Source organism: Devosia sp. A369, from assembly GCF_054489345.1.
Map to the genome: position 1 here is coordinate 1 of NZ_JBTMWV010000019.1, position 51973 is coordinate 51973.

Below are 51973 nucleotides of genomic sequence, written 5' to 3' on the forward strand. Positions count from 1 at the left end.
GAACGCCGGGGTGTGGTTGCGGCGGGGTCGTCTCGTCATGATCTCTCCTGTTCGCGGCCATATTGGCCGCCGTCAGGCAGAAAATCCACTCATCCCCGTGTTCAGATTCCCCGAGCCAGCTCTAAGCGACAATGTCGCCCGCCCCTTCAACCTCGAAGATTTTATAGGCGCCCGCCAGAATTTCGCCGGACAGCGTGAGTGTCACCCCATCCGCAACAGTGATCTGCGCGCCTTCTTCGAAGGTGGCGCATGCGGTAAGCTCAAGGTCGGCCTCGATACGGTAATCGCCGGGGGTGAAATAGAGGGCACCGAGAGCCTGTGCCGCATCGATGGCCGCAGCATCATTGGCCACGCCATCGCCCACCGCACCGCGTTCGATCGCGCTGTAGGAAATAGACGTGGACAGCAAACCCGCAACCTTGGTCCGCGTGACATCGCCATCGTCAAGCGCAATATCATTGACCTGCCAGGCAGCGCCGTCCCAGGTCTTTCGCTTGCCATCGGTGGTGTTCCAATATTCCGCGCCAGTGATGGGCAACCCACCCGCCGCCGCATTCGCTGCGGCGTCGTCTGCGAAGGCGCCCAAGTATTTCTCGGTGAGGTCTGCCAAGGCCTGCTCTGCAGCAATGCGGTCTTCGTTGGCATCCGTCGCACTCTGGGCCGCAGCCGCTGCCGCGCCGACATCAATCAGCAACTGATACTGATCGCCATCGTTCAGACAGAACATCACCATGCCGGCCCACTCGCCGGCAGAGAGTGGGTTGCCAGCGAGGTTGACGACCTGACGTGCAGACTCCCCACCGACCGAAAGCGTCAGTGGGCCGATGTTGGGCGTCACCACCTTGGCGAAGAAGACTTCGGTGGAAGCTGGATTGACGCCGGCGTTCACCACGCCGGTTTGCGCCGTACCCGAGCCGGACAACGCGACCTTTGCGAATGTATCGGGGAAACCCCGCCCAAACACCCACGCGCCCGCCTCACGGCTGTAAAGGCCCGCAGTCGCCCCAGTGAGCACGATGCCCATATAGTCCTCATTGGGCGGCGTCACGGCGTTCAGGGCCGCGATTGTATTTCGCGCAACGGACTGTCCACCGCCGCTCTGGATCTGCTTGAGCAGCCCGCGGATTTCCGGCTTGTCCGGCCAATGAGCACCGCTGTGGATGTCACCCTTGACCTTGTTGTCGCGGAAAACGGTGTCGATATCGTACGCCATGGCTTTGCCTCAAAACAGAAAAGCCCGCTCAGACGCGGGCGTGTTGATGGTCGATGTTGTCGGGGTCAGGAGACCGTGAAGGGTCCGGTCGCAGCCGGCATGGCTTCGTCGCCGGCCGAGTTGATGGCAACGACCCAGCCATATTTCAGGCCCACCGATAGGCTGGGCACAACGCGGCTATCCGATGCGTTTGGCAGACCGTATTCGGTGGCGGTCGGCGTGCCGCCAGGGAAGGTGTTGACCGTGTTGATGTAGATCCGCGCGCCGACATAGTTCGGGCTATTCGGCGCGGTCCAGTTGAACGTGGCCTGCCCTGCCCCGCCGGTCGCTGATGTGCTCGTTGCCGGACCTGGCGGCGTCGATGTGGCGGATATCGTGACGCTGGCCGGCGACGACCCCACCCAGTCGCTGGCATTGGCCGTGGCGGTGCGGAACTGCACCTGGGCTTCATAGACATCGCCCGGCGGCAGCCCGTTGATGGTCAAATAGTCCTGACTGGCAGGCACGCCCAGTTCGTTCCAATCGGTCGATCCGACCTTACGATAGCGGACACGCTTCAGCAGGCTCGCTCGCGGCGCCGGATTGAAGGTGACATGCAGCGCACCGGTAGCCGGCGATGACAGCGTGACCCCAGTCGGATCGGGCACATCGTCCACCACGTCAATATCCGAAATGGTCGAAGGCGCAGGCTCATCCACCAGGCCGTCGAACTGCCAATCCGCTTGCTCGGTCGATTTCCCGGTGACCGTCACCGACATGCCGTCCGGCGAAAGCTGGAAATCCGCCAGCTCGTAAACCCCGCTGATGCCGAACTTGGGGCACTCCACCCGGAAGGTCCGGCTGTCCTCGTCATCGGCCGGCATCAGCAGCAAGCCATAGAGCTTGAGCGTCATAGTGATATCGTGCGGGGCCCGCATGGCCCGCATGGCCCGCAGGGTACGCTTGGCAATGGCGCAGGCCTGGGTGTGGTTCGGAATCCAGTGCGCTGCGACTGAGGACTGGTTATAGGCCTGGCCATCGCTGATGGTGACCGCAGCAGATGGATATTGCCGATAGCCAGCGGCGGGCTCGACATACTCGACCGACAGCGCGTTCTGCTGGGTTTCGCCGTCTTGGCCTTCGCCCAGCTTGATCGAATAGATGTGCTCGGCCCGGATGGTGACCTTGGGCTCCATCCACCGCCCGAGCTTGAACCCGACCTTGCCGTTCGGCTTGTCATAGAACCAGGCATCGCAGGCCACGGCGAGTTGCTTGCGAACCTCCTCGCGCGTCTGGGAGAAGAAGTAGGTTCCGCACAGCTGCCACTTCGGAATCCAGTCACCGCCCCGCGTCCGCATCAACGCATCGGCGACATCGGCCTCATAAGCGACTTCATCCCAATCCAGATCCTGACCCAGACCATCGGGACTAACGATCCAGTCGGCGATGATCAGCGCGGCGTTGGTGGTCCACCGCCGAACGTTATCGCGCGGATCGAGCACCTTGGCGGCGCGATAGACCCCCGAGATGGTTGGCTCCCGGCCAGACGAATAGACCTTGGCGAAATCCTCAGCCTTCGGGTTCTGGCAGACCATCACGGCGCCGGCGATGCCGGAAAGCTTGTGCGCAGCCGTCCACTCGGGGAAGGCCTCCGCCAAATACGGGTGCGCCGCCTGCCCTGGCGCTCCGTGAAAGCGATCAACGCGGATCATCGAGGTGCCTTCGGACTCAAACTGGTCTTCGGTCACATAGCCAAACTCATTGAGGCTGACTTCGGTCTCGTTCAGGTAGGTGCTTTCGACGCCATCAATTTCACCGGTATTGAACAGCGCGGCGACATAGCGCTTGCCTTCCTTCAGCTTCCAGAAGGCCACCGGGCCGCCGGTACGGACGCGGCCATACGACTTCGAGCGATCCTGAATGGACTGGCGCAGATTGACGATACGCGAGCCAGGGTCTTGTGCCTGGCTATTCTGCTGCGGCCGCAAGGCATTGGCCAGCATGGTGACGCCAACGCCGATGGCAAGATTGAGCAAAAACCCTGGCAGCGCCGCCATGATGGCATTGCCCACAAGGCTCATCAGCACAGCCGTGGGCGCCATCAGGCCCGCTGCGCCGCCATAGCCTATCCACCCAAGGATCGCGACCGACACCGGATCGGCATGCGCCTGCACCGGCACGGCAAAGAGCATCGTCGTGCCCAGCAGGACACTCCGCAAAACCCGCAGGATCATTGTTGCTCTACCCCCGCACTGCCCAGGCAGCGAGAACTTCTGGCCGGGCGAGGAACATCACGCCGTCCATGGATTTGACCGCCCAGCGGTCGCCGAGAAACAGGCCGGCGAACTCATGGTTGCGCACGGCCAAGATGCCGATGTCGCCGCACTGTGGCGCCTTCGTTCTGTCGAGCCCAGCGAGCGCCGCACAGCGGCCTACAGTGGCAACATGGCCATCGGCTAGGCCACCGACGCTTTCGGCCTCGGCGCGGCTGCTGTAGCGCCCCCGGAGGTGAGCCGCGCCGTCCCGCCCGGTCGCGTCAAGCACATAGTCGGCTAGGACGATGCAGCAGTCCGTCTCGCCCCAGACGAAATCAGTTGAGGCCCAGCGGCGCAGATGCCGCGCAATGATGTCAGACAAGGCCGACCCACTGCGCCGCCAATGCGATGACAATCCCGGCGATGCAGAGGCGCTTCACGAACTCATCATGTGGAAGTGGCTTTCGCTCGTTCATGTCATGCACCGAACAGCGGCTGGTCATCAAAACCGTGGGTCGGCATGAATTCCAGGCTCGGGTCGCCAGCGTGCCGGCGCCGCTGATCGGCATCGGTGTAGCGACCGTTCAGCGGCTTTGACCGCAGCGGGAACGGACCTTCGCAAATCAGCGTCACGCTGCGGTCCTGCCCGCTGTAATTATAGATCAGCCGGCGCATCTTCACGGTGCGGAACAGGATGGGCTGCCAGATCGGCGCGAACATTTCTTCCAGTCGGCCGAAATATTGGAAGTAGAGCCGGCAGGGCCGACCATCGATCGCCGCCACGCCATATTGCCGGATGACGGCCAGCAGATCCGTGCGATCGGGATCATGAACATAGGACAGCGCCGCCTCCCAGGTCGGGGCCGTGCCGTTGCTGCCGACCTTCACATCTCCCATGCGGAGCAAGGTGCAGCCGATCCAATCCTTGTCGTCGGCGCTACGGAAGACGCCATTCTCGCCCAAATAGAGCCGAAGGAAGCCTTCCGCGGTATCGAGCTCAATCATCAGTGCAGCGCCGATCACCTCGTCATTGAGGCGCTGCGCAATCTGTTCTGGAATGTTCATTCGCGGCCAGGCCCCACCCATTCCACCAGTGCCAGGCGCGGACTCGCCCGGTCGGCAGGCTCAACCCGGCTGGCGCCCTCGAGATCACCCTCAAGGGTCGCCAGGCAGGTGGCATTGAGATTAATTTCGTCGTCCGACGTCACCGGCCGGCGCAATGGCGTCTCGAAATACAGCACAGCGTTTTCGCCCTGCCCTTCAATGCCCGTCGCCTGATACGGCCAGTCGTTGATCGAGAAGATATGGCCCGAGCTGATGAAATTGCCGAGATAGTCGGCGTTGATCTGAAGCGACGTTGCGCCGGCGGCCGCAGTGCCAAGGATCGGCGCCGTCACGCCCTGCGCGTAGCCGCTGCCATCCGAGAACGTTGAACCATCGCTATGCGGGATCAGCCCTCCTTTGTATGCCGAACCCAGCTCCTGCCAGGTCGGGCGGAGCGGATCATTCATCTTGACGCGGAAAGCATTGTAACGCCCCCGGGCCTGCGCAATGACGCCGCGCCATGACCGGATTTTGTCCCGGCGAAAGGTCGCGAAGTCCAGCCGGGCTGCCCAGCGCGGCTGATTGCCGAACACCACCTGGCCGGCGCCGGTGACACCCGCCTGCCCCGCTGAACCGCGCCAATCGATCTGCCAATCAAACGACGTGGCCCAAAAATAGGCGGTATCGAGCTCAATGATCTTCCGGTCCATTACCCGTACCGCTGCTGTTGGGCCATCTGGTCGACTGCCTTGGAGACCGGCTCCACCATGCCCCTGCTGATCTGCACCGACTGGCCGACCGCTTGACTGACAATGTCGGCCTTCAGCCCATCCTCAAGCCGGATCACGACGACCGACTGACCGCCGGCCGGGGCGTTCTGGTTGGCCGGAATGACCTTCTCTCCGCGCTCAAGGATCGCCGGCACTTCGTTCGGGCGCAGCCCTGCGACACCTCCATTGTGATAGCGCGGGGCATTGGCCCAGATGGCGGGGCTGAACTGACGCCCGTGATTGTAGCCGTCGGCGCCAGCAGTGCCACCGCTGTGGAGAATGCCGGGGATGATCGACCCGCCGAACAAACCACCGCGACTACCACCGCCCCCCATACCCGCGCCGGGCTTGAACATGCTCCCGAGCATGGAAAACGCGTTATCGATGAACATGTCACCAATTCGCGAGGCAAGATCGGCAAAGGCATCGCCTGCTGACTTGGTGCCCTTGAGTATGTCTTTGAACAGCGACCCCATGGTCGACGTTAGCGCCGTCGTCGTCATCAGGGCGTTATTCTGCTGCTCCTGCATGAGCTGCAGTTGCACGGTGGATGCAGCGTACTCCGCAGACATCAAGTTGATTTGCTCAGTCACCTTCGAGGTGATTGGGATACCGGCTTGCTTGGCCTGGTTTAGCAGGTCAAATGCCGACTTCTGACGCTCCACCTCATAGGTGGATTGGCCAATCAGTTCGATTTCCAGCCGCTGCGAGGCGATGCGCTGCTGGAACTGGTCGACGTTGCCGGACCACTGATCGAACGGCTTCGCTGCCGCCTTGGCGCCCTTGGCATTGGCCTTTTCATTGGCCTCGGCTTCGGCGGCATTGATGCTGGACAGAACGCGCTCGTATTGGCTGGCGGCGCCCGTCAGCTGCCCATAGGTCTGCGCCGTCGCCATCTGCTGCTCGGCAAAGTTCTTCGCCTGCTCGCGGGACACATCGAAGCGGCTGCGAGGGTCCATATAGAGCGATTCCAGCCCCTCTGAAGCAGAGGCGAATTCCTGAGCGACACGCAGACGAATTTGGACATCGCGCGGCAAAGCGTCGAGCGACGCATTGAGTGATCGGACTTCGGCGTTGCCCTGGCGAGCGGCATCCACCAAGGCGAGAGCTTCATTGGCAATGTTCTTGATGTTCTGGTCGGCAGTCGAATTGGCGAGATGCGTGAATGCGGTATGCAGCAGGTCCAGTTCCTGGCTGCTCAGCGTGGCGTCCGCCGAGACCTGCGAAATGAGGCCGCTGACCTCTGCCAGGGAGGCGGCAACGTCATCCGGCACGCCGAAGGCCTCTGCATAGTTGGCATAGCCCTGGAATTCGCTTTGCAGCGCCAAGACCTTTTCCAGAGCCGCAACCGATCGCTCAGCGGCAACCGCCTGCTGCGCCGACAGGTCAGATGCGACCGAGGCCTCAGGCAGCTTGAGAGCCGCCGCTAGGGCGTCCCCGGCCGCATCACGAACGGCCTTGTAGCCCTCAAGGGTTTTATCCAGCCATTCGTTGTGTCGCTCCAACGCCGTTGTGGCGTCATCTGCGCTATTCATCGCGCTCATGAACCACTGCACGCCGGCCGCGCCAAAGCCGATGGCCGCAATGGTGGCCAGGTTCAGCGGATTAAGCAGACCGACGATGGCGCCGCCCAATGCCTGCACGATCTGCCGCCCACTGCCGATCTGATGGAAGATGCCGCCGACCTGCATACCCTGCTGCATGGCAAGCATCATCGGCGCCTGCCCCATCGCGGTCATCATGGCGATGTCCTGAGCCTGGAAGAGCAGGTTCGTGGTGTGGGCCTGATTGACCCCACCGCCGCCGCGCATACGGGCTGCATTGGCCCGCATAGATGCGGCAGCTGCCTCATCCGCAGCGACGGCACTGGCTCGATAGGAATGCGCCAGATTGTCATTGGCCGCTGCCGACTGAGACATCTGGGCAGCATGGCGCCGCTCCAGCGCAACCAGCGTGCTCAATGCCTGCTCGTTGGTGATGTAACCCATGTTCACGGCGTTAGCGGCCGACACGGCAGCGCGCTCGGCCTCCCGCTCCAATCGGATGCGGAGCCCATAGGACTTGTCCACCGACGAGGCCAGACCGTCGAAGGCCCGCTGCTCGGCGGACCGGCGCGCCACGGTCTGCGTGGAGATGGCGTTGCCAGCCTCCATGGCAGCCCGCGCCTTCGCCATGCGGGCCTCGTAGTTGGTGACGGCGCCCGTCGCCCGATCCGTCGCCTTGCCGGCGGCCTCCATCTTATTCTCGAACTGGTCCAAGACAGCCAGAGAGCCATCACCACGAACCACGAGGCGGGTCACAACATCGGTCATTGCGGATCGTCCTCTTGGTTCTGGCGGGCGGCGAAATAGGCATCATCGAGCAGTTCGATGATCTCGATTTCCCATGGTAGCAGGCGAAGGCCGGACAGCCTGTCGAATGCGTCCAGATCAGCCCATGAGATTGGTGTGGGGCCGTGTCCATTACCGCTGTTGCGGTTCCGGATGCGACGAAAGGCATCCCAGAGGAACCGCAGTTCCTCAGGGAAAGGCGGCAAGGCCAGTTCATCCTCCAACTCAGCAACGCGCCCTGGCGTTCTGGCTCGGCTTAACTGGCCCTGCAGATGCTCTCGGTAGGTATGGCCGCTGTCCTTATCGACGGCGGAAAGGGAGAAGTCGCGCTCCGCGTAGTCGAGCAGTTCTACTCGGAGCGCGGCGCGAAAGCCCGGTCGGACGAGACGAATTCCATTGCCTGGGTCAGCACGCTGATGCGCTTGGGATGGGACAGGAACTCGATGGCGGCTTCGGGCGTGAAGGGGAATGGCTTGCCGCCGATCTCGACTTCGGACCAACCGACGATGCGGTCAACCAGGTCAGCGATGTTCTTGGCGCGCAGTTCGTCGGGCTCGTCTTTGTCGGCGTGCCACTTTTTGCCGTTGACCTGGGCCTGCTCCATCAGGGCCGACTTGCGCAACCGCTCGCGGGCGAGACGATTGTTGAGCGCCTCGGTCCTGGGATGACCGGGCCCAGCGAATTCCCAGAACCATCCGGTCGGATTGCCGGCGGCGTCGAGCACCTGCATCTTGCCGGTATCGGAAGCCTCGAATGCGTCGAGACTGAAGGAAGGCACGGCCTTATTGGCAGTGTCGGTCATATCGGATTTCCTTTGTCGGAAGGGAGGGCGCAGGCAGCACCGACATGCCGCCTGCTGGTCGCTCGGGAGCGACGTTGGTTCGGCTGTCGGGCCGATGGATTAAGCGGCGCTCGTCTGAAAGCCGATCATGGTGTTCGGATGCGCCCCGCCCCGCTCGTCGACACCCACAAGGCAGGTGAAGGTGACGGTGCGGCCATTGTCCTGGCCAAGCTCGCTCTTGGTGGCGCTCGCCAAGGTGATATTCGGCAAATAGAAGGCGCAGAAGTCGGCGGCGCCGGTCTCGTTTTCCTCGAACACCAGATGCAGGCTCAGTTCGTCCTCATCGAGGTACTGCTGAACCCGGGCGATATCCTTCTTGAGAGCCGTCACCGAGAGGGTGATCTGCGCGCTGTTGGTGAACACTTCAGGGGTAAGCTCCGAGCCGACCACAGGCGTTCCCGAGGCGTTGAGCTGCAGCGTCATGTCGATGCTGGACACATCCAGCACGTCGACGCCGCCCAACATGATCTTGGCCTCAACCGCCGTCAGGCCGATGCTCGTGGTCTTGGTGGGGTCGGTGAAATATGGCGCACTGGCGCCGTCGAGCGCGTCCATATCCTGGCCGACGACGCCGAACGTGACAGTCGTCATGCCATTGGGCTGGAGCTGGAGCTGCATCGATCCGACGCGGCAGCCGGTGAAGATTTCCGTCCCGTCGATATCGACTTCGAATTCCTCGAATGAGAACGACCGCGGCGTCACGCCCTGCACCAGCGTCTTGGGCCGGGTGATGGTGGCGTCGGTGTCGGCGACGGCGTTGACTGTGAGGGTTTCCGCCACGGTGATCGTGGTGGCGTCGAGGTCGGTGATGCGCAGATTGCGGTTGGTGTTGCCGGCCGTCGCGTGGTCGGCCAGCCGGATGATTTCGCCGACCCGCAGCCCCGAAGTGATGGGCGAGCCCGACGCAAAGACGATGGCATTGGCCGTAGTGGTGATTGAGGTGAAGTCGGCGGCAGCAAGGGCCAGCGCCGCGGCGAACGTCCCGCGAAACACCGCCTCGATCAGGTCGTCAAAGGTGCCGACCGAAAGGTCAGCCGCATAGCTGCCGGTGACCGAGCGAGAGCCGTGCCGGCCGCGCGTCGTCATGCCGTCCGACCGCAGCTCATTGGAGTTGATCGGCTCCTTGGCGAGATTGAGCCCACCAGAGTTGATGCGGAAGATCTCGGCATCAGACGCCGCCGGCATAACGCCGAAAGCCGACTCCGCCTTATAGGCAACACGGATATTGCGCCCCGACTGATAAGCCATGGCCTGTTCCTTTCGATGATGGCCCGATCGGGCGGATGTGTGTGGGGCTAACCCTGGTGGAAATATTGGAAGGGCACCGCCATGGTGACCCGGAACCAATTGCCGGCGTTCACGCCCGCAATCTCGCTTTGCGCCGCCGCGTCACCGCCCTCATCAACGCGAGGAACCCATGTGCGCAGATAGCAGCCGTCAGCCTCGTAGAGCTTCTTGCTGCGGAACAGTTCGCCGATGGTCTCGGCATATTGGGTGGCAAGCGCCTCGCCGGTTCCGTCAGGGACAAAGACGTGGACGAAGATCATGCCATTGGTCTGGCTCAACTGGTCGCCCGGTACGCCGACGCCCCGGATCGTCTGGCCCGGCATCGTCGCCATTTCCAGATACACCCAGGGCTGCAACTGCGGGAACGACGAACCGGGAACCACGGCCTTGGGCGGCCATGGCTCAGCCGGCGTTTCGTTCTGGTAGGCAATGCGCGTTGTCGTCCAGCCAGCTTCAAGGGCGGCCCGAACTGCGGCCTTGGCGGCGCCATAGCTGCCCATGCTCAGTGCTCGCCAATCGTCTCTTGAATGGCCTGCCTGACAACCGGCGTCAGCACGCAGCCTGGGCCGTTCAGCGTCAGCCGAAGGGTCGCCAAGAGGCTCTCCCAATCTTCACGACTGATGCGCGCCTCCTCGCGACCATCCGGGTATTGTGAGCCATAGGAGATGCACATACTCGCTTCGACGCGGGCCCGAAGTCCAATGTCAGCCATGAAATTTTCCTTTGTAGGTCATCGCCTTCAGCGCTCCCTGATTTCGAGGGCCGGGTAGCGATATTCGCTATTGTTCCCGCCCTGCTTGCTGGTCAGAACCGAACCGCCCATCAGCCCTCGATAAGTGAAGAAGATGCGCGCCTGATTGCCGAACCGCTGCTGCAGAGTGAATTCCGCCTGCTCGTAAATATGATCGCTGCCGGGCACGCGCATCACCATCTTGCCCAGCTCGATTTTCCGCGAATATGGCATCGAGTTGGAGATGATGATGTCGCCCTGCCCGTCCCAGTCGGCCAGATTTCGGGCTTCTACGCTGTTGACGAACAGCCGATGGTTCATGCGATAGGCACCCGACAGAACCGGCGACAGATCGAACAGCGTATCGAGCGCCGCCTGCACCACCTCATCGAGGCGAGGATAGACATAGATGATCGTCCCATCGGCCCGGACCTGCTCTTCTCGCGCGCCTCGAACGCCGTCGACAGTGCGAATGAACCGGCTCGGTCGTGGATCGTCCTTCATGACCTTGGCATGCTCGCGCTTGCCCAGCGCCGCCAGTTGCTTCTGCGTTTCCTCGCGTGTCGCCTGCGCAGCCAAGACGAACAGCCGTTGATTTGCGCCGGCCATCAGGTGAGCCTCACCCGCAAATTCCACCGCACCAGCGTCGTGCCAATATGGATGGGCTCGGCGGCCATGACCTTGCCGAGCTTGATGCCGGCGCTGATGACGAAATCGTCGTTCTCGCGGGGCTGAAACGTCGACAGCGACGATGGAGAGAGGATCACTTCCCGGTCCTGCTGAGTGATCAGTCCAACCAGTTGCTCGGCCTTGTAGCCACGGACGAAACCGACTGCCGCCTGCTCGGTTGCCCCGCGCTTGAACGCAATGGCCTGACCATGCGCCGACAATTGCCGGTCCAGCATGGCAATGGCTTCTGCTGGGCTCATAGCTTGGGCACCCAGAGACCCGCCAAGAGACGGTCGGCCGTGGTGCGGATGATCGCGCCCGCTTGATCTGAGACGGTATAGGTCTTGGTGCCAATGCCCTCGACTTCCTCGGAGCGCAGGAACAGGCTTTCGGTGCCCAGCGCCTTCATGTGCTGCACCGACAGGATAACGGCCTGCCGCGCCCGCTCAGGGACAGCGGCAACCCATTTCGTCGGGTCTGCCGCATCGCGCGCGCCGTACCCAGCCCAATACCGTATGCGGATATCGCTACGGCGGCCACGGACGGCGGGCAGGTTCTCGAAATACAGCGGCTCGGGGAATGCCCATGTCTGCTCGTCGCCGTTCGGGTCGACGTAGGCGACGGAATCAATCTCCAGCTCAGGGCCGACCGGAAAGCAAAAGTCATCCCGGCGCGGCCATGCGCGCATCGACCATTCCAGCAGCTGCGGGCCGAGGCACTGACCTAGCCATCCGGTATAGCCGTCGATGGTCTCGGTCACCGCCTCGATCATAGCGGCCACAGCAGCATCGTCAGCAGCATGATCGCCCGCAATATCGGAGGGCAGCACGAATGGCGCCGGCGGGGTGATCACGCGGATGGACATGTACTATTCCCCTGCGACGGCGGCAGTGGCCGCGCTCGTGGCCGATGCGGAGCCCTTCCAGTTCGAAGCCTTCACCGTGACAGTGATCGCCGCGCCAAGCTCGCCCTCGGTCAGCAGATAAGTGCTTGCCGTCGCGCCACCGATTGCCACCCCATCAGCCAGCCACTGATAGGCAAAGGTGTCCGGGGCCTCGCGACCAGTCCACGTGCCATTGCTGGCCGTGAGAGTTTCGCCGACCGTTGCTGTCCCGATGATTGCCGGCACGACGGTATTCGCTGGCGCAACCGGAGCGCCGCCCTCGGCACCGACAAAGCCGGCATAGCTGCGCTTGTGACTTGCCTTGCTGCGCATGGTTCAGCCCCTCTTGGACTTGTTGGCGACGGCGGGCTCGGCCTTGTTTGCCGTCTTCGCTTCGACCTTCTTCAGAACACCGCCGGTGACGAGGTGGGCAACGTCGGCGAGCACCGCCTCGCGGGTGTCGCCCTCGTCATAGAGCCGGTCGCCCTCATGGCGGCGCAGCACGTTGAAAGTGACTTTCTCTGCCATGACGGCCTCCTTCGGTTCATAGAAAAGGCGGAGCCGAGGCCCCGCCTTTCGTGATCAACCGAACGACTACGAAACGCGGCCGAAATCGCCGTAGATGAACGCTTCCGGGCGATAGACGGCCAGGGCGAGGCGTTCTTCGGCGAGGACGGTGACGAGGTTCTTGATGAAGTCGTCTTCGTTCTCGGTGGCGACTTCCACGCGCGCCTGCCAGCGGTCGAACACCTGGGCGCCGAGCTTGAATGCGCCGGTCAGGAACTTGTCGACTGCGATCGCCTGCGTGGTCACCACCGGCAGGCCCCAAAGGGTCGGCGAGATGGTGCCCTGCGGATTGCCGATGATGTAATTGCCGCCGGCATCCTTGAGGGTTTCGATCCATGCCCAATCGATCGGGTTCATGACGTGGCCGGTCGCCGGATATTCCGCCAGCACCGCCTGCAGCATGGCCAAGCGCATCAGATCGATGCTGGTAGGGCTGGTCAGGGTGATCGGCGCGGAGAAGGCGGTCGCCTGCGGGATGATGCCGAGCAGGTTCTGGCCAGTGCCATCGCCGTTGAGCAGCTGCCCTTCTTCCTTGAACGCCAGGCCGTAGAGCAGGCGCTGATCGATGATCGAGCGCAGCTGGGAGATATCGCTCAGCACCTGGCGCGAGGCCTTCATCCAGTGCGCGATGACCTTGGCCGAGGTCGTCTTCAGGTCCAGCTTGATATCGGACGAAGGCTTGGCAGCGCCTTCCGCGACCATACCGGCATTGTTGGTGAAGCCGGTTTCAGCCACGTATTCGAGCGTGCTGCCGTCCATCTGGCCGGGCGAGATGAGGTCACGCACGACCATGCGGCGCTGGGGCATTGCCTGAATGCCCGGCAGGCGGGTATTCTGGATGGCATCGCCCACCGAGCCGGCGGCGTCGGTCGTCAGGGAGGTCAGAGTGGCCTTGGCCTGGAAGTCGATACGACCGCGCGGATTGGCCTGAGCGAGGAAGGCTTTGACGGTCTCGTCCTCGGCGAACTGCTCGCCGAACGACTTGGACCGCTCGTCACCGCCACCAGCACCTTCAGCAACGCGCTGCTCCAGCTGCGAAAGCTGCTCGTTCAGCCCGTTCATCTTGATCAGGGCTTCGTCCGCCTGCTCCTTGATGGCGGTGCTGATCTCGCCGGACTTCTTGGCATCGGCCAGGGCCGTTTCGGCGATTTCCTTGACCTTGTCCAAGGACTTGTTGAACTCGCCCTTGATCTCGGAGGCCAGCGCCGCGACCGACGCCGGCATGTCATCCGGCTTGTCGAATACGACCCGAGGGGCGCCGAAGTAGTTCATTGCGGGCATGGCAAAAAGCCCGCCGGCCGCTGCGGCCAACAGAATGGTCTTCTTCATGATGATGTTCTCGTGTTGTTGTGGGGGTCAGCCCCGGAGTGCCTGCAGGAATGCAAGCGTCTGGTCCGCTCCGGCAGGTTCCCCCTGCCCCTTAAGACAGACGCGCGCGGCACGCTCTGCCTCCGAATTCGAGAAGCCCAATCCCTTGAGCCAGGTCTCGAATTCCCGCTCAGTCAGCCGGTCCCCGGCCTTGAGCTTGTCCGTCAACTGGTGAGCAGCTTTGAACGCCTTGACGCTCGTGATCGTCGCGTTTTCATTCGCGCCGATGCTGACCACCGAAACGTCCTTCAGGTCCAGCCGCTCCAACGTCCAAACGCCGGATTCGGTATCGACCGAATATTCCTTGATGCGATAGCCGATCGAGAGGCCGTCGATGTCGCCATTCTTGAGCAGCGCATAGGCTTCACGAGCGCGCTGCACATCCATGTTCAGGCGGCCCTTGGTCAGCAGGCCCTTGCTGTCCTCGGCAGCTTCCAGCCACTTGCCAATCGGCTCGTCGCGTTTGTGCTGCCAGAACATTTTCGGCATCGTCCCAGCCGCCTTGTGGTCGGCAAGGCTCTCAGCAAACGCGCCGGGCGCGATGACGTCGCCATAGCTGTCGGGCTCGCCCCCAAACGTGGAGGCGTACCCCTCGAACTCGCCATTTTCCTTGAGCGCCTTGATCTCCAAGACCGGCGCGGAGTGCGGCATGGTGATGCCCGCGTCCTTAAACAGCATCGGAAGGCTCCTGGCTGGGTGACGATTGGTTAGTGATGAGGGGAATCGGATCGCTCCAACCCTCAACGGGCGACAAATTCTCAAGTGCGCGGACTTCGTTGCGCAGCATCCAGCCCGGTTTCTGGGTGTCGCCGAGCGCGGCGGTGTAGAAGGCGGAGCGACCGGCGCTATCGCCGCGCAGTAGGCCCTCAAGGTTGAATTCGATGGTGACACCACGCGCCACGTCGTCTGGCGTCAGCAGCTGCTTCATCAGCGCCTGCTCAATGCGCTTCAGGCGGCGACGGAGCGTGAATTTGACGAAGCCGAGCGTCTGCTGCTCAATGCCGGTGCCCCAGCTGGTAGATTTCTCGGTGTGACCGACCATATGGGGCGGGACGCCGAACAAGCGGCAGATTTCCTCGACGGAGAACGCCCGAGATTCCAGCATCTGGGCATCTTCGGGGTTGAGCGAGAGGGTCTTAACCTCCTGCCCGCCCTCGGCAATAAAGGGTCGGCCGGCATTCATCGCACCGAGGAACTTCTCTTCCAGCGCCTTTTCGACACCCTCGCGCTGCGGCCCGGTCAGGAATTCCTTGAACGCAATGACAATGCTCGGGAGCATCCCATTCTTGAACGTCTTGGTTGCCGCCGCGTTGATGCCGGTCGCCAGGTCGAAGGTCTGGCGGCCATATTCCAGCGTGGAGAGGCCACCGAGCGGATTGCCCCCGAAACCGCGAATATGCAGCACCGTCTCGTCGGTTTCGTCCCAAGACTTGCCGTCAATCGTCCACCGATAGCCGATGCGGCCACCGGCAAGCTGTCGCACGGCCATGACGTCGGGGTAAATCGGCACCAAACCGACGATCTTGCCCTGGCTTTTGATCTTGCGGGCATAGCCGTTGCCCCGCAATTCGAGGCTGGCACAGACAAACTCCCAGAAATCGAGCGCCGTTTGCTGGCTGTTCGGGCTGTCGTGGAGCACCCGATAGAGCGGATGGTCCTTCGCCGCCTCACGCGAACCGTCTTTTGCCGTGCGATAGACCATCACCGGCAACGACGCCTGAGTGCCCACAAGCAGATTTACGCAAGCCCATGCCGTCGACAGGCCGAGCACCGCGCTTTCCGTCATCGACGCGCCGGTAATCGTGTCGGCATCGCGGTTACGCCAATGCGCAGGATCGCGGATCGACAGCGGCGTTCCCTTGATCAGGGTGAGCAGCGCAGCCTTAAATCGGTTCATCCGGCAGTCCCCGTAAGGCTCTTGAGATAGTCGTTAAACCCGACACCTTGAGCGGCAGGATTACGGGCCATCAGCGTCACCGCGTTGAACATCGCCATCGCTGGGTCGATCTTCGCGTCACCGGCGGTTTGCTTCGTGGCTCGGATGCCTGTTGCCGTCGGCTCAATCTTCAGGTTCGGCACGCACCAGTTCATCAGCGGACCGCCGGCATGCTTGAGCAGGCCAGAGGCCAGCCGACGCTCCGCGCCCTTGATGCTGCTCATCATCCAGCCGCCCTGCGGCGCTGCGACGAGCAAACCCGATTCCTGCGTGACCTCGATTTCATCGAGCGCATCTTCCATTTCGCCCAGGCCGGAGGCGTCAACCGCCACCCCGCCCAGCAGACCCATGCTCTTGATCCGGCTGATATGCTCGATGATCGTGGCAACGTCGCCGAGAGGATCATCGAGGATGGTCAGCTCGCCCTTTGCCTGGATGCGCTGCAGCGTGGTGACAATCTTCGGTCGCCGCGCCAGCACGCCCTTGTGGCACCAGGCATGAGGCCATGAGAGCCAGCGCTTCATCTTCCGCACGACCGGCACGCCGTCGATTTCGATGCGTACCTCGATCTCTCCCGGCTCGCGGCCAAGGATGTTCAGACCGAAAAGGTCATCCAGGCCGCCGCCGTCGATCCCGACCACGACAACCTCGCTGCGCTCCAGCAGCCGATCCAGCGCCTCGTAGTGCGACAGCCCGACAAGCTCGGCGTCTTCCGCTTCGGTCCAGTGATCAGCACCAGCCCAGCGGTTTGACCGCAGGTTCATGCCGATCTCGACATTGAGGTGCTTGGCCAGGAACGTCGCAAGCGTCGTCTTGTCGCCCGACAGCTCCTTGATCATCTCCTCTTCCAGCCATTCCTGGCTGACCGACCGGCCCAAATTCGGGTTGGTCACATAGAAGTTGGCCGGGTCCTCATAGGCTTTCGCCTCGACCATCTTGTCGGGGAACTCGTAGAGCACCGGCAGAAACTTGCGATTGACGATCACGCCGTCCCGCACCTGGCGGGCATAGTCCAGTTTCGCCTTGAACACGCCGGCCGGCGGCTGATCGCTCTGCGTCGAGAGGGAGATAATGAATCCTTCCGGCCGAGAGATCACCCCGCCAGTCGCCTCGCGCAACATAGCGTCAGCCCCTGCCCGCTTGCCGAAAACCCAAAGCTCGTCGATCAGGATGCGTCCCGACTTCTTGCCGGAGACCGTGTCAGTGTCGGCCGCGACCACCTTGAGGGCAGCCCTGTTGCTCAGGTGGGTAATGGTTCGAATGTGATCCTGCACATGCAGGAACCCGCCCTGCTCTTGGCTGGCATCAAGCTCTGGGTCCGCCCGAACCATAGCGGCTGCCGGCTTGTAGCTGTTCTGTGCCACTTCGATCGTTGGTGCCAAGATCAGAAGCTCTTCTTCGTGGCGCCAATTGATAATCAGCGCCGTGAGCATGATGCCCGCCGCGATGGTGGACTTGGCATTCTTCTTACTGATCAGCAGGAAGAATTCTGTGACGAGCTGGCTGCCAGTTTCAGCGTCATAGGAGCCGAAGATGGAAGCGACGAAAACAAAGACCCACTCGTCGCAAACTTCACCAAACGTCTGGTGCCGGAGTTCGCCGGTCTGGGAATCCAGAACCTGCGGCAGGTCGACTACCTTGAGTGCCTTGAATATCCCGAGGGCGTACTCAGCCTCAGCGGGGAACAGCGGCTTGAACGGGATAAGCGACCGCTGCGCAACAATCCTCTGCTCCCAGTCCCTACATGCCGTTGACCACTCGAGCGTCACTTGCCGACCACTTTCAATTGAGGCGGACCGGAACGCGGCGCAAACTTGCTGCCCGGCGCTGTTGATGCATCCGCGCTCGCGAGCCGAGCCGCCTTCTTGCCCTTCGGCGCTTCCGTGGCCGTCTCGCCCATGGTCTTGAGCGCCAGCGCGATCGTCTGCAGCGTCTTGGCCCGAACCGGCAAGCTCACCGCCTGCTTCAGCGCCACCAACCTCTCAGGGTCGGTTTCATTCAGATGGATGATGACTTCCATCTCGCCCTTGTGGAGCGTTTCCGCGCCGAGCTCATCGAGCAGGCGCTCGGCAATATTCCGGCCCCGGGTGATGACCTCTTCGACCTTCGGCGGCTCGGCTTGGGACAGGCTCACCACCGGCAAGTTCGCACCCTGCGTTTGGTGCGAACTTGGCTGCTGGTTCGCGCGCGCCCAGCCCTTGGCTTTCGCGCGCTTCCGAATTGCCGTGTCCGAAATCTGATACCAGGTCGCAATCTCCCGGATACTGCGCTTCCCAGCCCGAAATTCGACTTCGATAGCCGGCCAGTCGATGGCGCTTTTCTTGTCTTTCATGGGTGTGTTCGCGCCTTGGTTCGCACCCCTGATTTCCACCAGAGGAAAAAATCTCTACGTGAGCCCCCACGTGGTCCGAGGCCCCCGGCCGCCGTGGAGATTTAGACCCCCACCCCTGTTGCCCATCCGCCACGTGTCTATAATGTCACGCGGGCCGCTGGCCTGGCTCTAGCGCCCGAACTGCCAGCCTCCAGCGGGGTTGCGCTTCTCCTCGCGCTGGCCCTCGCTGTCGTGCCAGGCCTTGCTCACTGCCTCCAGGTTGCCGATGTCCCAGAACAGTTGCTCATCGCCCTTGTGCGCCACCCTATGGTGGACGACGGGGCTGTTGGGCGCATTGGCCTTGCCGGTGAGGATGACGCCAGTCTTCTGGCAGACGAACAGGTCGCGGGTCAGGACCGCAATGCGCAGCTCCTGCCAGCGTTTGGATTTGTACCAGCTGCGGATCGTGGCATCGGGGGCGCCCTTGGTGTCCCGGGTCTGGGACATGGACTTGAGCTTGGGGCGGATCGGTGTCAGTCGCGTCTTCAGTACGCGGAGCGGAGCGCGACGGCCTGACATGTGTTCTGTTCCTTGCGTTCAAGGATGGTAAGCTTCAGCTCATCTATCCAAATGCGGGGGGGGGCAATTTTGACGATCAGCGCAGCGCTAAGCAAAGGGCAAAACAGCTATGTTCCGGGAACAAAACTTGATGGCGTTGGACGGTGCCCACACTGCTCTATCGCATCGCCCAATCTGAATCGGGTTTGGTCAGACAACTGGCCGGGGCAGGGAGAAGGCTGGGCCGCCTACCGATGCAACTCCTGCGCTAGCATCGTCTCCGTGCTTTTCACATGGAAAGGATCCCAGACCATGACGGCTGCAGAAATATGGCCAAGCGCCAAGGAGGCGCACGAAGACATTCCCGAGCCTGCGCGAACATTCCTTCAGCAGGCTTTTGAAACACTGCACGCGCCTGATGCGGCGGCAGTTATGGCTGGTAGCGCGGTCGACGGAATGCTCAAGGCTAAGGGCCTTATCAAGGGATCGCTGTATGACCGTATCGACAAGGCACTTGGCGAAAACATCCTGACAAAGGGCATGGCTGACTGGGCGCATTCGGTCCGGCTCGGTTCGAACCGACCTCGCCATGCCGATGCGGACAACCCTCTCATCACGCCAAATGAGGCAAAACAGTCGGTCGAGTTCGCGGAGGCGCTAGGTTCGTTCCTCTTTGTGCTTACCGCAAAAATAGACAGGGGTATCGAGGCGGCCGAGAAGGCGAGCGGGTAGGTCTGATTCCAACAAAAAACCCGCCGGGCTTTCGCTTGGCGGGTCGCTTCAGACGTTAGTCTGAAAATGGAATAATGCCTTTATGGCGCTGTTCGGAATTCCCGTCAAGCGGCTATGGGCAGTCGCTTCGGCTTACTCAACAGCCCGAAGTGATGGGCCAGGGCATTGAGGGCTAGGCGAGCATCGCCGACCATATGCCAGTGCTGCTCATCGCGGCAGACGAGATAGTCGAGCGCCGCATAGAGATTGGCCCCGGTGTGGATCTCCTGCTCTGCCCGAATGGCAGCAATAGCGGCGTCGTACTTCGCCTTGGCGCTCTGGCACCAGCCCGCATATTCTTCGGAGTCCTGGCTGCCACCAGACGATCCGCCCGACTGCTTCAGCGCATCCGGCGCACCGATGGCCCGCTTGTATTTGTCGTAGACCTCAAGGAAGGCCAGGGCGGCATCGTACTGGGCATTGCTGATCAGCGATTTCTTGTCGGTCAGGTTGAGCCGCCCGATGAACGTCCCGGCCTTCTGGTCACGCGCATCGGCTTCCGAGAGCCCGAACATCTTCATGCGCAGCAGGATGGCCTCCATGTTGGCCGGCACGGCGCCTGCCCTCGTAGCCCTGCCCGAGGCCGTCCGCTTCACGCCAATCTTCCGTGGTCTGCCCTTAGCCATTCTATGCCTCTTGGTGGTTGGTGGATTCGTTGGTCGATGGCGCGGTCACTGGCCGTCCCGCATCCGCACGCGCATTTCGCCGTCGTGATAATTGAACCGCACGGCGCCGACGCTTTCCGGCTCTGCCTCAGCCACAATCCCAAGCGCCTTCATCGCCTCGACGGCCGGCTTGAACATCTGGCTGTAGAAATCCCAATCGCCCTGAGTCAGGAGGTTGGCGCCGCACGTCGGGCAGGGCTTGCCGACCATTTCCGCCGTGATGGCGGCAACGTTTTCGCTATGGTCGCAGCCCGCTGCATCACATTTGAGGAATTCCATGGTCAATCAATCCTAGGCTGGAGGTCGGGGGATTGGAGGCCGGGCGAGCGCGCCCTCGCCTGCTCGATTTCTTCAATGCGCAGCGTGGCATTGCCGGTCTTGCTGCTGAGAACTACTGGCTTGCCGCGCAACTTTTCCACGGCCTTGACGTCCGGGTGATTGGGAGGAAGGACCACAAGGCCCTCGGCAGTCGGCGGCACTGGATCGGACCGCAACGACACATTCAGCGCCGCAGCCCATGCCCCCGACCTGATCCACTTGCCGAGGCCGGTGCGGAACTCCAGCTGGCTTTCCGGGGTGGCGTTCCGAACTTCGCAATCCTCGACGTGCCACTGGGCAAACCGTTTGGCGGCGATGAGCAGGCGGGTTTTCTCGGCATCGCTCAGGTCATCGAACGCCGCCAGGGCGTCCTTCCGGTTGGTGAGCTTGCGACGGGGAAACACTTCCCAAATCTCATCAAACGAAACGCACTCGCTCGCCCGTTCCCGTTCATTCTTCCGGTATTCTTCCGGTTCCTTTAGAGGGGCGTCAGCAGTGGCACCCACGAGGGTGTCAGGTGTGTCACCCTCCCCCGTGTCAGCAGTGACGCCCCTGCCCTTGGGGGAGGGCGTCAATTTGGCGCCCCTAACGAAGCCAGCAATCCGGTACTCGTTTGCCTGCTGCCGCCCGTTGCTGTCGGCCTTTTCAACGATCTCGATCAGGCCAGTTTCGGCCAGCCATTTAAGCCAGCGCTGCACGCTCCGACGCGACATGCTGCTCTCTTCAGCCAACCGATTGACGGATGGGCAGCAGAGGCCGGTTTCCTGATTGTGGGCGTTCGCTAGGCACACCAAGAGCATCTTGGCGGCAACCTCTGGCACATGGGTATCGAGGACGAACGCGACGGCCTGAATGCTCATGGTGCATCCGCCTCCGCCTGAAACTGCCGGAACGACTGAATGCCGAGCGTGACGGTCTTGTGGTCCACGATGAATTTGCGGGCGATATCAGCCACGCTGTAGCCACCGTCGAGCATCACCGTCCAAAGCATGTGCCGAGCCGCTACAGCGGCGCAGTAGGTGCTGTTGAGTATCTGGTCAGGGGTAACAGCCCGATCCTCGCAGACGAGTTTCATGGCGAACACGAAGTCTACCGCCTGGCGTGGCTTGCCATAGAACACGCTGCTGCCATTGCGCGGCAGGTTGGCGCCAGAGCGCGCGCCGCGAACGAACAGGGTGCCCGGCTTCTCGCGCACGGATTCCGGGCTTGGTGCGCCCCATAGGCGAGCCCGAGCTGCCGCGGCGTTATCATGCTGGCGGCGAAGCTCAGGGGAACCGCTGCCAGCGCCAATGACGTGCATGGTCATGCCGCTACCCTCCGGTCTTGTTCTTCTGCCCAGGCAACAAGGTCGTCTGCGGTCTTTTTGGAGTAGCCGCGCTCGCGCCGACGACGCTTGCGCTCCATGTGCATAGCGGCGCTGCCTGGGCAGGGTTGAATGGGGAATTGGGCGTTCTCTGCACGCCTCTGGTCGAGCTCGGCAAATGCCCAGTCTTTGGCGGTGATCATGCCGAACCTCCGAATAGTTCAGACTGCCGGGCATCCTTGCGGTCGAGCATACGCAGGACGGTTTCGCCCTGGTGCTGCTTGTCCCAGACGAACCAGGCGTTGAGCATTGGCGGGGCGCCCTGCCCGGTGAAGTCGATCTTCCAGCGCATCAGGTAGACGCGGGCCGGCGGGTGGGCGGCATAGAACGGCGCAAGGCCACCGGCACCCGGCCAGCCCCAGTTCATCAGCAGCGCCATATAATCCATGTCGAGATTGTCGAGCGCGTGCTTGAGCCAGCGGGCCTTGCCATTGCCCCAGCCGCATTCGCCGAACGGCGGGTTCTGGACAGTCGCCTTGGCAGGCGCCACGTCAAAATCGTAGAAGTCCTTGATCTCGGCGCCGCAGCCGCGGTCGATTAGATCCGACGCAATGACCTTGATCCCAACGGCCTCCATCTCACGGACCAGCGCACCGTCGCCGGCACTAGCGTCCCAGACGGTGTCGAAGTCGCGCAGGCGGTCGATCTCCGCGTGCAGCAACGCGCGAATGGGCTCCGGCGGCGTCGGGTAAAAGTCGTCGGCCTCACGCTCCAGGCCCTCATCGGACTTGGCGAAGGTGCCATCCAGCATCTGGATTACGACGGGCTTCGGCTTGTTGCCGGTGGCGCGGAATAGGCCGCGTGCAGACGCAGCAGTCATACCCGCCCCGCGATCATATCGAGCGATGCCTGTATTTCGGCCTGGCGACGGCGTTCCGCCACCGCATGACGCGCCTTGCTCGATAGCTGGGGATCACGCCCAGAGGCGGCCCGGTGCATCAGCTCGCGGCGCTTCTTGTCGCTGCGCACGGGCTTCACCAGCTTCTCCAGCTTGGTTTTGATGGCGACATAGTTCGTGGTGAAGGAGCGGGGATTGCCCATCGTCAGAACTCCAGTTCAATCGCCGGCGGCGGAGGCTTCGGGCGCCCCTGCCCTTTCGGCTTGTTTCCGAGGTGGAACTGTCCGCAGTGCGGGCAGCGATAGATGTCGAGACGATCTGAGGGCCCTCGTCCTGCTCGGGCCGCTCCCCAGGTGCCGTATGCTTTCTTGCCGCTGCACTGAGTGATTTGGCCGAAGAGGCTTGCTTTCATTCAAGGGCCCTCCCCCTCAAGCTCTGGGGCTATCAGCAGCGCCAACCAGCGCGCGGAGCGCAGCAAGGATCGGGCTACCGCCACGCGGCCTCTCGTCCACCAAGAGGGCGTCGGCTCGACTGATGAGGGCGTCGATATTTGCGAGTTCTTCGCGGCCATAGCGGACACCTGTCATTTCTTCGATTTCGCGCAGCTCGCGCGGTTTGATGCTGACGCGCGGGTCGGCGTACCAAATGTCTTTGGTGCGGGACTGCGACCAGCGCAGGGTCACGGAAGCGGCGCGGATGCGCTCGCCGATATGACTGGAGATGGAAGCCGGAGCGATTGCCGTCTTGAGCATCTCAGATGCGAAGGCAACTTCAGACATTTCGGAGTTCTCCGAAGGCTTTTCGGACATTTCCTAATCCTTTGGGTTCACAACTGATCTCACGATCAGTTGGCCCCGAGGAAAGGATCTGGCGATGAGACGGAGCAGCAGCGATGAATTGTATTGGCAGCTGATGCTCGCAGGCATGAAGCCAAAAGCCGGTGGTACGGCCAAGGCTTCGAATAGGGTGGCGAGTGCCCCGGTGAGCGGGGAGGAGGATCGCAAGCGGCGACACTCGCCTACGGCGCGGGGAGGATTTCGCGCCGAACTGTGCTGGGTAAACCCGGCCTTCAGAAAGACGGCGGAGCGAGATGACGACGCCGCCTTTCTCAAGGTCGTGCGCTGATGCGGCAATGATCAGGGAGGGCGTCATGCGTCCTCCTCGACCGGGATGCCGTCAAGGATGTGCCGAAATAGAGCTACGTCCTGCTCTTGGGTCTTGGTGATGAGGGGGCGGAAAAAGTCCGGGGTGCAGACGAGGTTCGGGTCCAGTTCTTCGAGCACCGGAAACGGATCGCCGGCCTCATCGATCCAGAGCTCATGGACCGTGTAAACCTCGTTCACCATCGGCCACATGTGCTTGGGCACGATGGTGTTGGGGTCATTGCTCTCAATGCAAACGCACTTCACCCCAGGCTTGGCCCAAGCGCTCATGACATCCCTCCAACAATTGCCAGAACAGCAGCAGTCACTAACACGAGGCAGATCGATGCCAGCAGCGCGCGGATCGCAGGTACAGGGTTATGGGCTGTGCGGGTTCTCATGCCAGCTCCATGCCCAGGCCGAACTCAGCGAAGATCGGGCCTTTACGCTGGGGATAGAGCTTCACCATCCGCTGGGCGATCACGCGCTTCTGGTCATCGTTGAGGATGCGGCCGGCGAGGTTCCAGCGGATGCAGTCGCCCATCGGATCATCACCGCCATATTGGATGACTGGATATTCAATGCCGAGCGCGCGGGCTTTCATGTATCGAGCCCAGCCGTCGAGGATGACTTTGCCCATCTTGACGATAGGTTCAGCCTTGGCGCCGACCAGGTCGTCTTCGATGACGGCGATGTCCTGGCCGAGCGTGCCAAAGGCCATGGAATATTCGTGGCGCTCTACGCCTTCAGGTGGGTGATCTTCCCAGACGACAATGCCGGGTTCGGCGTACAGCGCGGCCGGCGCGGCAGAGCCCGAAGGCTCCGCCGGCTTATCCGTTGCAACTTTGGGGACATCGGCAGAACCGCTGGCGGCCTGAATGGTTGCCGTTTCCGGCTGATTTGTTGCGACCTGACCTTGGGAGCTTGGGGGCGAGGTCAGGTCGCTGCCAGCCTGAGGGGCAGGCTGGGGTTCGGATTTCTTGAGGTTGGCCACGTCGACAATGGCCAGGGCCGGGTTGGCCTTGAGGGCAGCGATGCGCTTGTTGACGCTGGCACTGTCATCCTCGTCGGCGGGAAATTCATCAATGTTTTCTTCGCGCGTGGCGCGTGTCGCGCGAGCAGCGGTGATTTCGTCAAAGATTACGTCGACCAGAGCGACCTGATCCTCGACAGCTTCGGAGCCTTCCTTGGCCACGGCGCGGCGGCGCTTCATCGCTGCCTTGAAAGCTGCGATCTCATCCTTGACCATATCCTTGTCGCGGCCTTCGCCTGCCAGCTGCTCGCGGTAGTCGGCAAAGGTCTCGCGCTTGGACTGCTGCAGGATCTCGATATCCGCATCGTAGGCGTCGATGGCATCGGCCAGGGTCTTGCGGGTGAAGCTCATGGTCTATGCCCTCCCTACAACTGCAATGGATCGGCCATGGCCGGGCATCAGTTGGAGAGCGCCGCGAGAAACGAGGTCATGCACGATGCGATGAACACCGCTCTTGCTGGCCAGGCCAACGCCCTCGGCAATCTCGTGATAGGCAGGCGCAAAGCCCCGCTCGCTTTGGAATTCGTCCACGAAGGTCAGGACACTCGACTGCATCGGCGTCAGGCCAACGCGGGGAACCTGGCGCCCCTGCCCCACTTCCATCAGGACGCGGGCAATAAGCTCCCTGTCATCCGAGATGTCGCGGAACTGGTCGCAGAGGATGTCTGCACGCTCGTAGATTTCTTCGGGGATATCGGAGGGGCGGGTCATGCTGCCACCTTGGATTTTGGCCGCTCGATCCCCTTCGGCCACGGCTTACCCGCCGGCCAATTATCGGAGAACCACAGCATGGAGCGCTCAAAGACACGGACGGTCGGGCTGAGTGTGCCGGCCGCGAAGTCATCCAGGCGGTTGCCTTGACTGAGCGCCAAAGTGGAGACGCGCTTCCGGCCACGTTCGGTCAGCCGGCCATAGGCGTCTGCGACGGTGATGAGTTGCGTTTTGAGGTCCATGCGCCAATTGTATGCGGCACAACTGCCGCATGGTCAAGCGCTAAATGCGGCACTCTTGCCGCTAGGCGCTTTTTCAATCAGCGGCAACAATGCCGCACATGACCACGGCATATGAGCGCATCCGCGCACGCATCGATGAGCTGCACCCCGGCACAAGCGACCGAGCGGCGTCCCTTGCTGCCTCAGGCGGTCGCAACGCGGACTTGCTCCGTACGATTAAGCAGGGCCGCTCGGCATTTCCTCGAGGCGAGAACCTGCAGGGCCTGGCTGACTATCTCCGCTGGCCCGTGGACGCACTGACGGGTGACGCTGCGGACGCCCCGCGGGAATTTGAGCGCGTCCCGATTGAAGATGAATGGCGTGAGACATCGGACGCCGATGGTGCAGGCTACCACCGCGACAACTACGAGCCAGCCATTCCAGGCGCGATCCCTGAACTGGACGCCAAGGCCGGCGCTGGCGAAGGTGCAGTCGGTGAAGTCATGGTCATCCCAATCGGCAATGGCACCATTTCCGCACACAAGATCTTGGATGAATGGCGCATACCTCCAGCCTATCTGCGTGAGGCCGTCTCAAACCCCGATAACGCGATCGTTCTTGGCGTCCAGGGTGACAGCATGCTCCCGAACTATACGCCAGGCGACAAGGTCATCATCGACCTGGGCGAGCACGAGCTGCGCGCGGATGGGGTCTATTTGATCAGCGACGGATTCAGCGAGCCTCAGATCAAGCGCCTGCAGCGCATCCTTTTCACCGTTCCACCGCGCTGCAAGATCATCAGCGATAACCCAAGCTACGACGCCCAAGAGGTCGATATCGACGGGCTGCGCATCATGGGTAAGGTTGCAGCGCACGTTGGACGAAGATGAACCCGCACCGCCTCAATCAATGCCCGTTTGCCAAGATACTGCGGGAAGCAGCCGACGACCTTGAGCAGATGACGACCGAGGATATCAAGGCTCTGCTGCTCGAAGCTGCCGAGATGTCCCAGCGATCCCATGAGCTGCTGATCTTCACCAAGGAAACACTCGAGAACGGCCCACCAGCGGGCAACGCATGACCGGCGCCCGCCAACCCCAAGACGCCCGAGAACTTGCGGCCCGCGCGCTATGTGAGTTCGAGGGCGTCCCCGAAGACATCCTGTTTGACGGCAAGCCCATGTGGATGAGCTACATTGAAGATGTGGACGCCATGCTGGGGGCGATTGAGTGGGAGCCGGGCGCCGTCAAAACGCAGCCGGCTCGCAAGCCAAAACCCGCTAGAGAACTAGCCGCCCGAGCGATGTGCCGGCTGGACGGACACCCCGAAGATACCGAGGTCGAGGGGCGGTCAACGTGGGAGATGTACCTTCCGCAGGCAGATACAGTGCTCGAAGCTATTGGGTGGAAACCGGAGGCCGATGAATGACCCCTGCCCGCTTACGAGAATGCCTCACCATCCTGCATTGGCCGACGTTCGCCTTTGCGGAGATCCTTGGCCTGGAACAGAAGCAGGTTATGGACTGGTTCACCGGGTCCGAGCCGACACCGGAGCCAGTGGCAGATTGGCTGGAAGCGATGGTGGCCAAATTGGCCGAGCGTCCGGCGCTGGAAACCGATCCTGTCGATAGGTGATTGCGATGACCCCTGCCCGCTTCAACGAATGCCTTGAGCACCTCCATTGGGACACTGAGGTGCTGGCTCATATCCTCGGCTGCGATGAAAGCCTGACCGAAGCTTATTCGCTCGGCTTCGAGAAAGTCCCGTCCAAGCTCGCAGCGTGGCTAGACACCCTCGCTATAGTCCACGCGACGGCTGAGGGCGGCAGGCCAACGGGGCTCAAGGGCAAACGCTATACGGGGCTGATGCAATGATTGGGGCTATAGGGTGGAAAGAGCTACAGGTGGCAGACGAATGATCCCTATCCGCCGCAGAGGTTGCCTCTCGCCCTGCGTTAACCGCAACGCTGTTGTGATCAGAGCGAGGAACCAAACCGCCCTTCATCCCTTGTTAATCTGTAGTTCGTAGGCTACATATGACCACGCCAGACGAAGAAATTGAAGTTTACAGAACTGACGTTTTTAACGCTTGGCTGGGAGGACTGCGCGACCACAAAGCGGTTGCGAAGATTACGACACGGATTGACCGGCTACAGCTTGGAAATCCCGGAGACGCTGAGCCAGTTGGCGAAGGCGTGTCCGAGATGCGGATACACTATGGCCCAGGCTATCGAGTGTATTTCATGCAGCAGGGCAGCGTGGTGGTGATCCTGCTTTGCGGCGGTGCAAAGTCCTCTCAAAAAGGCGACATCAAGCTCGCCAAGGCATTAGCCTCTGAGATAAAGGATGCGTCACATGGTTAAGCTGCACAAATACGACAGTGCTGAATATCTTACGAGCGACGAGGCTGTCCTCGCCTACCTCCAGGAAGCCATCGACAGCGACGATCCCAAGATGGTTTCTCATGCACTCGGCGTCGTCGCCCGCGCGCGCGGTATGAGCCAGATCGCGCGCGATGCCGGCGTGTCTCGCGAAAGCCTCTATCGCACCCTCAGCGACGAGGGGAACCCGGAGTTCGGCACAGTCATGAAGATCGTTCGAGCCCTGGGAATGAAGCTGTCTGTTGCTCCAGCCAGCAATGACAACTGCCACGCCATGGCCTGATATGGCCGTCCCCCGCGGGGTGGGAGCCATATTGAAAGCCTGTAGCCCGCCCCAACCGGCGGGCTTTTTGTTGTGCGACCAAACGCCAACTGGCCCCCCTTCACCTGATGAGGCATCTAGGCCTTATGTGGCGCAGCCTCCCTCCGCGCCATGTAGGGGCTTGAGCGGCTCCCAAGAGCCTGCTCGCCCCGCCCTAACCGGCGGGCTTTTTGTTGCCCACCTTTGGCCACAGAATCACGGGAATGTGAACGCATTGCGAAGAACTGAATTGTTCTGAGGCTGGTTTTGGGGGCTCAGAAAGCAAGTGTATTGTACGATTTTGAACCTGATGCCGGCGCCACAGAAGCGCTGGTTGGCCTACCGGTCGCCGAAGTCGAGCGCGACCTGATCTTGGCTACTCTAAGGCAGACTGCGGGAAACCGCACCCACGCTGCCAACGTTCTGGGCATCTCCATCAGGACGATGCGCAACAAGCTACGGGAATATTCCGACGCCGGGATTGAAATTCCAGTCCCCGTTACACCCTGACAAATTAGCCCCGCCATCGAGTGGGGCTTTTTGTTGCCACTATCTCAGCGCTGATAGGTTTCAGGCCCCAGCGCCGGGGAGTGGCGTCTGCCCAAGCAGATTGCCCTCCCGCCGACCGCCATCATCGCTCTTGCCAGCCAAGCTGGATCGTCAGACATTAAACTGCTGCGAGGGGCCCATTTCTTCCTAACGCCCACGTCTGGACGAGCTCTTCGCAGCACCTTGACCCCTGAACCAGCCCCGCCATCGAGCGGGGTTTTCTTTGGTGGGGAACCGAAGTGGCGGGCCTGCGTTCCTCAGAGGTCCTTATTCATGTCTAACCGTCCTGCCCCGCCAGCGCTCCGGCGGGGCTTTTTTTGTGGTCAGTTCACCGCCGCGCCCAGCGCCTCATAGACCTGCAGCGTCCTGACGAGATCAGGGATCACCCTCGGGTCCAGCGGCTTGCACATATAGACCTGATCCGGGTCATCGTCCTCATGGCCATCCCCCAGCCTGCCCATGACAGGGATCACCTTGAAGTCCTCGTCCAGATTATGGCCCCTACCCGCCTCGAACCTGTAGTGCGGGTATTCAGCGTGCATTGCCCGCAGCAATAGCTTCCATTCACCCCTACCCGTACCGATGAAGCGGCCGGGGAATATCACCACGAACTGCGTTACCTCGCGCATCTCATTTGTTCCCTTTTTGTTCCAGATCGTATTAACGACTCAGAACGCGGCGGGTGTCGAGTCGGTTTTTCACATCGCATTTTAGCCAACTGCCGCACACGGCAATAGTGCCGCACTTTATGCTTGACGCGGCACAAGTGCCGCATTACGGTCCACCCATCAGATCAGCGAGGCGATTGCCTCTATGGAGATGGAAAATGACCCGCAGGACTTGGAACCGGACCACTCAAACCTACACCGTTTCGAACGGCACGACGGTTGTTCGCGGCATTCCAGTCAAGTCGCAGGCCGACTGCGTCGCCATGGAACTGCGCAACGGGCTCCAGCCCAGCTTCGGCGTCGCCTCCTAACCCCCCTCCTCCTCATGGGCGGCGGGTTTGGCCAATAACCGGCGCGCCGATTTCTTCAATGCCTGAGATTTCCGAACGGCTTTTAGCGGCGTTTCACCAGGTCGCGCACGATGCCGCAGCCTTGGCTAAATCCATCCAGCACGACGAGACCGGCGACCTGATCGCTGGCCAGTTCGTCGGCAATGGCAACGGCGGGAACATCTCCCGCGAAAGCCTGAGGGCGCTTGGGCAACTGCAATTTTCACTCAATGAGCTGCCCGCTGGCGGCGAGGAAGGCTGATCATGGCACGCAGTTATGGGCTGGTGAGAACTCCAGCTGGCGCAGACCCGGCCACCTATCGCCCTGGCATCAAGAAAGAACGGCGCACGCGCGCAGAGGCGCAGCAGGCTCGTTTCGACAGCTTGTCGCCCGAAGAGCAAGCGCGGGAACGCCAGGACCGCGTCATCTACGACCAGCATATGGTTCTGTGGCGCAAGGAATTTGACGAGCTTGGGCCGGCTCGCGCCAACGAGCTGCTGCGGCAGCGCCGGGCTCAGTCCCGCGCCCTCGACAAGCTGGCCGACCGTGAAGCCCGTACCGCCGTCGAAGGCGATACCGATCTGAACCACGATAATGTGGAGGCAGCGGAATGAGCGACACCCTATTTGCCATGGAAGAGGTCAAGGCCCGGCCATGGGTCGACTGGTTCAACCTCTATGCCATCCAGAAGGCAGGTATGCCCGAAGGCTGGCGCTGGTTCTCAAGCGAACTGCTGAACTATCAGGCGCCCCGCAGCGCCCAGAGCTACCTGCTGTGCGGCGCTGTCGTGCCGAACATCACCAAGGGCAAGCATGCCGGGCATCCGGCATGGAAGGGCCGCGATAAGACCAAGGATCGCTCCTTTTCCGTCTCCTGCCCCGCCCTGGAAGAATTCAAGGCCGAGTGGGAGCGAGCCGAGGGCAAGTGCCACGAATGCTTCGGCACCGGCGAGGCATGGGCGGGCTGGGCGAAGGACGCCGGCACCGTCTACCGCACATGCAAGCGATGTGGCGGCACCGGCGGCCCGCGTAGTGCGCAGGCCCTGCCATGACCACCGCCATCAACACCACCCTCTTCCTCACCTGGTCTGCGCTGATGATAGCTGCTGCTTACTGGGCTCGGTGGGATGCGCCAATCTGGGGAGAGTTCTGATGGGACACCCGGCAACCGGACCTATTAGCCCGGCCCAAATGCGGGCTTTGGCTGACGCACCCTACGGCAAGGCCGGTGAAGTGTTGCGGCAGCATGACCCCGCCTGGGGTCTGGCAACCCCCGACAAGCCGCTTATCAAGTGGAGCGTCGTGCTGACGGGGATGATGGAGGTTTCTGCCTTTGTCGAGGTGGAGGCGCCAGACGAAGCCACGGCGAAGCGCATCGCCATGGGCATGAGGATGCACCAGCTTGATTGGGATGAACAGGGCTCGCCCGACGACATAGCAGTCGCGAGTGTGGACCCAGCATGACCAGCACCCACCGCATCCTCCCTCACCCCTTCAAGCCCCTCAAGTCCTTCCTCTCCTATGCGGTTGGAGAGGAGAAAATCGAGATTAAGCCTGAGTGGGCTCGCGTTGTTGCGCCGCATTCTGACCGGGTCGTTAAACCGAGAAAGGCAGCGTGATGGCTAGCGTGTGTTTACCAGCCACCTTGCAGGTATTGCTTGGATGCCCATACGTCATCTCGAGTGACGCCGGACGCACTGAGAGCCGACTTGTCGTCGTCACTCAGCCACACCTGGTGACGCCGGTAATACCCACCGTCCGTAAGCAAAAGCGTCGGATCCTTCAGAACAAGCCACGCTGCATGAGCTATCCCGAGAAGCCGTTTCACATCGTCTGCTGTAGCAGTTGGCATGGTGGCGACTTCGATGGCGTCGCTGATCTGCTGACTTGCGCCACCCAGCCAGGCGCCAAATTCCGATCCGACATTGTACGCTTGCACCAACTCGCGTTCGATATGCTCGAGCTGATCTATAGCCCGGGTGAGGTTCCGTTGCTGCCGATCCAGATAACCAGCGTTTCTGTTCATCTGCAGCAACTCGTTTTCTACTCGATAGAAGCGCTCCCGGACACGCATTATGGTTGTCAAAGACCGCTCATAGCGCTCTTCCGATCGCTGGCTATCGGCGGAGCGTCGATCAGCTACACCATTCATGAACACGAATGCTCCCGCCAAGAAGGCCAGAACACCTGCACCCAGGGCTTGATACCTGTACACCCACTCCAGCATGACTACTCTGCCGAGCCAGGCGAAAAATGCATCTCCAAGATCGACTTCGCCGTTGGTACGAATGCGCCACTCAACAGTGTAGAAAACCAGCCATACGACGAACGCCAGCGCGACGTAGCCTGCGACATTTCTCCAAGTCCATCCCATAGGCGCCCCCGTACCCATCTCAGGGGAACCCGTCGGCACTCCTTCGTCAAGAGCGCAGCATGAGAAAGCTCACCGGCCAAGAGCGCCAGCTATTGCGCATGATTTCTCTGGCCGGCGGCAGCGTCTGCCCTGGCGTCGATACCAGCATTCCGAAGGCGGCCCACAAGGCTCTGAGGAAGATGGTCACGCGTGGCGATTTGGCGGTTGAAGAAACCGACGATGGCCCAAGGTTCACCCTCACTCATCAAGGACAAGCGGAGGCTGATCGGTGACTTTCATCCTCAAAACATACGCCGTCACCGTCGAGGGCTTCCCCGCATACAACTATGAGGCCGCCACGCCCGGGCAGGCTCGTTCGTCAGCATGGCAAAGCTATCGGAGCTACCGCGACATTTCGTTTCGCGAATTCCTGCGCATCAGCAGCCTCAAGCGCGTCGAGAGCATCGACGGGTTCGGGCGTCCGATTACGGTTGGCGGGAAACCCGCGCATTGGGTCAGCTTCAACGGCCAGTATGTGCGGTTCGTCAGGCCGAATGAATCCGTCATCCTGCTGTCGCACCCGAATGATGTGGCGGAGGTCGCCTAATGCGCACAGCCAAGCTCAAGGAATGGGTTGGCCGCACGCCTGAGGCAATGCCCGGTCAAACAGTGCTACTGCGCCTCTATGCCAAGCAGGAGGGCGTCTGTGCCTGTCCCGACGAATGCGGGATCGTCATGAGCTTCGAGCGTGACGAAATCGACTGTGACCACCGCGTCCCGCTGATCGATGGCGGGGAGAACGTCGAGGCCAATCTGCAGCTGATCCTGAGGAAACACCACCGCGCCAAGACGGCTGGGGAGGCCACCGCCCGCAGTGAGGAGCGCCGGCATAAAGCCAAAGCGTTCACCGCCCTGCGCCAGCCCACTATGCGCGGTGCGGGCTTTCACCCACGCGAGCCGCAGCGCAGCGCTACCCGAAAAGTCGACAAATGGAGCCTGTTGTCATGATTGAACCGCTTCGCGCACGAGACCAGCGCCTGCCACCGCGCGGCCTGAACCGCGAGCAATCGGCCGCATATATCGGCATCAGCCCGGCAACCTTTGATACACTGGTCGCCAACGGCTCGATGCCGCAGCCCCGCATGCTCGAATCGCGGCGGGTCTGGGATCTCATCGAGATCGATACGGCCTTTGATATGCTGCCCCATGCCGGGCCTTCCAATACAGCAAGCAATAAGGCACCTTCTGCAGTCAACGATTGGAACTAGCAGTGGGGTCGGCATTGGAGCTGGTGGCCAAGATCAAGGGCTTGGTGAAGGACACGGATCGGCACGGCAACGCGCGGTATTATTTCCGCCGCGCCGGCCAGCCGAAGGTCCGCATTCGCTCGACATATGGCACGCCTGAGTTTCGGGAAGAGGTCCGCTGCGCCGAGCTTGGCATCCCCTTCGCCGGCATCGATGCGCCGAAACCCATCGCTCCGCGCAGCCCGGCCGCCAAATCCGGCTCACTTAAATGGCTGTCGCTTGAATATGCGCGCCGCAACAAGGCCACATGGAGCGCAGGCTATTTCGATCTGATCGACCGCGTGCTCACCGAGATTTGCCTTGAAACCAATCTATCGACCAGCGGCGCCCCAAACGGCGACCTGACCTATTCCGGCATGCAACTCAAGCATGTGGCGCAGCTGCGCGACGAAAAGAGCGACCTGCCGCACGCCGCCAACCGCCGGATCAAAACTCTCAGCGCCATGTTCACCTGGGCCATTGGAGCGGGGCTGGCCAAGCACAACCCCGCCAAGGATTGCCCGAAGGTCAAAACCTCGGGCGACGGATTCCACACCTGGACGCTGGACGAGATCGCCAAATATCGCTACCGTCATGCTGTAGGCAGCAAACACGACCTCGCACTACGGCTCTTCCTGATGACCGGCCTGCGCAAAAGCGACGTTGCGATCCTTGGCCGCCAGCACATCTATGACGGCCCTGATGGTCGACGCATCCGCATCACGCCGGGCAAGACCAAGTCCAGCAGCCGCGTTGTGGTCGATATCCCCCTGCTCCCGTCGCTCGCCGAAGCCGTTGACCGGGTGCCGAAAACGCAGATGACATTTCTCGTTAGTGCGCGCGGCAAGCCGCACAGCCCCGCTATGCTGGGCAATTTGATGCGAGAATGGTGCGACCAGGCCGAGCTACCGCATTGCAGCGCCCATGGCCTGCGCAAGGCCGGCGCTGTCATCGCCGCCGAGGCTGGCGCGACCAGTCAGCAGCTGCAGGCCATCTTTGGCTGGACAACCTCGGAACAAGCCGACCACTACACCAAGGCCGCCAACCGCAAGAAGCTCGCCACCGACGGCGCTAAGTTGCTGACTATGGCTCCGCAGGTGGGACAATCGGGAAAATAAGCCCAACGAATTCAATACGGGGATTTTGTCCCACCCGACCCCTAACCCGTTGGCCCGCCTTCACCCTCGCATGCCTCCCGGGATCGCCATAAAAACTCCATAAATATCAATGACTATGATGGAGTTGCCCTTTCGCTGGGCGAGTATGGATCGTTCGTGGATGCGCGAACCATAAGGGTGCTACGCACCTCTGGGGCTCCAGTGAAGCGGTGGTTCTTGATGCTGGGTCGCAGATTTGGCGCCTTGTCCAAGTGGACGACAGCAAATTGTCACATTCATGCGCGGTCCAGGCTTGGCCGACTGCATAATTTTCTGTTGTTGTAAATAGACGCAGAATCGTTACTTGCGCGCGATGAATTCAAGGGCTAGAAGCGCCCAATCAGCTGGGGCAGACCGATGAGTACTATACGGAAAATGGAGTATATTTTGGTGGCGGGCGCTTGCATCATTGCGGCCTATTGGTTTGTGATGTCTTGACCGACCAACCAATACGGGACGACGATGCAGCAGAACGCCCGGCAGCAGAGCCTTTCGATCCCTGGGAAGACAAGTTCAACTCACATTACCGACCATCCAGCACCGAGCGGGCCAATAAAGAGCCTGACAATGAGCCTGATTCGACAGCCAGGTAGGCTGGTCCTGCCCGCGTGAGGCGAACAGCGACGACTCAGCCTGCTGCCGCTGATGCCGAAATCTGGTGAGCGACGAATCCCCTGCTCCGCTCGCCGCCACCGGCTCTAGCGCCGCATTTTTCCAAATTTGCTAAAAATCGAAGCCCATCTGCGATACCGGCTTGGCCGCGCGTGGCTTGGGTGAGGGTTCGGGGGGCGCAGGAGCCGGCTCTGCCACGATAGCCGTGGTTTTTGCCGCTGGCACAATCGCCGCAGTCTTTGCCACCGGCGCAGTGAAGCCGGCCAGCCAAGTTTCGACCGGCCTGAGCCGGGACGGATGCAGGCCATAGCGGTTTTCGCGACCGGACTTTTTCTCACTGATCAATCGTGCTTGCTTGAGCACGCGCAAATGTCGCGAGATCGCCGGACGGCTGATATCGAAGGAGCCGGCAAGGACGTGAACCGGTTGCGGTCCGTTGCGCAGGATTTCGAGAATGCGGCAACGGGTCGGGTCGGCCAGGGCGACAAGGGTGGCGATGGGCGGCATGCGGTTTCCGAACTGCTTTGGCCGATGCAGTAGTAACGACAGCGTTACCCGTCAAGCTTTGCCCTTGCCAGACAAGGGGTTGTTCACCAGATGTGTTGAGCCGGGCTTTACGATGCCGCGCGATGGCCGCGTTGCGGCAATAATCTGGTCACTTCCCTGCGCCAAGGTCGCGGTTACCGGAGGGACGACCGTGCAGAAGCTGTCAGCGACATATTCATGGTGGAGCCGCGAACAACGGCCGTTCACCCGTGCCGAAAAAGTGGTCGATGGTATCGTCCATATCTTCGGTCTGATCGTCGCCATCGCCGCTGGTTCGGTGCTGCTGGCTTTCGCCATTTTGCAGACGGCGCCGGAAGCGGTGCCGGCGCTGGTGGTCTATGTCGGCTCGCTGGTGACGGTGCTTGGCGTATCGCTGGCCTATAATCTATGGCCGGTTTCGCCGATCAAGATGGTGCTGGCACGCTTCGACCAGGCGGCCATCTTCCTGTTCATCGCAGGCTCCTACACGCCGTTTCTCGCCGTCATGGGCGGCACGACGACCGGCATGCTGATGACCAGTTTTGTCTGGGGCGCCTCGCTGATCGGGGTGGCGCTCAAGCTTATCGTGCCGGAGCGCTTCGGACGGCTGGCCATTGTGCTCTATCTGGCGATTGGCTGGAGCGGGATCTTGGTGTTCCAGTCGCTGGCACAGACCCTGCCCGCCACGACCATGTGGCTGCTGCTGGCCGGGGGCGTGACCTATTCCTGCGGCATCGTCTTCCATTTGTGGGAAAGACTGAAGTTCCAGAACGCATTGTGGCATGTGTTCGTGGTCGCGGGGGCCAGCCTGCATCTGTGGGCGGTGATCGACTGCATGGTCATTCACCGGCTGTAGTCAGTCCGCCAGCGTCCCGACGCGGTCATGCTCCATGGTGTCGCCGGGCTTGAGCCCGATTTCGACCGAACGCCCACCCGGAATTTCCAGCACGAACTGCACCGGCGCCCCTGAGGGAATCGAGGTGACGTCGTGGGGGCGCGCATTGACGTGGATGGATTTGATCACCCCGTCGGCGTCGACAAAGATCATGTCGAGCGGAATGAAGGTATTGCGCATCCAGAACGAGACCGGACGCACTTCCTTGAAATCGAACAGCATGCCGGCGTCGTCGGCCAGTTCGGTGACGAACATCAGCCCCTGCGCCCGGCTTTCGGGCGTATCGACGACATCGACATTGAAGCTGTAGTCGCCAGTCGCGCTATGCAGCACGAGCCTGGAATCGTCCGCAAAAGCGGGCAGCGGCAGGGCCAAGGCGGCAATGGCAATAACCGCTCCGGCGCGGCGCAGGACCGGGGCGAAATCCAGAGCAGACAGCATCATAGGGGCAATTCCTAGTGGGAAGACGGCGCGTCGCCCCAACCATCGGGCCGGATTTCGGCGACCATAAGGCCCTTGGGACCATTGCCGTAGCGCACCAGCACATATTGGCCTGGCCGCAGTTCGGTGATGCCGAAGCGGCGAAGCGTTTCCATATGGACGAAAATGTCGGGCGTGCCCTCGCCAGCCGAGAGGAAGCCGAAACCGCGAATGCGATTGAACCACTTCACTTCGAGCCGGACCATACCCGAGGTTGGCTCCACCACCACATGGGTGCGGGGCGCCGACATCTGGGCGGGGTGGCGGGCGGTCGATTCGTCCATAAAAACGATGCGGAAGGCCTGGAGGCCACCGGGACGATTGAGCGCCTCGACGACGATGCGGGCACCTTCATAAGCGGTCTGGTAGCCGTCGCGGCGCAGGCAGGTCACATGCAGCAGCACATCGGGCTGGCCATCATCGGGGATGATGAAGCCGAAGCCCTTGCCGGCATCGAACCACTTGATGGCGCCGGAGATTTCAATGGTATCGAGGCCGGATTCGCCGGCTGGGGATGGCGTGTCGGAATGGCCCACGGAGTCTGTCGTACCCGACAGCCTCGCGGCATCGTTGCCTTCGTCGGTGAATTTCCCCCCCATACGCCCCAAAACCCTTCGCACTCGCCTCGCTGACGCGAGGTACAAATCACTTTACCGATCTGCACTCTGTCCGATTCAGCCCTGCTTGTTAAGACTCTGTTTGGAATTGGTTCGGTTGCCGAGCCGCTTGGCGCTTGCTAGGCCCTTGGCCAACCGATTTCGCAAGGAGATGCGCCATGAAATATCTGCACACCATGGTCCGGGTGACCAATGTCGAGGACAGCCTGCGATTCTATTGCGAAGGTCTGGGGCTGCAGGAAACGCGGCGGACAGAGAATGAAAAAGGCCGGTTTACGCTGATTTTCCTGGCGGCGCCGGGGGATGAAAGCGCCCAGGTGGAACTGACCTATAACTGGGACCCCGAGGAATATACCGGCGGTCGCAATTTCGGCCATCTGGCCTATCGGGTGAAAGATATTTACCAGCTGTGCCAGCATCTTATGGATATGGGCGTGACCATCAACCGGCCGCCGCGTGATGGGCATATGGCCTTTGTGCGCTCGCCGGACGGGATCTCGGTGGAGCTGATCCAGGAGGGTTCCCTGCCCCCGCAGGAGCCGTGGCTGTCGATGCCGAACACCGGAAAGTGGTAACACGCTGCTGACGTTGACGTGACTACCACAAGCAATTCGTTAACCGTCACCGTTAGGCGGCGGTTAGCGAAACCGATCGTATTTTAGCGACTTCACCGAATGGACCGTTATCTGTTGCAAAAATGCAGCAGAGGTCGCCTGGAAGTCGCCATGCCCGCTCCTCTCCGCACTCTCTTTGCCATCGCGACCACGACGCTGATGCTGACAGCGTGCGTGCCCATGGCGATGTTCGCCACCTCCAGCGGCGCTGGCTATTCCGGCAAAAAGAATGACTGGGGCACGTTTGTCGCCAGCAATGAGGTCAACGCCTTCTGCCTGTCGCCCAAACTGCGATTCCTGGTGTGGGAATTCGAAGGCCATTTCGGCCGCAAGGTGGTGATGAGTTCGGGCTATCGCGACGGCCAGCACAATAATGCAGCCGGCGGCGCCGACAATTCCTACCATACCCGCTGCATGGCCGCCGATTTCTACATTCCCGGCGTCGACAAGCAGCAGCTGATAGATTTCGCCATGCGCACCGACAGCGTCGGCGGATTGGGGTGTTATCCGGGCCGCCAGTTCATCCATGTCGACGTGCGCGACCGGCCGCGCGGCTACAATCGGCCTGTCACCTTCTCGGGCTGTTGATAAATTTGCGTTTTTTGGCGCTTATGGGTTGCACAACTGAAATCCCCAAACTATACGACACCCAGCGCTTAGGCGCCCTTCGTCTATCGGTTAGGACGGCACCCTTTCACGGTGCAGAGAGGGGTTCGATTCCCCTAGGGCGTACCATTTCCCCTTGCTAGCGGGGTTGCTGAAAAGCTAGCATTCGAGTTCCTTGCTCCGCGCCCATCGTCTAGCGGTCAGGACACCGCCCTCTCACGGCGGGAACAGGGGTTCGATTCCCCTTGGGCGTACCAAGGTCTTGGCAATTCGCCCCTCTGGGGCTCGCCAGTTTCATTTTCACTGATGTTGCATTGAGAATCGCCCGTTTGGGCGGCGGCTCGGTGTGTTTGATTCGTTGCTTCGCCGAATCGGGCCAGTGGCAGCTCGAAGTTGTCCTGCGAGGGGGGAGCCGTACCACCCTCACTCCAACCCTCACCACCGAAGGGCAAGGGGATTTGGCTTCCTTCTGGTCAAATCCAGAGCGGCCTACACATGATGCAGCCCCTCCCCTATTATTAGAGGGCTGGGCAGGAGGGGGCAGACGCCCGACGACCGGAGCATCCAAGCAGCAGCTTCCTCGCTCCAGCGCTGTCCGCTGGCGCTCAGAGGGGGCGGCGATACTGATAGATCCCCACATCGATCGAGCCTTCGGTGAAGCCGGCCTCGCAATAGCTGAGATAATACACCCATTTGCGCTTGAACTCTTCGTCGTAGCCGAGCGGAGCAATCATCGGCCAGCGTTCGAGAAAGCGCTCGCGCCACAGCTTGAGCGTCTTGGCGTAGCTAAGGCGGAAGGTTTCGACGTTTTCCAGCACCAGATTATATTTGTCGCCGAATTCCTGCATCACCGTCTTGGTCAGCAGCATGCCGCCGGGGAAGATGTAGCGCTGGATGAAATCGGGGCCGCTGCGATAGCCGTCGAAATCAGCCTCATTGATGGTGATGGCCTGAATGGCGGCGGTGCCGCCGGGCTTGAGGCGATCATGGATGGTCTGGAAATAGCTGGGCCAATTGTCCTCGCCCACAGCCTCGATCATTTCGATGGAGCCGATATGGTCGAACTGGCCTTCGGTATTGCGATAATCCTCGAAAACCAGGGTAGCGAATTCATCGAGTCTCTGCCCCGCCAGGCGTTCGAGGCCGAATTTGAGCTGTTCGGCCGACAGGGTGATGCCGCGCAGATTGGCCTTATAGTCCCGGGCGATGGTTTCGGCGAAGCCGCCCCAGCCGCAGCCGATTTCCAGCACGCTGGAGCCGGCGGTGACACCGGCCATATCGGCGACGCGGCGATATTTGATGAGCTGCGCCTCTTCGAGGCTTTGATCGCCCGAGGTGAAGACCGCTGAGGAATAGGTCATCGAGGGGTCGAGCCACTGGCCGTAGAAATCATTGCCGAGGTCGTAATGCTCGGCGATGTTTTTCTTGGAGCCTTCCAGCGTGTTGCGTCGGGACAGATGATAATGCAGGTCGCCGGCCGCCTTGCGGAAAAAGCCGGGATTGGCCTGCTCGAACATGTCGCGATTCTGCAGGAAGAAGCGGAACAGCGCGGTGAGATCATCGACCTCGATATCGCCATTCATATAGGCGGAGGCAAAGCCCACCGTGCCGCGCTGCATCGCCTCGGTGATGACGCGGAAATTGCGTAGTCGGAGTACCGCGCGCTCGCCGGTCGCCGGATTGCCTACGGTGCGGGTGCGGCCATTGGGCAGGATGACGGTGAGCGCCCCGTGGCGGGGCTTACCGACCAGTTTCAGGCCGATCTGTTCGACGGCCCAGGAGGCGAAATGCGTCCACGGCGTTACGCCGGTATTGCTATTTTCTGCTACGGTTTTCGTCATCTTGCCGCTGATCCAAATATCGAAAAACTTGGCAAGGCGGCGGCCGGGCGCCGCCTCAATCTGAGCGTCGGCGACATATTCCGAGGCACGAAAACGGTGCTTCTCGGGCTATGCCGACCAGCAGTTTAACGGTGATAAAGGGATATGCAAGCAGCAGTTTTGGGGCTTCAGCCCTTGGGCTTGGCCAGATCGGTGAGGCGGAACTGTACCTGTTCGCGGCCCTGATAGTGGTCGATAGAGAGTGCGCCGGCGAAATGGAAGGCGCTGTCGCCGCCGCGCAACAGGGCATCGCCGATGGCGGTATTGGCGGCGCGGAAGGCGATGGCCTTGAGCCGCGCGCCATCTTCGGAGGTCAGGGTGAAGCTGACATGGCCGCCCTTGCCGACCACCTGGGCGAATTTGGCCCGATGGGCGGGAAAGGCAAAGACTGGGCCGGGATTGCCGGAGCCGAACGGCCCGGCGCGCTCCAGATCGCGCACCAGATCGAGGCTGGCGCCGCGCGCGGTCAGCGCCGCGTCGACGGGCAAAGCGGTGGCGGCGCGGGCGATGGCGACATCGCCCGCCAACGCTTCGGTGAGGAAGGCGCGGAAGCCGCCGAGCTGGCCCGGCTTGATGGTGATGCCGGCCGCCATGGCGTGGCCGCCGCCTTTAGCGATCAGCCCCTGCTCGACGGCCTGGATGACGACGCGGCCGAGATCGACGCCAGGCATGGAGCGGCCTGAGCCGGTGCCGGTGCCATCGGGATGCAGAGCAATGGCGAAGGTGGGGCGACCGAAGCGCTCGCGCAGGCGTGAGGCGATGAGGCCGGCGACGCCGGGGTGCCAATTGGCGGAAGCCAGCACCAGCACCGGCGGGCCCTCGCCGCTACCGATTTCCACCTCGGCCACGGCGGCAGCTTCTTCGACGGCCTCCACTTCGATGCGCTGGCGCTCGGTGTTGAGTTCGTCGAGGCGGGCGGCGATGGCGAGCGCGTGGTGCTCGTCATCGACGGTCAGCAATTCGGTGCCGAGCGCGGCATTGCCGATACGACCGCCGGCATTGATGCGCGGGCCGATGAGAAAGCCCAGATGATAGGGGTTCAGCGGGCCGCTCAGCCTGGCGGCCAGGGCAAGAGCGGCGATGCCCTTGTTGTCGCCGCGACGGGCGACTTCGAGACCGCGCACGACGAAGGCGCGGTTGAGCCCGGTGAGCGGCACCACGTCGCAAATGGTGGCCAGCGCCACCAGATCGAGCAGCTTGAGCAGGTCCGGCAGGCCGGTATCGCCGCGCTGGCGCAGGGTGCGGTTGACCGCCACCAGCACCATGAAGGTGACCCCGGCGGCGCAGAGATAGCCGAGGCCGGAAATATCGTCGGCCCGGTTGGGATTGACCAGCGCATTGGCATCGGGCAGCGCGTGATCGGCCAGATGGTGGTCGATGACCAGCACATCGACGCCCCGGCCCCGGGCATGGGCGATTGGGGCGGTGCTGGTGGTGCCGCAATCGAGGGTGATGATCAGATTGGCGCCGGCATCGATCAATTTGTCCATCGCCGCGATATTGGGGCCATAACCTTCAAAGATGCGGTCGGGGATGTGGACCTGCGGCTCGATGCCGAAATGGCGGAGATAGCGCGCCATCAGGGCGCAGGAGCAGGCGCCGTCGACGTCATAATCGCCGAACAGGGCGATGGCTTCGTTGTCGGCGATGGCCTGGGCCAACCGATCGGCCAGCGCGTCCATGGCGGTAAGCGTCGAGGGATTGGGCATCAGCCCTCGAATGGTGGGCTCGAGATAGGCTTCGGCTTCATCAATGCCGACGCCGCGCGCCGCGATGATGCGGGCGAGAATTTCGGAAATCCCGCTGCGCTGGGCAATGGCGGTGGCGGTCCGGGTGGTGCTGGCATCCAGCCGGTCGGTCCAGGCGCGGTCGGTGACCGAGCGGGAAACGTCGAGGAAAGGGCGCGGCGCGTCGAGCATGGGGGAGAGGTAGGCGATTTGGGCGGTGCTGGGAAGTGGTTGTCTTCACCTCTCCCTTTCCTCTCCAACGCACCACCCGGTAAAGCCCCCTCACCGGCGCTGCACACCGACCTCTCCCCCGAAGGGAGAGGTGAAGACCGCCTTACCTGGCGTGTTGGGCTTTGATCCAGCGGACGGTCTGGCTCCAGGAGCGCATGACGATGGTGCTGGTTTGCACCGCATTGCGGCTGAGGCGGATGCCGTCGAGCAGGCTGCCATCGGTGACGCCGGTGGCGGCCACCAGCACGTCGCCGGACGCCAGTTCGGTAACGTCGTAGATACGGTTGGGGTCCTTGATTCCCATGGCGACGGCGCGGTCGCGCTTGGCCGGGGTATCGAGGATCAGCTTGCCCTGCATGTGCCCGCCAATGCAGCGCAGGGCCGCGGCCGCCAGCACGCCTTCAGGAGCGCCGCCGGAGCCGAGATAGATATCGACGCCCGAATCCCAGGTGTTCACGGCATGGATGACCCCGGCGATATCGCCATCGCTGAGTAGTTTGACGGCAACGCCCGCGGTGCGCAGCTCCTCGATCAGACCCGCGTGACGCGGCCGGTCGAGTACGATGGCGGTGATTTCCGACAGCGGCACGCCCTTGACCTGGGCCAGCGCCTTGACGTTTTCAGTGGCCGTCCAGTCGATATGGACGGTGTCGGGGGCGTATTCGCCGCCGATGGCGATCTTGTGCATATAGACGTTGCGGGCCACGTTCAGCAGCCCGCCGCGCTCGGCCATGGCCAGCACAACGATGGAATCGGGCTGATTCTTGGCGCAAAGAGTGACGCCTTCGAGCGGATCGACGGCGATATCGACCTCAGGCCCCTGCCCGGCCCCGACCGACTGGCCGATGAACAGCTCTTCGCATTCGTGCTCTTCGCCCTCGCCGATGACGATGCGGCCGGAGATGGCGACGCGGTCGAGTTCATCTTTCATCGCCAGAACGGCGGCCTGGTCGGCGGCTTGCTCGTTGCCCTTGCCGCGCCATTCGGCGGCTGCAACGGCGGCGCGCTCGGTGACGCGCACCAGTTCCAGGGTCAGGCTGCGGTGTAGATTGGCGGGGCTTCTATCGCCCTCTACCTTGCTCAGTCTCATAGTTCCTCCCCAAGGCACATCGCGATGGTGGCCTGTGAAGCCAGGCTCTCTGCGCGTCCGCGCTCACGTATTCAACATACGTCGCGCGCCGGTTCTTGCGATCCTGCCTTCTCGGCTCCTCCTGGCGCGATCGCAATACCCTCTTTCGGGGTACTACAGCGCTTCGATGCGGATCAACTGCGGATCGCCCACAATAAAGCCATCGGCGGCGATCTGCGCCAGTGCTTCGCGCACCGACGATTCCAACGTCTGCTGGGTGATGATCACCACCGTGCGGGTCGGCGAGCCATCGGGCGCCACAGCCTTAGCGCTCAAATCCGACCGCTGGATGACAGAATCGATGGAGATCGCGTGTTCGGCCATGCGGCTGGTGATCGAGGCGAGCGCGCCGGGCATATCCTTGGCATTGATGCGGATATAATAGCCGCCCTCATGGGCCCGCATCGGGGCTTCCTTGTAGGGCAGCAATTCGGGGCTCGGAATGCCGAGCGGCGGCACGCGGGTGCCCCGGGCAATATCGAGAATATCGGACAGCACCGACGCCGCCGTGGGCGGGCCGCCAGCACCAGGGCCGGCCAGTAGTAATTCATGCACGTGGTCGGTTTCCAGCGCCACGGCATTCATCACCCCGTCGACGCCGGCAATGGCGCTGCTCTTGGGCACGAAAGTGGGATGAACGCGCTGCTCGATGCCTTCATCGGTGCGCTGGGCGATACCCAGCAGCTTGATCTTGTAGCCGAGTTCAGCGGCGACCTTGATGTCGTGCTGGGAAATCTTGGAGATGCCTTCGACGCTGATCTTGTCAGGGGCAATCTCGTAGCCAAAGCACAGCGTGGTCAGGATGGAGAGCTTGTGCGCCGTGTCGAAGCCTTCGACGTCAAAGGTCGGATCGGCCTCGGCATAGCCGAGCGCCTGCGCGTCCTTGAGGCAGGCGGCAAAGCTGATGTCCTCATTGCCCATGCGGGTGAGAATATAGTTGCAGGTGCCGTTCATGATGCCGAACACCTTGGCGATGCGGGCCGAGCCCAGCCCCTCGCGCAGGGTCTTGATCACCGGAATTCCACCGGCAACCGCCGCTTCAAAGCCGAGCTGGGCGCCCGAATCTTCGGCCATGCGCGCCAGCAACACGCCGTGCTTGGCCAGCAGGGCCTTGTTGGCCGTGACCACCGGGCGGCCGATTTCGAGCGCCGCTTTCACCGCGGCAAAGGCCGGACCGTCTTCGCCACCGATCAGTTCGACAAACAGGTCGATGCCATCGGATTTGGCCAGGGCCACCGGATCGTCGAACCATTCGAGCCCGGAAATATCAATGCCGCGGTCGCGGGAACGCGAGCGCGCGGCAACGGCCGTCACCACCAGCTGGCGGCCCAGCTTGCGTTTCAGCTCCAGGCCATCCTTTTGCAGGATTCCGACCAGCGTCGCGCCGACATTGCCCAGCCCGGCCACGCCGATGCGCAGCGGCGGCAGGCTTTCGCCATCGCCATAATCCTGCATCGCCCGCAAGATGCGGGTGCGCGTCTCGGAACGCGGCTCGCGGCCCTCGCGCAGGTCAAAGACGAAGAGCGGATCGCCCGCAACGGTGCGGCCGAACCGGGTCGGCGTCCAACCACGGGCGGAGATGAAAGTTTCGACGGCTTGGCGGAAAGAGGCAATGTCATTCATGGTGGCGCCATCTGCATAGGAATGTGCCTAGTCGTCAATAGGAGTTTGGTGTTGGCGCGTTGATGTTGGCGCAATCCCCTTGGCTTCTCCCCTTGTGGAGAAGGTGCCTGAAGGGCGAATGAGGGGATATATCCGCGGGCGCGGATGCATGGGCATACGCAGGCCCCCCCACCCAGCATTTCTGCTGAACGCAGCAATGCTATCCCTCTCCCGCAAGGGGAGAGCGTAGAAAGGCGTATTAGCCGACCAGCGGCACGACGTTTCCTGACCCGGCCTTGGTGCCCAACAGCTTTTTGATGTTGCGGGCGGCCTGGCGGATGCGCTGTTCGTTTTCGACGAAGGCGAGGCGAACATACTGGTCGCCATATTCGCCGAAGCCAACGCCGGGCGCGACGCCGACGCCGGTTTCCTTGATCAGCAACTTGGCGAATTCGAGCGAGCCGAGATGGGCGAACTGCGCCGGAATCGGGGCCCAGGCGAACATGGTGGCCTTGGGCACCGGAATCTCCCAGCCGGAGCGGCCAAAACTGTCGACCAGCACATCGCGGCGCAGCTTGTAGATCTTGCGCACATCCTCGATCACGTCGTCCGAGCCATTGAGCGCGGCAGTGGCGGCGACCTGGATCGGGGTGAAGGCGCCGTAATCGAGATAGGACTTCACGCGGGCCAGTGCGGCGATCAGGCGCTCATTGCCGACGGCGAAGCCGACGCGCCAGCCGGGCATGGAATAGGTCTTGGACATCGAGGTGAATTCCACCGTGATGTCGATGGCGCCCGGCACCTGCAGCACCGACGGCGGCGGCGCATCCGCATCGAAATAGATCTCGGAATAGGCGAGATCGGAGAGGATGAAGATGTCGTGCGCCTTACAATATTTGACCACCTCGGTGTAAAAATCGAGATCGGCGGTGTAGGCGGTCGGGTTGGCCGGGTAGTTCAGCACCAGCGCGATGGGCTTGGGGATCGAGTGCCGCACGGCGCGATCCAGCGAGCGCATGAAATCCTCATTCGGATCGGCGGGCATGGAGCGGACGACGCCGCCGCTCATGATGAAGCCGAAGGAATGGATCGGATAGGTCGGGTTGGGCACCAGCACCACGTCGCCTGGGGCGGTGATAGCCGAAGCCATATTGGCGAAGCCTTCCTTGGAGCCAAGGGTGGCGACCACCTGGGTGTCAGGATTAAGCTTCACGCCGAAGCGGCGGCCATAATAGCTGGCCTGGGCCTTGCGCAGGCCGGGAATGCCGCGCGAGGTGGAATAGCGGTGGGTGCGGCCGTCCTTGACGGTCTCCTGCAGCTTTTCCACGATGTGCTGCGGCGTCGGCATGTCCGGATTGCCCATGCCCAGATCGATGACGTCGACGCCTTCGGCGCGAGCCTTGGCCTTGAGCGGATCGATATGCGCAAACACGTAAGGGGGAAGACGGCGGATTTTGTGGAAGTCGTCGTTCATGATTTCCTCGGCGGCCCTGCTGGGACCTGAAACTGGACCGCGACGCGCCTGACGGGCGCCACACCTCATCTTGGAGGCGGTGATTATCGCGGAATTATGGTTGTGAACGGGTTAAACGGCTCCTGGTGGAGCGCTTTGTCGTGTTCGGCTCCTCCCGGCCCCAATCGGGCCTTGCGGGAAGAGCTAGCGGGCGTTTGCCGCCGCCATGAAGGCAAAATGGGCCACTGCACAGCCGGCGAGCGAAGCTCCAACCTCAGCAACAGTGTACAGAGACTGCATGTCCCTTGCCCTTCAGATGCGATTTTTGTAAGGAAATCAGCTATCGATAAGGCCGTTCATAAATCCTCCTCCGGGTATTGTAAATGGGCCGAGGGACGCCAACCTTCGGCTCCAGAACGGTGTATGATGAGGTTTTGACTTTGAAGCGCATTGCCCTTGTCACGATCGGCACGCAAGGCGACGTTCAACCCTACCTGGCGCTAGCCATCGCCCTCAAGGAGCGCGGCTATTCCGTCATCCTGGGGGCGTCGGAAGAATTCCAGGGCATGGTAGAAGGTTACGGCATCGAGTTTCACACGCTCGGGCCCTCGATCCAGTCGTTTCTGACCCAGCAGCGTTTTGAAAACGCCATGAGCCAATCCATGCTCATCAACGGGCCATCCCTGCTCCGGCAGGGCCAGCAAATCGTCGACACCGCCGCGCGGCACGCCTGGAACATGTGCCAGGGCGCCGACATGCTGATCCTCAATATGAACACCAGCTTTGGCATCGACATTGCCGAGGCGCTGCATATTCCCGCCATCATGGTGGGGCTGCAGCCGCTGAATTCGACCAGCGAATTCCCGCTCTGCATCTATTACGGCGCCGATTTCGGTCCGGCCTTCAACAAGCTCACCTATACGGCAATGACCGTGCAGCAGATCTACTACAATCTGCCGCGCAACAAGCTGCGCCGCGAGCTGATGGGGCTCGACGCCCGCAAGAAGGGTGGTTTTTTCCGCAATACCGACGGCACGGCGATGACGACGCTGTATCCCTATTCGCCGGTGGTATCGCCGCGTCCGCGCGACTGGCCCAAGAGCGCCATCGTGACCGGCTATTGGCAGCTCAAGGACCGCACCGACTGGCAGCCATCCGAGGCGTTCCAGCAATTTCTCTCCGAGGGCGAAGCGCCCGTCTATATCGGCTTTGGCTCGATGCCGTTCGGCGCCGAGCGCAATACCAAGATTCTGAAGGAAGCCGTCGCCATGTGGGGCGGCCGCGCCGTGGTGGCGCGAGGCTGGGGCGGCATCAATCCGCAGGACCTGCCGGACAGTATCTTTGCCATCGAGAAGGCGCCGCACGACAAGCTGTTCAAATATGTGTCGGCCGTGGTGCATCATGGTGGCGCCGGGACGACCTCGGCAGGCCTCCACCTGGGCCGGCCGACCTTCGTGGTGCCGCAGGCCGTGGATCAGCCCTATTGGGGCCGGCGCGTCTATGAGTTGGGCTGTGGGCCCAAGCCGGTGCGGCTGCGCAAGCTGACCTCGGATATTCTTGCCGGCGCACTGGCGGACCTCGCCACTAATGCAGATTATCGCCGCAACGCTGCGGATGTCGCCGAGCAGTTGCAGGGCGAAGATGGCGTCGAAAAAGCCATCAAGGTGATTGAGCGGGTGATGACCAACTACGTGCCGCGCACGCCCAAGGCGCCCAAGATCAAGAAGCCGAAGAAGGCCAAGCCGGCGCTGAAGCTGGTCGGCTAGACCTGACGAGGAGCCACGGACATTAAAAAAGGGGAGGCTTGCGCCTCCCCTTTTCCTTGTGATGTACCCTGCCCGATCAGGCAGCGACGGCCTCGTCGAGGGCTTCGATGCTCTCGCCGCGATCATAGACCTCCTGATTGAGGATGCCCTGACGCTTGGCGACGATGGTCGGCACCAAAGCCTGGCCGGCGACGTTGACGGCGGTGCGGCCCATGTCGAGAATCGGATCGACCGCGAGCAGCAGGCCGACGCCTTCAAGCGGCAGGCCGAGGGTGGACAGCGTCAGCGTCAGCATGACGGTGGCGCCGGTGAGGCCCGCCGTGGCGGCCGAACCGATGACCGACACGAAGACGATCAGCAGATAGTGCTCAAGGCCCAGCGAGATGCCGAAGAACTGGGCCACGAAGATGGCCGAGATCGCCGGGTAGATGGCGGCGCAGCCGTCCATCTTGGTGGTGGCGCCGAGCGGTACGGCGAAGGCGGCGTATTCACGCGGCACGCCCAGGTTCTGCTCCGTGATGCGCTCGGTGACCGGCAGTGTGCCGATGGACGACCGCGAGACGAAGGCGAGCTGGATGGCGGGCCAGGCGCTCTGGAAGTAGCGGATGGGGTTGAGGCCGTGGGCCTGCAGCAGCACCGGATAAACGATGAACAGCACCAGAGCCAGGCCGATATAAATGGCCGCCGAGTACCAGCCGAGCTGGGCCAATGCGTCCCAGCCATAGACGGCCACGGCATTGCCGAGCAAGCCGATGGTGCCGATTGGGGTCAGGCGAATGACCCACCACAGGATTTTGTGGATGATTTTGAGGAAGGCGCGGTTGAAGGCGAGGAACGGATCAGCTGCCGGACCAACCTTGAGGGCGGCAATGCCGACCACAATGGACACGATCAGGATCTGCAGCACGTTAAAGTTGAGGCTGGTGGTCGCGCCGCTATCGGTGACGCGAGTGGACGCCTGCAGGCCCAGTAGATTGGATGGGATCAGACCCTTGAGAAAATCGAGCCACGAGCCAGTGGAGGACGGCGCGCGGGCGGCGGTCTCGGCGACGGCGGTATTGAGGCCGGGCTGGATGATCAGGCCCAGCGCAATGCCGATGCCGACCGCGATCAGTGCGGTGATAGCGAACCACAGCAAGGTCTGCCAGACCAGCTTGGCGGCATTGTTGAGCTCCCGCAGATTGGCGATGGAGGCCACGATGGCGGTGAACACCAGCACAGGCACCAGCGTCCGCAGCAGCGAGACGAAGGACGAACCGATGGTGGAGAGGGTCTGCACCAGCCAATTGGCCTGGCCGGCGGCATCAGGCCCCATCTGGCGGGCAATGTAGCCCAGGATGAGACCGATCACCATGGCGGCCAGAACCTGGAAGCCGAAGGAATAGTAGAAAGGTTTGGGCGCGCGGGTTACCCGGGCGGGGGATATGGTGGTGGGTGACATATTTGACCTGCTTGTGAGCAAGTCGGATAGCCCAACGACCGGGCCGCACGACTTGACGTTGAGCATAATCTACCCCGGCAGCGGGAAATTGGCTGCGTACGGAATTCCATTTCAAGCGGATGCAGGAAAATTTCCTGTCAGAACCACTCGATTCCCCGCAAAGGGCTTGCCAACACTCAGATGCGGCGCAGCGCCAGCGTAACGAGGGCGGCCAGCAGCACCGGCAGCAGCAGGGCCGCGATGAAGGCTAGCACCATGATGCCGATGCCCACATCGAACCAGGCGAGCGCCAGCAGGCCGATACCCGCCAGACCGAAGGCGATGCCTATGCTGCGATGGACCGCGACCCAGGCGCGGTCTGAGCCCACCGGCCAGGGCATGCGCAGGCCGGCATAGGTGTGCCGCTCGGCTTCGAACAGCACGATCCCCAGCACGAGCAGCACGGCGCCCAGCAGGATCGCGGTGAAGCGCACCAGATCGAGGTCCGAGCCGATGCCGGCGAAGAGCAGCCCCAACTGGGTGGCGGCAATCACCGCCAGCAGCAGGCTCAGGGCCGGATCGAAGATGTGCTGGGTTTTGGCAAAATGGTTTTTGGTCAGCAGGCGACCGAGCAGGAAAAACGCGGCCAGCAGCAGCAATTGCACAATGGGCGCCACCAGCAGGGCGGGATCGCGCGGCCATAGCCAGTCGGCGCTATTGCCGGCCCAGTGGGCAGCAAAAGCAAAATCGGCGGGGATGCGATAAAATCCGACGCCGGTAATGCCCAGCGTCACCATCAGGAGCAGGAGATGAAAACGGGTAACAAGGGTCTGCATGACGCCCGAGATGTAGGATGCTCTGAGCAAAAGAAAAGGGCCGGTTTCCCGGCCCCTCTCCAAATATGTTTGTGAAGCTTAGCGCTTCGAGAACTGGAAGGACTTGCGGGCCTTGGCCTTGCCGTACTTCTTGCGTTCGACGACGCGGCTGTCGCGGGTCAGGAAGCCACCCTTCTTGAGGATCGGACGCAGGCTCGGCTCAAAGAAGTTCAGCGCCTTGGAGATGCCGTGACGCACGGCACCGGCCTGGCCGGACAGACCACCACCAGCAACAGTGACGACAACGTCGTACTGCTCGGCGCGTTCGGTCGCGACGATCGGCTGCTGCACGATCAGCTGCAGCACGGGACGAGCGAAATAGGTAGCGAACTCACGGCCATTGACCACGACCTTGCCCTTGCCCGGCTTGATCCAGACACGAGCAACGGCGTTCTTGCGCTTGCCAGTGGCATAAGCGCGGCCCTGGGCGTCGAGCTTCTGGACATGCACCGGAGCGGTGTTGATGACCGGAGCGACGGTGGAGGCGCCGAGTTCTTCGAGGGAGTTGATGGTTTCGGCCATATTACTTCACCCGCGCATTCTTGGAGTTCATCGCAGCAACATCCAGCTTGGCCGGGTTTTGCGCTTCATGGGGATGCTCGGCGCCGGGGTAGACGCGGAAGTTCTTCAGCTGAACGCGAGTCAGCGGACCACCAGGCATCATGCGACGGACGGCGTTCTCGAGCACGCGCTCGGGGAAACGGCCTTCCAGGATC

At 61.9% G+C, this 51973-nt stretch carries 70 protein-coding genes, 2 tRNA genes and 1 pseudogene (1 of these 73 cut by a window edge); 25 read left to right on the plus strand and 48 right to left on the minus strand.

Annotated features, from left to right (window positions below; all coding sequences use genetic code 11):
* Positions 1 to 121: 121 nt before the first annotated feature.
* The 22 genes from ACX3OZ_RS17100 to ACX3OZ_RS17205 form a co-directional block, all read right to left on the minus strand.
* Positions 122 to 1213, minus strand: a complete 1092-nt coding sequence (locus ACX3OZ_RS17100; protein ID WP_459105018.1) for a hypothetical protein — start codon at positions 1211 to 1213, stop codon at positions 122 to 124.
* A 65-nt stretch (positions 1214 to 1278) separates the two neighbouring features.
* Positions 1279 to 3426 carry a phage tail protein gene (locus ACX3OZ_RS17105; RefSeq protein ID WP_459105019.1) on the minus strand — a complete coding sequence of 716 codons (2148 nt, stop codon included), beginning with the start codon at positions 3424 to 3426 and terminating at the stop codon, positions 1279 to 1281.
* A gap of 7 nt (positions 3427 to 3433) precedes the next feature.
* On the minus strand, positions 3434 to 3829 hold the full coding sequence (locus ACX3OZ_RS17110; protein ID WP_459105020.1) for a DUF6950 family protein: 396 nt from the start codon (positions 3827 to 3829) through the stop codon (positions 3434 to 3436).
* A gap of 95 nt (positions 3830 to 3924) precedes the next feature.
* Positions 3925 to 4512: a hypothetical protein gene (locus ACX3OZ_RS17115; RefSeq protein ID WP_459105021.1), complete on the minus strand. Its 588-nt coding sequence runs from the start codon at positions 4510 to 4512 to the stop codon at positions 3925 to 3927.
* A complete protein-coding gene (locus ACX3OZ_RS17120) occupies positions 4509 to 5201 on the minus strand; it encodes a hypothetical protein (RefSeq protein ID WP_459105022.1) in 693 nt (230 codons plus the stop codon). Before ACX3OZ_RS17120 ends, ACX3OZ_RS17115 begins: the two co-directional genes overlap by 4 nt.
* Positions 5201 to 7573, minus strand: a complete 2373-nt coding sequence (locus ACX3OZ_RS17125) for a phage tail length tape measure family protein (RefSeq protein WP_459105023.1) — start codon at positions 7571 to 7573, stop codon at positions 5201 to 5203. Before ACX3OZ_RS17125 ends, ACX3OZ_RS17120 begins: the two co-directional genes overlap by 1 nt.
* On the minus strand, positions 7570 to 7815 hold the full coding sequence (locus tag ACX3OZ_RS17130; protein WP_459105024.1) for a phage tail assembly chaperone: 246 nt from the start codon (positions 7813 to 7815) through the stop codon (positions 7570 to 7572). The genes ACX3OZ_RS17125 and ACX3OZ_RS17130 overlap by 4 nt, the downstream gene beginning before the upstream one ends.
* Before the next feature lie 125 nt (positions 7816 to 7940).
* Positions 7941 to 8393, minus strand: a complete 453-nt coding sequence (locus tag ACX3OZ_RS17135; protein WP_459105025.1) for a hypothetical protein — start codon at positions 8391 to 8393, stop codon at positions 7941 to 7943.
* A 99-nt stretch (positions 8394 to 8492) separates the two neighbouring features.
* Positions 8493 to 9680, minus strand: a complete 1188-nt coding sequence (locus ACX3OZ_RS17140; RefSeq protein ID WP_459105026.1) for a phage tail tube protein — start codon at positions 9678 to 9680, stop codon at positions 8493 to 8495.
* Between the two features lie 47 nt (positions 9681 to 9727).
* The gene (locus ACX3OZ_RS17145; protein WP_459105027.1) at positions 9728 to 10219 is read right to left on the minus strand and encodes a phage tail terminator-like protein; all 492 of its coding nucleotides are present in this window, start codon (positions 10217 to 10219) and stop codon (positions 9728 to 9730) included.
* Positions 10220 to 10221: 2 nt separating this feature from the next.
* Positions 10222 to 10431 carry a hypothetical protein gene (locus ACX3OZ_RS17150; RefSeq protein WP_459105028.1) on the minus strand — a complete coding sequence of 70 codons (210 nt, stop codon included), beginning with the start codon at positions 10429 to 10431 and terminating at the stop codon, positions 10222 to 10224.
* Between the two features lie 27 nt (positions 10432 to 10458).
* A complete protein-coding gene (locus ACX3OZ_RS17155; protein ID WP_459105029.1) occupies positions 10459 to 11058 on the minus strand; it encodes a hypothetical protein in 600 nt (199 codons plus the stop codon).
* Positions 11058 to 11378, minus strand: a complete 321-nt coding sequence (locus ACX3OZ_RS17160) for a CBS domain-containing protein (protein ID WP_459105030.1) — start codon at positions 11376 to 11378, stop codon at positions 11058 to 11060. The genes ACX3OZ_RS17155 and ACX3OZ_RS17160 overlap by 1 nt, the downstream gene beginning before the upstream one ends.
* On the minus strand, positions 11375 to 11983 hold the full coding sequence (locus ACX3OZ_RS17165) for a hypothetical protein (RefSeq protein ID WP_459105031.1): 609 nt from the start codon (positions 11981 to 11983) through the stop codon (positions 11375 to 11377). Before ACX3OZ_RS17165 ends, ACX3OZ_RS17160 begins: the two co-directional genes overlap by 4 nt.
* A gap of 3 nt (positions 11984 to 11986) precedes the next feature.
* A complete protein-coding gene (locus ACX3OZ_RS17170) occupies positions 11987 to 12334 on the minus strand; it encodes a hypothetical protein (RefSeq protein WP_459105032.1) in 348 nt (115 codons plus the stop codon).
* Between the two features lie 3 nt (positions 12335 to 12337).
* Positions 12338 to 12529, minus strand: coding sequence for a hypothetical protein (locus ACX3OZ_RS17175; RefSeq protein WP_459105033.1), 192 nt, complete (start codon positions 12527 to 12529; stop codon positions 12338 to 12340).
* A 66-nt stretch (positions 12530 to 12595) separates the two neighbouring features.
* Complete coding sequence (locus ACX3OZ_RS17180) at positions 12596 to 13840, minus strand: phage major capsid protein (protein ID WP_459105080.1); 1245 nt, start codon at positions 13838 to 13840, stop codon at positions 12596 to 12598.
* Between the two features lie 84 nt (positions 13841 to 13924).
* A complete protein-coding gene (locus tag ACX3OZ_RS17185; protein WP_459105034.1) occupies positions 13925 to 14614 on the minus strand; it encodes an HK97 family phage prohead protease in 690 nt (229 codons plus the stop codon).
* Positions 14604 to 15833 carry a phage portal protein gene (locus ACX3OZ_RS17190; protein WP_459105035.1) on the minus strand — a complete coding sequence of 410 codons (1230 nt, stop codon included), beginning with the start codon at positions 15831 to 15833 and terminating at the stop codon, positions 14604 to 14606. Before ACX3OZ_RS17190 ends, ACX3OZ_RS17185 begins: the two co-directional genes overlap by 11 nt.
* Positions 15830 to 17641, minus strand: coding sequence for a terminase large subunit (locus tag ACX3OZ_RS17195; RefSeq protein WP_459105036.1), 1812 nt, complete (start codon positions 17639 to 17641; stop codon positions 15830 to 15832). Before ACX3OZ_RS17195 ends, ACX3OZ_RS17190 begins: the two co-directional genes overlap by 4 nt.
* Positions 17638 to 18204 (minus strand): hypothetical protein, encoded by a 567-nt coding sequence (locus ACX3OZ_RS17200; protein WP_459105037.1) that lies wholly within the window; start codon positions 18202 to 18204, stop codon positions 17638 to 17640. The genes ACX3OZ_RS17195 and ACX3OZ_RS17200 overlap by 4 nt, the downstream gene beginning before the upstream one ends.
* Before the next feature lie 168 nt (positions 18205 to 18372).
* Entirely contained in the window at positions 18373 to 18762 is a 390-nt protein-coding gene (locus ACX3OZ_RS17205) for an HNH endonuclease (protein ID WP_459105038.1), read from the minus strand.
* A gap of 291 nt (positions 18763 to 19053) precedes the next feature.
* Between ACX3OZ_RS17205 and ACX3OZ_RS17210 the strand changes: the two genes are divergently transcribed.
* Positions 19054 to 19473, plus strand: a complete 420-nt coding sequence (locus ACX3OZ_RS17210) for a DUF4145 domain-containing protein (protein ID WP_459105039.1) — start codon at positions 19054 to 19056, stop codon at positions 19471 to 19473.
* 104 nt (positions 19474 to 19577) lie between these two features.
* Here ACX3OZ_RS17210 and ACX3OZ_RS17215 read toward each other — a convergent pair whose 3' ends face one another.
* The 12 genes from ACX3OZ_RS17215 to ACX3OZ_RS17270 all read right to left on the minus strand — a co-directional run bounded on the left by ACX3OZ_RS17215 (position 19578) and on the right by ACX3OZ_RS17270 (position 25824).
* Positions 19578 to 20108: a hypothetical protein gene (locus ACX3OZ_RS17215; RefSeq protein WP_459105040.1), complete on the minus strand. Its 531-nt coding sequence runs from the start codon at positions 20106 to 20108 to the stop codon at positions 19578 to 19580.
* Between the two features lie 75 nt (positions 20109 to 20183).
* The gene (locus tag ACX3OZ_RS17220) at positions 20184 to 20456 is read right to left on the minus strand and encodes a hypothetical protein (protein WP_459105041.1); all 273 of its coding nucleotides are present in this window, start codon (positions 20454 to 20456) and stop codon (positions 20184 to 20186) included.
* A 2-nt stretch (positions 20457 to 20458) separates the two neighbouring features.
* Complete coding sequence (locus tag ACX3OZ_RS17225; RefSeq protein ID WP_459105042.1) at positions 20459 to 21355, minus strand: helix-turn-helix domain-containing protein; 897 nt, start codon at positions 21353 to 21355, stop codon at positions 20459 to 20461.
* Positions 21352 to 21801 carry a hypothetical protein gene (locus ACX3OZ_RS17230; protein WP_459105043.1) on the minus strand — a complete coding sequence of 150 codons (450 nt, stop codon included), beginning with the start codon at positions 21799 to 21801 and terminating at the stop codon, positions 21352 to 21354. Before ACX3OZ_RS17230 ends, ACX3OZ_RS17225 begins: the two co-directional genes overlap by 4 nt.
* Positions 21798 to 22001, minus strand: coding sequence for a hypothetical protein (locus ACX3OZ_RS17235; RefSeq protein WP_459105044.1), 204 nt, complete (start codon positions 21999 to 22001; stop codon positions 21798 to 21800). The genes ACX3OZ_RS17230 and ACX3OZ_RS17235 overlap by 4 nt, the downstream gene beginning before the upstream one ends.
* Positions 21998 to 22678, minus strand: a complete 681-nt coding sequence (locus ACX3OZ_RS17240) for a hypothetical protein (protein WP_459105045.1) — start codon at positions 22676 to 22678, stop codon at positions 21998 to 22000. The genes ACX3OZ_RS17235 and ACX3OZ_RS17240 overlap by 4 nt, the downstream gene beginning before the upstream one ends.
* Complete coding sequence (locus ACX3OZ_RS17245) at positions 22675 to 22899, minus strand: hypothetical protein (RefSeq protein ID WP_459105046.1); 225 nt, start codon at positions 22897 to 22899, stop codon at positions 22675 to 22677. Before ACX3OZ_RS17245 ends, ACX3OZ_RS17240 begins: the two co-directional genes overlap by 4 nt.
* Positions 22900 to 23124: 225 nt before the next feature.
* Positions 23125 to 23505, minus strand: coding sequence for a hypothetical protein (locus ACX3OZ_RS17250; RefSeq protein ID WP_459105047.1), 381 nt, complete (start codon positions 23503 to 23505; stop codon positions 23125 to 23127).
* A gap of 339 nt (positions 23506 to 23844) precedes the next feature.
* Positions 23845 to 24129, minus strand: a complete 285-nt coding sequence (locus tag ACX3OZ_RS17255; protein ID WP_459105048.1) for a hypothetical protein — start codon at positions 24127 to 24129, stop codon at positions 23845 to 23847.
* Between the two features lie 106 nt (positions 24130 to 24235).
* Positions 24236 to 25222, minus strand: a complete 987-nt coding sequence (locus ACX3OZ_RS17260; RefSeq protein ID WP_459105049.1) for a hypothetical protein — start codon at positions 25220 to 25222, stop codon at positions 24236 to 24238.
* A gap of 3 nt (positions 25223 to 25225) precedes the next feature.
* Complete coding sequence (locus ACX3OZ_RS17265) at positions 25226 to 25582, minus strand: LexA family protein (protein WP_459105050.1); 357 nt, start codon at positions 25580 to 25582, stop codon at positions 25226 to 25228.
* Positions 25579 to 25824: a hypothetical protein gene (locus tag ACX3OZ_RS17270; RefSeq protein WP_459105051.1), complete on the minus strand. Its 246-nt coding sequence runs from the start codon at positions 25822 to 25824 to the stop codon at positions 25579 to 25581. The genes ACX3OZ_RS17265 and ACX3OZ_RS17270 overlap by 4 nt, the downstream gene beginning before the upstream one ends.
* 98 nt (positions 25825 to 25922) lie before the next feature.
* Here ACX3OZ_RS17270 and ACX3OZ_RS17275 point away from each other — a divergent pair, with 98 nt between their 5' ends.
* The 8 genes and pseudogenes from ACX3OZ_RS17275 to ACX3OZ_RS17310 all read left to right on the plus strand — a co-directional run.
* On the plus strand, positions 25923 to 26693 hold the full coding sequence (locus ACX3OZ_RS17275) for a S24 family peptidase (RefSeq protein WP_459105052.1): 771 nt from the start codon (positions 25923 to 25925) through the stop codon (positions 26691 to 26693).
* Complete coding sequence (locus ACX3OZ_RS17280; RefSeq protein ID WP_459105053.1) at positions 26690 to 26884, plus strand: hypothetical protein; 195 nt, start codon at positions 26690 to 26692, stop codon at positions 26882 to 26884. Before ACX3OZ_RS17275 ends, ACX3OZ_RS17280 begins: the two co-directional genes overlap by 4 nt.
* Positions 26881 to 27231 carry a hypothetical protein gene (locus tag ACX3OZ_RS17285; protein WP_459105054.1) on the plus strand — a complete coding sequence of 117 codons (351 nt, stop codon included), beginning with the start codon at positions 26881 to 26883 and terminating at the stop codon, positions 27229 to 27231. The genes ACX3OZ_RS17280 and ACX3OZ_RS17285 overlap by 4 nt, the downstream gene beginning before the upstream one ends.
* Complete coding sequence (locus tag ACX3OZ_RS17290; RefSeq protein WP_459105055.1) at positions 27228 to 27437, plus strand: hypothetical protein; 210 nt, start codon at positions 27228 to 27230, stop codon at positions 27435 to 27437. Before ACX3OZ_RS17285 ends, ACX3OZ_RS17290 begins: the two co-directional genes overlap by 4 nt.
* Positions 27438 to 27442: 5 nt before the next feature.
* On the plus strand, positions 27443 to 27676 hold the full coding sequence (locus ACX3OZ_RS17295) for a hypothetical protein (protein WP_459105056.1): 234 nt from the start codon (positions 27443 to 27445) through the stop codon (positions 27674 to 27676).
* Between the two features lie 161 nt (positions 27677 to 27837).
* Positions 27838 to 28164, plus strand: a complete 327-nt coding sequence (locus ACX3OZ_RS17300; protein ID WP_459105057.1) for a type II toxin-antitoxin system RelE/ParE family toxin — start codon at positions 27838 to 27840, stop codon at positions 28162 to 28164.
* Positions 28157 to 28465, plus strand: a complete 309-nt coding sequence (locus ACX3OZ_RS17305; protein WP_459105058.1) for an addiction module antidote protein — start codon at positions 28157 to 28159, stop codon at positions 28463 to 28465. Before ACX3OZ_RS17300 ends, ACX3OZ_RS17305 begins: the two co-directional genes overlap by 8 nt.
* Positions 28466 to 28804: 339 nt before the next feature.
* Positions 28805 to 28993, plus strand: a pseudogene (locus ACX3OZ_RS17310) (helix-turn-helix domain-containing protein); the annotation flags it as partial.
* Positions 28994 to 29355: 362 nt separating this feature from the next.
* Here ACX3OZ_RS17310 and ACX3OZ_RS17315 read toward each other — a convergent pair.
* On the minus strand, positions 29356 to 29661 hold the full coding sequence (locus ACX3OZ_RS17315; protein ID WP_459105059.1) for a hypothetical protein: 306 nt from the start codon (positions 29659 to 29661) through the stop codon (positions 29356 to 29358).
* Positions 29662 to 29858: 197 nt separating this feature from the next.
* Here ACX3OZ_RS17315 and ACX3OZ_RS17320 point away from each other — a divergent pair, with 197 nt between their 5' ends.
* The 5 genes from ACX3OZ_RS17320 to ACX3OZ_RS17340 all read left to right on the plus strand — a co-directional run bounded on the left by ACX3OZ_RS17320 (position 29859) and on the right by ACX3OZ_RS17340 (position 31493).
* Complete coding sequence (locus tag ACX3OZ_RS17320) at positions 29859 to 30011, plus strand: hypothetical protein (protein ID WP_459105060.1); 153 nt, start codon at positions 29859 to 29861, stop codon at positions 30009 to 30011.
* Between the two features lie 58 nt (positions 30012 to 30069).
* The gene (locus tag ACX3OZ_RS17325; RefSeq protein ID WP_459105061.1) at positions 30070 to 30291 is read left to right on the plus strand and encodes a hypothetical protein; all 222 of its coding nucleotides are present in this window, start codon (positions 30070 to 30072) and stop codon (positions 30289 to 30291) included.
* A 2-nt stretch (positions 30292 to 30293) separates the two neighbouring features.
* Positions 30294 to 30644, plus strand: a complete 351-nt coding sequence (locus tag ACX3OZ_RS17330) for a hypothetical protein (RefSeq protein ID WP_459105062.1) — start codon at positions 30294 to 30296, stop codon at positions 30642 to 30644.
* Positions 30641 to 31081 carry a hypothetical protein gene (locus ACX3OZ_RS17335; protein WP_459105063.1) on the plus strand — a complete coding sequence of 147 codons (441 nt, stop codon included), beginning with the start codon at positions 30641 to 30643 and terminating at the stop codon, positions 31079 to 31081. Before ACX3OZ_RS17330 ends, ACX3OZ_RS17335 begins: the two co-directional genes overlap by 4 nt.
* Before the next feature lie 100 nt (positions 31082 to 31181).
* Entirely contained in the window at positions 31182 to 31493 is a 312-nt protein-coding gene (locus tag ACX3OZ_RS17340) for a hypothetical protein (RefSeq protein WP_459105064.1), read from the plus strand.
* A 169-nt stretch (positions 31494 to 31662) separates the two neighbouring features.
* Here the strand turns inward: ACX3OZ_RS17340 and ACX3OZ_RS17345 are convergent, their stop codons facing one another.
* Positions 31663 to 32403, minus strand: a complete 741-nt coding sequence (locus ACX3OZ_RS17345) for a hypothetical protein (protein WP_459105065.1) — start codon at positions 32401 to 32403, stop codon at positions 31663 to 31665.
* Positions 32404 to 32462: 59 nt separating this feature from the next.
* On the opposite strand from ACX3OZ_RS17345, the gene ACX3OZ_RS17350 reads away from it, so the two are divergent.
* The 5 genes from ACX3OZ_RS17350 to ACX3OZ_RS17370 are packed head-to-tail and all read left to right on the plus strand — an operon-like array spanning position 32463 to position 34786.
* Positions 32463 to 32675, plus strand: a complete 213-nt coding sequence (locus ACX3OZ_RS17350; RefSeq protein WP_459105066.1) for a hypothetical protein — start codon at positions 32463 to 32465, stop codon at positions 32673 to 32675.
* Positions 32672 to 32989 (plus strand): hypothetical protein, encoded by a 318-nt coding sequence (locus ACX3OZ_RS17355; RefSeq protein WP_459105067.1) that lies wholly within the window; start codon positions 32672 to 32674, stop codon positions 32987 to 32989. The genes ACX3OZ_RS17350 and ACX3OZ_RS17355 overlap by 4 nt, the downstream gene beginning before the upstream one ends.
* Positions 32989 to 33390, plus strand: a complete 402-nt coding sequence (locus tag ACX3OZ_RS17360; RefSeq protein ID WP_459105068.1) for an HNH endonuclease signature motif containing protein — start codon at positions 32989 to 32991, stop codon at positions 33388 to 33390. The genes ACX3OZ_RS17355 and ACX3OZ_RS17360 overlap by 1 nt, the downstream gene beginning before the upstream one ends.
* Complete coding sequence (locus ACX3OZ_RS17365) at positions 33387 to 33650, plus strand: helix-turn-helix transcriptional regulator (protein ID WP_459105069.1); 264 nt, start codon at positions 33387 to 33389, stop codon at positions 33648 to 33650. The genes ACX3OZ_RS17360 and ACX3OZ_RS17365 overlap by 4 nt, the downstream gene beginning before the upstream one ends.
* A 23-nt stretch (positions 33651 to 33673) precedes the next feature.
* A complete protein-coding gene (locus ACX3OZ_RS17370; RefSeq protein WP_459105070.1) occupies positions 33674 to 34786 on the plus strand; it encodes a tyrosine-type recombinase/integrase in 1113 nt (370 codons plus the stop codon).
* 762 nt (positions 34787 to 35548) lie between these two features.
* Here ACX3OZ_RS17370 and ACX3OZ_RS17375 read toward each other — a convergent pair.
* Positions 35549 to 35944: an ArsR/SmtB family transcription factor gene (locus ACX3OZ_RS17375; protein WP_459097679.1), complete on the minus strand. Its 396-nt coding sequence runs from the start codon at positions 35942 to 35944 to the stop codon at positions 35549 to 35551.
* Positions 35945 to 36134: 190 nt separating this feature from the next.
* Here ACX3OZ_RS17375 and trhA point away from each other — a divergent pair, with 190 nt between their 5' ends.
* Positions 36135 to 36818, plus strand: coding sequence for a PAQR family membrane homeostasis protein TrhA (gene trhA, locus ACX3OZ_RS17380; protein WP_459097678.1), 684 nt, complete (start codon positions 36135 to 36137; stop codon positions 36816 to 36818).
* On the opposite strand, the gene ACX3OZ_RS17385 is transcribed toward trhA, so the two are convergent.
* Together ACX3OZ_RS17385 and ACX3OZ_RS17390 are read right to left on the minus strand one after the other, a co-directional pair.
* Positions 36819 to 37301, minus strand: coding sequence for a DUF192 domain-containing protein (locus tag ACX3OZ_RS17385; protein ID WP_459097677.1), 483 nt, complete (start codon positions 37299 to 37301; stop codon positions 36819 to 36821). It lies immediately after the preceding gene.
* 11 nt (positions 37302 to 37312) lie between these two features.
* Positions 37313 to 37936, minus strand: a complete 624-nt coding sequence (locus ACX3OZ_RS17390) for a cold-shock protein (protein ID WP_459105071.1) — start codon at positions 37934 to 37936, stop codon at positions 37313 to 37315.
* 176 nt (positions 37937 to 38112) lie between these two features.
* Here ACX3OZ_RS17390 and ACX3OZ_RS17395 point away from each other — a divergent pair, with 176 nt between their 5' ends.
* The 4 genes from ACX3OZ_RS17395 to ACX3OZ_RS17410 all read left to right on the plus strand — a co-directional run bounded on the left by ACX3OZ_RS17395 (position 38113) and on the right by ACX3OZ_RS17410 (position 39431).
* Positions 38113 to 38529: a VOC family protein gene (locus ACX3OZ_RS17395; protein ID WP_459097675.1), complete on the plus strand. Its 417-nt coding sequence runs from the start codon at positions 38113 to 38115 to the stop codon at positions 38527 to 38529.
* A 150-nt stretch (positions 38530 to 38679) separates the two neighbouring features.
* Positions 38680 to 39156 carry a YcbK family protein gene (locus ACX3OZ_RS17400; RefSeq protein ID WP_459105072.1) on the plus strand — a complete coding sequence of 159 codons (477 nt, stop codon included), beginning with the start codon at positions 38680 to 38682 and terminating at the stop codon, positions 39154 to 39156.
* A 72-nt stretch (positions 39157 to 39228) separates the two neighbouring features.
* Positions 39229 to 39303, plus strand: a tRNA-Glu gene (locus tag ACX3OZ_RS17405).
* Positions 39304 to 39356: 53 nt separating this feature from the next.
* Positions 39357 to 39431: transfer RNA gene (locus tag ACX3OZ_RS17410), tRNA-Glu, on the plus strand.
* A 348-nt stretch (positions 39432 to 39779) separates the two neighbouring features.
* On the opposite strand, the gene ACX3OZ_RS17415 is transcribed toward ACX3OZ_RS17410, so the two are convergent.
* The 5 genes from ACX3OZ_RS17415 to ACX3OZ_RS17435 form a co-directional block, all read right to left on the minus strand.
* On the minus strand, positions 39780 to 41015 hold the full coding sequence (locus tag ACX3OZ_RS17415) for a class I SAM-dependent methyltransferase (protein WP_459097673.1): 1236 nt from the start codon (positions 41013 to 41015) through the stop codon (positions 39780 to 39782).
* A gap of 167 nt (positions 41016 to 41182) precedes the next feature.
* A complete protein-coding gene (gene recJ, locus ACX3OZ_RS17420; protein WP_459097672.1) occupies positions 41183 to 42973 on the minus strand; it encodes a single-stranded-DNA-specific exonuclease RecJ in 1791 nt (596 codons plus the stop codon).
* A gap of 142 nt (positions 42974 to 43115) precedes the next feature.
* Positions 43116 to 44102, minus strand: a complete 987-nt coding sequence (glpX, locus tag ACX3OZ_RS17425; RefSeq protein WP_459097671.1) for a class II fructose-bisphosphatase — start codon at positions 44100 to 44102, stop codon at positions 43116 to 43118.
* Between the two features lie 153 nt (positions 44103 to 44255).
* A complete protein-coding gene (locus ACX3OZ_RS17430) occupies positions 44256 to 45596 on the minus strand; it encodes a homoserine dehydrogenase (RefSeq protein WP_459097738.1) in 1341 nt (446 codons plus the stop codon).
* 406 nt (positions 45597 to 46002) lie between these two features.
* On the minus strand, positions 46003 to 47217 hold the full coding sequence (locus ACX3OZ_RS17435; RefSeq protein WP_459097670.1) for an LL-diaminopimelate aminotransferase: 1215 nt from the start codon (positions 47215 to 47217) through the stop codon (positions 46003 to 46005).
* Between the two features lie 419 nt (positions 47218 to 47636).
* On the opposite strand from ACX3OZ_RS17435, the gene ACX3OZ_RS17440 reads away from it, so the two are divergent.
* Entirely contained in the window at positions 47637 to 48962 is a 1326-nt protein-coding gene (locus tag ACX3OZ_RS17440; RefSeq protein ID WP_459097669.1) for a glycosyltransferase, read from the plus strand.
* Between the two features lie 76 nt (positions 48963 to 49038).
* On the opposite strand, the gene ACX3OZ_RS17445 is transcribed toward ACX3OZ_RS17440, so the two are convergent.
* The 4 genes from ACX3OZ_RS17445 to rplM form a co-directional block, all read right to left on the minus strand.
* Positions 49039 to 50403: a dicarboxylate/amino acid:cation symporter gene (locus ACX3OZ_RS17445; RefSeq protein ID WP_459097668.1), complete on the minus strand. Its 1365-nt coding sequence runs from the start codon at positions 50401 to 50403 to the stop codon at positions 49039 to 49041.
* Positions 50404 to 50579: 176 nt separating this feature from the next.
* Positions 50580 to 51248, minus strand: coding sequence for an SdpI family protein (locus ACX3OZ_RS17450; protein WP_459105073.1), 669 nt, complete (start codon positions 51246 to 51248; stop codon positions 50580 to 50582).
* A gap of 48 nt (positions 51249 to 51296) precedes the next feature.
* Positions 51297 to 51779, minus strand: coding sequence for a 30S ribosomal protein S9 (rpsI, locus tag ACX3OZ_RS17455; protein WP_459097666.1), 483 nt, complete (start codon positions 51777 to 51779; stop codon positions 51297 to 51299).
* Position 51780: 1 nt separating this feature from the next.
* Positions 51781 to 51973, minus strand: partial view of a 50S ribosomal protein L13 gene (rplM, locus tag ACX3OZ_RS17460; protein WP_459097665.1) — the 3' end only. 272 nt of this gene lie beyond the right edge of the window; 193 of the gene's 465 nt are visible here — the last part of the coding sequence; the start codon falls outside the window, past its right edge; its stop codon occupies positions 51781 to 51783.

Coding starts and splice junctions, on each gene's coding strand:
- ACX3OZ_RS17185 (WP_459105034.1), bottom strand. CDS start 14,614: ATGCTGTTTAAGGACGCGGGCATCACCATGCCGCACTCCGCGCCGGTC.
- ACX3OZ_RS17235 (WP_459105044.1), bottom strand. CDS start 22,001: ATGATCACCGCCAAAGACTGGGCATTTGCCGAGCTCGACCAGAGGCGT.
- ACX3OZ_RS17320 (WP_459105060.1), top strand. CDS start 29,859: ATGACCCGCAGGACTTGGAACCGGACCACTCAAACCTACACCGTTTCG.
- ACX3OZ_RS17300 (WP_459105057.1), top strand. CDS start 27,838: ATGACCACGCCAGACGAAGAAATTGAAGTTTACAGAACTGACGTTTTT.
- ACX3OZ_RS17120 (WP_459105022.1), bottom strand. CDS start 5,201: ATGGACCGGAAGATCATTGAGCTCGATACCGCCTATTTTTGGGCCACG.
- ACX3OZ_RS17265 (WP_459105050.1), bottom strand. CDS start 25,582: ATGACCCGCCCCTCCGATATCCCCGAAGAAATCTACGAGCGTGCAGAC.
- rpsI (WP_459097666.1), bottom strand. CDS start 51,779: ATGGCCGAAACCATCAACTCCCTCGAAGAACTCGGCGCCTCCACCGTC.
- ACX3OZ_RS17200 (WP_459105037.1), bottom strand. CDS start 18,204: ATGAAAGACAAGAAAAGCGCCATCGACTGGCCGGCTATCGAAGTCGAA.
- ACX3OZ_RS17350 (WP_459105066.1), top strand. CDS start 32,463: ATGAGAAAGCTCACCGGCCAAGAGCGCCAGCTATTGCGCATGATTTCT.
- ACX3OZ_RS17225 (WP_459105042.1), bottom strand. CDS start 21,355: ATGAGCATTCAGGCCGTCGCGTTCGTCCTCGATACCCATGTGCCAGAG.
- ACX3OZ_RS17285 (WP_459105054.1), top strand. CDS start 26,881: ATGACCGGCGCCCGCCAACCCCAAGACGCCCGAGAACTTGCGGCCCGC.
- ACX3OZ_RS17275 (WP_459105052.1), top strand. CDS start 25,923: ATGACCACGGCATATGAGCGCATCCGCGCACGCATCGATGAGCTGCAC.
- ACX3OZ_RS17140 (WP_459105026.1), bottom strand. CDS start 9,680: ATGGCTTATCAGTCGGGGCGCAATATCCGTGTTGCCTATAAGGCGGAG.
- ACX3OZ_RS17290 (WP_459105055.1), top strand. CDS start 27,228: ATGACCCCTGCCCGCTTACGAGAATGCCTCACCATCCTGCATTGGCCG.
- ACX3OZ_RS17150 (WP_459105028.1), bottom strand. CDS start 10,431: ATGGCTGACATTGGACTTCGGGCCCGCGTCGAAGCGAGTATGTGCATC.
- ACX3OZ_RS17190 (WP_459105035.1), bottom strand. CDS start 15,833: ATGAACCGATTTAAGGCTGCGCTGCTCACCCTGATCAAGGGAACGCCG.
- ACX3OZ_RS17155 (WP_459105029.1), bottom strand. CDS start 11,058: ATGGCCGGCGCAAATCAACGGCTGTTCGTCTTGGCTGCGCAGGCGACA.
- ACX3OZ_RS17330 (WP_459105062.1), top strand. CDS start 30,294: ATGGCACGCAGTTATGGGCTGGTGAGAACTCCAGCTGGCGCAGACCCG.
- ACX3OZ_RS17145 (WP_459105027.1), bottom strand. CDS start 10,219: ATGGGCAGCTATGGCGCCGCCAAGGCCGCAGTTCGGGCCGCCCTTGAA.
- ACX3OZ_RS17250 (WP_459105047.1), bottom strand. CDS start 23,505: ATGTCCGAAAAGCCTTCGGAGAACTCCGAAATGTCTGAAGTTGCCTTC.
- ACX3OZ_RS17100 (WP_459105018.1), bottom strand. CDS start 1,213: ATGGCGTACGATATCGACACCGTTTTCCGCGACAACAAGGTCAAGGGT.
- ACX3OZ_RS17170 (WP_459105032.1), bottom strand. CDS start 12,334: ATGCGCAGCAAGGCAAGTCACAAGCGCAGCTATGCCGGCTTTGTCGGT.
- ACX3OZ_RS17345 (WP_459105065.1), bottom strand. CDS start 32,403: ATGGGATGGACTTGGAGAAATGTCGCAGGCTACGTCGCGCTGGCGTTC.
- ACX3OZ_RS17325 (WP_459105061.1), top strand. CDS start 30,070: ATGCCTGAGATTTCCGAACGGCTTTTAGCGGCGTTTCACCAGGTCGCG.
- ACX3OZ_RS17165 (WP_459105031.1), bottom strand. CDS start 11,983: ATGTCCATCCGCGTGATCACCCCGCCGGCGCCATTCGTGCTGCCCTCC.
- ACX3OZ_RS17220 (WP_459105041.1), bottom strand. CDS start 20,456: ATGGAATTCCTCAAATGTGATGCAGCGGGCTGCGACCATAGCGAAAAC.
- ACX3OZ_RS17135 (WP_459105025.1), bottom strand. CDS start 8,393: ATGACCGACACTGCCAATAAGGCCGTGCCTTCCTTCAGTCTCGACGCA.
- ACX3OZ_RS17445 (WP_459097668.1), bottom strand. CDS start 50,403: ATGTCACCCACCACCATATCCCCCGCCCGGGTAACCCGCGCGCCCAAA.
- ACX3OZ_RS17280 (WP_459105053.1), top strand. CDS start 26,690: ATGAACCCGCACCGCCTCAATCAATGCCCGTTTGCCAAGATACTGCGG.
- ACX3OZ_RS17295 (WP_459105056.1), top strand. CDS start 27,443: ATGACCCCTGCCCGCTTCAACGAATGCCTTGAGCACCTCCATTGGGAC.
- ACX3OZ_RS17375 (WP_459097679.1), bottom strand. CDS start 35,944: ATGCCGCCCATCGCCACCCTTGTCGCCCTGGCCGACCCGACCCGTTGC.
- ACX3OZ_RS17160 (WP_459105030.1), bottom strand. CDS start 11,378: ATGAGCCCAGCAGAAGCCATTGCCATGCTGGACCGGCAATTGTCGGCG.
- ACX3OZ_RS17305 (WP_459105058.1), top strand. CDS start 28,157: ATGGTTAAGCTGCACAAATACGACAGTGCTGAATATCTTACGAGCGAC.
- ACX3OZ_RS17315 (WP_459105059.1), bottom strand. CDS start 29,661: ATGCGCGAGGTAACGCAGTTCGTGGTGATATTCCCCGGCCGCTTCATC.
- ACX3OZ_RS17180 (WP_459105080.1), bottom strand. CDS start 13,840: ATGAACTACTTCGGCGCCCCTCGGGTCGTATTCGACAAGCCGGATGAC.
- ACX3OZ_RS17260 (WP_459105049.1), bottom strand. CDS start 25,222: ATGAGCTTCACCCGCAAGACCCTGGCCGATGCCATCGACGCCTACGAT.
- ACX3OZ_RS17360 (WP_459105068.1), top strand. CDS start 32,989: ATGCGCACAGCCAAGCTCAAGGAATGGGTTGGCCGCACGCCTGAGGCA.
- ACX3OZ_RS17115 (WP_459105021.1), bottom strand. CDS start 4,512: ATGAACATTCCAGAACAGATTGCGCAGCGCCTCAATGACGAGGTGATC.
- ACX3OZ_RS17210 (WP_459105039.1), top strand. CDS start 19,054: ATGACGGCTGCAGAAATATGGCCAAGCGCCAAGGAGGCGCACGAAGAC.
- ACX3OZ_RS17125 (WP_459105023.1), bottom strand. CDS start 7,573: ATGACCGATGTTGTGACCCGCCTCGTGGTTCGTGGTGATGGCTCTCTG.
- glpX (WP_459097671.1), bottom strand. CDS start 44,102: ATGAGACTGAGCAAGGTAGAGGGCGATAGAAGCCCCGCCAATCTACAC.
- ACX3OZ_RS17400 (WP_459105072.1), top strand. CDS start 38,680: ATGCCCGCTCCTCTCCGCACTCTCTTTGCCATCGCGACCACGACGCTG.
- ACX3OZ_RS17240 (WP_459105045.1), bottom strand. CDS start 22,678: ATGACTGCTGCGTCTGCACGCGGCCTATTCCGCGCCACCGGCAACAAG.
- ACX3OZ_RS17340 (WP_459105064.1), top strand. CDS start 31,182: ATGGGACACCCGGCAACCGGACCTATTAGCCCGGCCCAAATGCGGGCT.
- ACX3OZ_RS17430 (WP_459097738.1), bottom strand. CDS start 45,596: ATGCAGGATTATGGCGATGGCGAAAGCCTGCCGCCGCTGCGCATCGGC.
- ACX3OZ_RS17385 (WP_459097677.1), bottom strand. CDS start 37,301: ATGATGCTGTCTGCTCTGGATTTCGCCCCGGTCCTGCGCCGCGCCGGA.
- ACX3OZ_RS17105 (WP_459105019.1), bottom strand. CDS start 3,426: ATGATCCTGCGGGTTTTGCGGAGTGTCCTGCTGGGCACGACGATGCTC.
- ACX3OZ_RS17270 (WP_459105051.1), bottom strand. CDS start 25,824: ATGGACCTCAAAACGCAACTCATCACCGTCGCAGACGCCTATGGCCGG.
- ACX3OZ_RS17390 (WP_459105071.1), bottom strand. CDS start 37,936: ATGGGGGGGAAATTCACCGACGAAGGCAACGATGCCGCGAGGCTGTCG.
- ACX3OZ_RS17365 (WP_459105069.1), top strand. CDS start 33,387: ATGATTGAACCGCTTCGCGCACGAGACCAGCGCCTGCCACCGCGCGGC.
- ACX3OZ_RS17255 (WP_459105048.1), bottom strand. CDS start 24,129: ATGAGCGCTTGGGCCAAGCCTGGGGTGAAGTGCGTTTGCATTGAGAGC.
- ACX3OZ_RS17205 (WP_459105038.1), bottom strand. CDS start 18,762: ATGTCAGGCCGTCGCGCTCCGCTCCGCGTACTGAAGACGCGACTGACA.
- ACX3OZ_RS17175 (WP_459105033.1), bottom strand. CDS start 12,529: ATGGCAGAGAAAGTCACTTTCAACGTGCTGCGCCGCCATGAGGGCGAC.
- ACX3OZ_RS17415 (WP_459097673.1), bottom strand. CDS start 41,015: ATGACGAAAACCGTAGCAGAAAATAGCAATACCGGCGTAACGCCGTGG.
- ACX3OZ_RS17245 (WP_459105046.1), bottom strand. CDS start 22,899: ATGGGCAATCCCCGCTCCTTCACCACGAACTATGTCGCCATCAAAACC.
- ACX3OZ_RS17395 (WP_459097675.1), top strand. CDS start 38,113: ATGAAATATCTGCACACCATGGTCCGGGTGACCAATGTCGAGGACAGC.
- ACX3OZ_RS17230 (WP_459105043.1), bottom strand. CDS start 21,801: ATGACCATGCACGTCATTGGCGCTGGCAGCGGTTCCCCTGAGCTTCGC.
- recJ (WP_459097672.1), bottom strand. CDS start 42,973: ATGCTCGACGCGCCGCGCCCTTTCCTCGACGTTTCCCGCTCGGTCACC.
- ACX3OZ_RS17335 (WP_459105063.1), top strand. CDS start 30,641: ATGAGCGACACCCTATTTGCCATGGAAGAGGTCAAGGCCCGGCCATGG.
- ACX3OZ_RS17435 (WP_459097670.1), bottom strand. CDS start 47,217: ATGAACGACGACTTCCACAAAATCCGCCGTCTTCCCCCTTACGTGTTT.